General features: G+C 70.3%; 45 protein-coding genes. 10 read left to right on the top strand and 35 right to left on the bottom strand.

All coding sequences use genetic code 11. From position 1 onward, the window contains the following. Positions 1–89: 89 nt before the first annotated feature. From BM109_RS39910 to BM109_RS39895, 4 genes are read right to left on the bottom strand one after another with little or no spacing between them, the layout of a single operon-like run. Positions 90–1331, bottom strand: coding sequence for an ROK family transcriptional regulator (locus tag BM109_RS39910; RefSeq protein WP_093355876.1), 1242 nt, complete (start codon positions 1329–1331; stop codon positions 90–92). After that, the gene (locus BM109_RS39905; RefSeq protein ID WP_093355873.1) at positions 1324–2121 is read right to left on the bottom strand and encodes an ATP-binding cassette domain-containing protein; all 798 of its coding nucleotides are present in this window, start codon (positions 2119–2121) and stop codon (positions 1324–1326) included. Before BM109_RS39905 ends, BM109_RS39910 begins: the two co-directional genes overlap by 8 nt. Continuing rightward, positions 2121–3080 (bottom strand): ABC transporter permease, encoded by a 960-nt coding sequence (locus BM109_RS39900; RefSeq protein ID WP_093355870.1) that lies wholly within the window; start codon positions 3078–3080, stop codon positions 2121–2123. The genes BM109_RS39905 and BM109_RS39900 overlap by 1 nt, the downstream gene beginning before the upstream one ends. Positions 3081–3106: 26 nt before the next feature. Beyond that, positions 3107–4108: a sugar ABC transporter substrate-binding protein gene (locus BM109_RS39895; protein WP_057593595.1), complete on the bottom strand. Its 1002-nt coding sequence runs from the start codon at positions 4106–4108 to the stop codon at positions 3107–3109. 279 nt (positions 4109–4387) lie between these two features. On the opposite strand from BM109_RS39895, the gene aspT (BM109_RS39890) reads away from it, so the two are divergent. The 7 genes from aspT (BM109_RS39890) (at position 4388) to BM109_RS39860 (ending at position 14472) form a co-directional block, all read left to right on the top strand. Next, positions 4388–6079: an aspartate-alanine antiporter gene (aspT, locus tag BM109_RS39890; RefSeq protein ID WP_093355867.1), complete on the top strand. Its 1692-nt coding sequence runs from the start codon at positions 4388–4390 to the stop codon at positions 6077–6079. A 26-nt stretch (positions 6080–6105) separates the two neighbouring features. After that, on the top strand, positions 6106–7794 hold the full coding sequence (gene aspT, locus BM109_RS39885; RefSeq protein ID WP_093355865.1) for an aspartate-alanine antiporter: 1689 nt from the start codon (positions 6106–6108) through the stop codon (positions 7792–7794). Positions 7795–7849: 55 nt separating this feature from the next. Continuing rightward, on the top strand, positions 7850–9517 hold the full coding sequence (locus BM109_RS39880) for a bifunctional aspartate transaminase/aspartate 4-decarboxylase (protein ID WP_093355862.1): 1668 nt from the start codon (positions 7850–7852) through the stop codon (positions 9515–9517). 112 nt (positions 9518–9629) lie between these two features. Further along, positions 9630–11348 carry an Hsp70 family protein gene (locus BM109_RS39875; protein ID WP_093355859.1) on the top strand — a complete coding sequence of 573 codons (1719 nt, stop codon included), beginning with the start codon at positions 9630–9632 and terminating at the stop codon, positions 11346–11348. A 15-nt stretch (positions 11349–11363) separates the two neighbouring features. Then, positions 11364–13043, top strand: a complete 1680-nt coding sequence (locus BM109_RS39870) for a TonB family protein (protein WP_093355856.1) — start codon at positions 11364–11366, stop codon at positions 13041–13043. 19 nt (positions 13044–13062) lie between these two features. Next, a complete protein-coding gene (locus BM109_RS39865; RefSeq protein ID WP_177239585.1) occupies positions 13063–13737 on the top strand; it encodes a site-2 protease family protein in 675 nt (224 codons plus the stop codon). Positions 13738–13773: 36 nt separating this feature from the next. After that, entirely contained in the window at positions 13774–14472 is a 699-nt protein-coding gene (locus BM109_RS39860; RefSeq protein WP_093355851.1) for a prepilin peptidase, read from the top strand. Here BM109_RS39860 and BM109_RS39855 read toward each other — a convergent pair. The 9 genes from BM109_RS39855 to BM109_RS39815 form a co-directional block, all read right to left on the bottom strand. Further along, positions 14465–15670: an MFS transporter gene (locus BM109_RS39855; protein ID WP_093355848.1), complete on the bottom strand. Its 1206-nt coding sequence runs from the start codon at positions 15668–15670 to the stop codon at positions 14465–14467. The two genes, BM109_RS39860 and BM109_RS39855, sit on opposite strands and share 8 nt — an antisense overlap. Then, positions 15670–16782, bottom strand: a complete 1113-nt coding sequence (aroC, locus tag BM109_RS39850; RefSeq protein ID WP_093355845.1) for a chorismate synthase — start codon at positions 16780–16782, stop codon at positions 15670–15672. The genes BM109_RS39855 and aroC overlap by 1 nt, the downstream gene beginning before the upstream one ends. A gap of 75 nt (positions 16783–16857) precedes the next feature. Further along, positions 16858–17043, bottom strand: a complete 186-nt coding sequence (locus BM109_RS39845) for a hypothetical protein (protein ID WP_093355843.1) — start codon at positions 17041–17043, stop codon at positions 16858–16860. A gap of 48 nt (positions 17044–17091) precedes the next feature. Next, a complete protein-coding gene (locus BM109_RS39840; RefSeq protein ID WP_093355840.1) occupies positions 17092–18639 on the bottom strand; it encodes an MFS transporter in 1548 nt (515 codons plus the stop codon). Beyond that, positions 18636–18992, bottom strand: coding sequence for a YciI family protein (locus BM109_RS39835; protein WP_093355838.1), 357 nt, complete (start codon positions 18990–18992; stop codon positions 18636–18638). Before BM109_RS39835 ends, BM109_RS39840 begins: the two co-directional genes overlap by 4 nt. Beyond that, the gene (locus tag BM109_RS39830; RefSeq protein WP_093355834.1) at positions 18989–19360 is read right to left on the bottom strand and encodes a YciI family protein; all 372 of its coding nucleotides are present in this window, start codon (positions 19358–19360) and stop codon (positions 18989–18991) included. Before BM109_RS39830 ends, BM109_RS39835 begins: the two co-directional genes overlap by 4 nt. A gap of 93 nt (positions 19361–19453) precedes the next feature. Beyond that, complete coding sequence (locus BM109_RS39825) at positions 19454–20710, bottom strand: RNA polymerase sigma factor (RefSeq protein WP_093355832.1); 1257 nt, start codon at positions 20708–20710, stop codon at positions 19454–19456. Then, positions 20707–21183, bottom strand: a complete 477-nt coding sequence (locus tag BM109_RS39820) for an SRPBCC family protein (protein WP_093355829.1) — start codon at positions 21181–21183, stop codon at positions 20707–20709. The genes BM109_RS39825 and BM109_RS39820 overlap by 4 nt, the downstream gene beginning before the upstream one ends. Next, a complete protein-coding gene (locus tag BM109_RS39815) occupies positions 21072–21536 on the bottom strand; it encodes an ArsR/SmtB family transcription factor (protein WP_093355882.1) in 465 nt (154 codons plus the stop codon). The genes BM109_RS39820 and BM109_RS39815 overlap by 112 nt, the downstream gene beginning before the upstream one ends. A gap of 119 nt (positions 21537–21655) precedes the next feature. Between BM109_RS39815 and BM109_RS39810 the strand changes: the two genes are divergently transcribed. After that, positions 21656–22078 carry a cupin domain-containing protein gene (locus BM109_RS39810; protein WP_093355827.1) on the top strand — a complete coding sequence of 141 codons (423 nt, stop codon included), beginning with the start codon at positions 21656–21658 and terminating at the stop codon, positions 22076–22078. A gap of 13 nt (positions 22079–22091) precedes the next feature. Here BM109_RS39810 and BM109_RS39805 read toward each other — a convergent pair whose 3' ends face one another. The 13 genes from BM109_RS39805 to BM109_RS39755 form a co-directional block, all read right to left on the bottom strand. Beyond that, a complete protein-coding gene (locus BM109_RS39805; protein WP_093355824.1) occupies positions 22092–25337 on the bottom strand; it encodes a bpX6 domain-containing protein in 3246 nt (1081 codons plus the stop codon). Then, complete coding sequence (locus BM109_RS39800; protein ID WP_093355821.1) at positions 25330–27201, bottom strand: hypothetical protein; 1872 nt, start codon at positions 27199–27201, stop codon at positions 25330–25332. The genes BM109_RS39805 and BM109_RS39800 overlap by 8 nt, the downstream gene beginning before the upstream one ends. Further along, positions 27198–27644 carry a bpX5 domain-containing protein gene (locus BM109_RS39795; protein WP_093355819.1) on the bottom strand — a complete coding sequence of 149 codons (447 nt, stop codon included), beginning with the start codon at positions 27642–27644 and terminating at the stop codon, positions 27198–27200. Before BM109_RS39795 ends, BM109_RS39800 begins: the two co-directional genes overlap by 4 nt. After that, a complete protein-coding gene (locus BM109_RS39790; protein ID WP_093355816.1) occupies positions 27641–28765 on the bottom strand; it encodes an AAA family ATPase in 1125 nt (374 codons plus the stop codon). Before BM109_RS39790 ends, BM109_RS39795 begins: the two co-directional genes overlap by 4 nt. 223 nt (positions 28766–28988) lie before the next feature. Beyond that, positions 28989–30346 (bottom strand): IS3 family transposase gene (locus BM109_RS39785; RefSeq protein ID WP_256223111.1). Its coding sequence is split into 2 segments (ribosomal slippage): positions 28989–29878 and positions 29878–30346, totalling 1359 coding nucleotides; the frame shifts between segments, so codons are not numbered across the junction. Between the two features lie 142 nt (positions 30347–30488). Then, entirely contained in the window at positions 30489–30692 is a 204-nt protein-coding gene (locus BM109_RS41055; RefSeq protein ID WP_143129343.1) for a hypothetical protein, read from the bottom strand. After that, positions 30689–31453: a hypothetical protein gene (locus tag BM109_RS41050; RefSeq protein WP_143129342.1), complete on the bottom strand. Its 765-nt coding sequence runs from the start codon at positions 31451–31453 to the stop codon at positions 30689–30691. Before BM109_RS41050 ends, BM109_RS41055 begins: the two co-directional genes overlap by 4 nt. A gap of 281 nt (positions 31454–31734) precedes the next feature. Further along, positions 31735–32523 (bottom strand): enoyl-CoA hydratase-related protein, encoded by a 789-nt coding sequence (locus BM109_RS39780; protein WP_093355813.1) that lies wholly within the window; start codon positions 32521–32523, stop codon positions 31735–31737. A 1-nt stretch (position 32524) separates the two neighbouring features. Beyond that, on the bottom strand, positions 32525–33355 hold the full coding sequence (locus tag BM109_RS39775) for an SDR family NAD(P)-dependent oxidoreductase (protein WP_093355812.1): 831 nt from the start codon (positions 33353–33355) through the stop codon (positions 32525–32527). A gap of 29 nt (positions 33356–33384) precedes the next feature. Further along, on the bottom strand, positions 33385–33804 hold the full coding sequence (locus tag BM109_RS39770) for a MaoC family dehydratase (protein ID WP_093355808.1): 420 nt from the start codon (positions 33802–33804) through the stop codon (positions 33385–33387). 14 nt (positions 33805–33818) lie between these two features. Beyond that, a complete protein-coding gene (locus tag BM109_RS39765; RefSeq protein WP_093355806.1) occupies positions 33819–34259 on the bottom strand; it encodes a MaoC family dehydratase N-terminal domain-containing protein in 441 nt (146 codons plus the stop codon). Between the two features lie 14 nt (positions 34260–34273). Beyond that, positions 34274–35458, bottom strand: a complete 1185-nt coding sequence (locus tag BM109_RS39760) for a lipid-transfer protein (RefSeq protein WP_093355803.1) — start codon at positions 35456–35458, stop codon at positions 34274–34276. A 43-nt stretch (positions 35459–35501) separates the two neighbouring features. Next, positions 35502–37064: a long-chain-fatty-acid--CoA ligase gene (locus tag BM109_RS39755; RefSeq protein ID WP_093355801.1), complete on the bottom strand. Its 1563-nt coding sequence runs from the start codon at positions 37062–37064 to the stop codon at positions 35502–35504. A 178-nt stretch (positions 37065–37242) separates the two neighbouring features. Between BM109_RS39755 and BM109_RS39750 the strand changes: the two genes are divergently transcribed. Both BM109_RS39750 and BM109_RS39745 read left to right on the top strand, forming a co-directional pair. Next, positions 37243–38295, top strand: coding sequence for an AraC family transcriptional regulator (locus BM109_RS39750; protein ID WP_093355798.1), 1053 nt, complete (start codon positions 37243–37245; stop codon positions 38293–38295). A 50-nt stretch (positions 38296–38345) separates the two neighbouring features. Next, a complete protein-coding gene (locus BM109_RS39745) occupies positions 38346–38927 on the top strand; it encodes a GbsR/MarR family transcriptional regulator (RefSeq protein WP_093355795.1) in 582 nt (193 codons plus the stop codon). Between the two features lie 34 nt (positions 38928–38961). Here BM109_RS39745 and cydX read toward each other — a convergent pair whose 3' ends face one another. The 9 genes from cydX to BM109_RS39700 form a co-directional block, all read right to left on the bottom strand. Then, on the bottom strand, positions 38962–39111 hold the full coding sequence (gene cydX, locus BM109_RS39740; protein ID WP_093355792.1) for a cytochrome bd-I oxidase subunit CydX: 150 nt from the start codon (positions 39109–39111) through the stop codon (positions 38962–38964). Positions 39112–39132: 21 nt separating this feature from the next. Next, complete coding sequence (cydB, locus tag BM109_RS39735; protein WP_093355790.1) at positions 39133–40287, bottom strand: cytochrome d ubiquinol oxidase subunit II; 1155 nt, start codon at positions 40285–40287, stop codon at positions 39133–39135. Continuing rightward, positions 40284–41885, bottom strand: coding sequence for a cytochrome ubiquinol oxidase subunit I (locus BM109_RS39730; protein WP_093355787.1), 1602 nt, complete (start codon positions 41883–41885; stop codon positions 40284–40286). The genes cydB and BM109_RS39730 overlap by 4 nt, the downstream gene beginning before the upstream one ends. Before the next feature lie 64 nt (positions 41886–41949). Further along, complete coding sequence (locus tag BM109_RS39725) at positions 41950–43656, bottom strand: amino acid ABC transporter ATP-binding/permease protein (protein ID WP_093355785.1); 1707 nt, start codon at positions 43654–43656, stop codon at positions 41950–41952. Then, positions 43653–45338: a thiol reductant ABC exporter subunit CydD gene (cydD, locus tag BM109_RS39720; RefSeq protein WP_093355782.1), complete on the bottom strand. Its 1686-nt coding sequence runs from the start codon at positions 45336–45338 to the stop codon at positions 43653–43655. Before cydD ends, BM109_RS39725 begins: the two co-directional genes overlap by 4 nt. A gap of 155 nt (positions 45339–45493) precedes the next feature. After that, positions 45494–46615, bottom strand: a complete 1122-nt coding sequence (locus BM109_RS39715; RefSeq protein ID WP_093355780.1) for an acyltransferase family protein — start codon at positions 46613–46615, stop codon at positions 45494–45496. Positions 46616–46693: 78 nt separating this feature from the next. Next, complete coding sequence (locus BM109_RS39710; protein ID WP_093355778.1) at positions 46694–47656, bottom strand: NAD(P)H-dependent flavin oxidoreductase; 963 nt, start codon at positions 47654–47656, stop codon at positions 46694–46696. A 156-nt stretch (positions 47657–47812) separates the two neighbouring features. Further along, positions 47813–49603, bottom strand: a complete 1791-nt coding sequence (locus tag BM109_RS39705) for an acyl-CoA dehydrogenase (RefSeq protein ID WP_093355775.1) — start codon at positions 49601–49603, stop codon at positions 47813–47815. A gap of 74 nt (positions 49604–49677) precedes the next feature. Then, positions 49678–50583, bottom strand: a 906-nt coding sequence (locus tag BM109_RS39700; RefSeq protein ID WP_143129341.1) for an electron transfer flavoprotein subunit alpha/FixB family protein, incomplete at its 5' end; no start/stop codon positions are given.

The raw sequence follows: 50583 nt of genomic DNA, 5'->3' as shown, positions 1-50583 counted from the left end.
AATTGGGCACCTGTCGCTTGGGTCTGGCTCGCTGAAGCACGTATCCTCGCTACTAGGCTGGCCGCGTAGATCATTTCAAATACACCCTCTCAGCCGGCCTTGAGGAACACGTCGTGGTCGGGGGCGAAGTTGGCGTGCAGCGGCAGCATCGCGCCGCCCAGCGCGCAGGCCTGCGCGCCGACGCGCCCGCCGTGCAGCTGCGGGCGCCACAGGCCCTCCCAGTTGCAGCCGTCGAGCGCGGCGCGCGTGGCCTCGAGCAGCGCCTGCTGCAGCGGGCGCGACATCGAGCCGTCCATCACCACGTCGGCCAGGTCGAGCATCGCGGTGCCGCTCGCGATCGCATGGGCCAGCGCCTCGGCGGCCGAGGCGAGCCAGGCCGCGGTGGCATCGGCGAACGGCGGCTGCAGCGCGCGCTCGTCGTAGGCCGCGTCGGGGTCGACGCCCTCGCGCTGCAGCCGCTGCTCGAGCTCCCACAGCGAGGCCTCGGCGATCAGCTGCGGCGGCGCCGCGTCGGCATCGCCATCGCGCTCGGCGCCGCGCACGCGCTGCATCGGCAGCGAGGCGAGCGCGCCGGCATTGCCGTGCGCGCCGCCGTGCAGGTGCGAGTTGAGCACCAGGCCGCCGCCGACGAAGGTGTCGACGAACACGTAGAGAAAGCTCTTCAGGTCGTGGCCGCGCCCGCTCACCAGCTCGGCCACGCAGGCCGCGACCGTGTCGCGCGCGAAGATCACCGGCAGGTCGGTGCGCTGGCGCACCTCGGCGCCCAGGTCCATGCCGTTCCACAGGTCGGACTGCGCCTTCGACAGCCCGAGCGTGCGGTGCCAGCCGCCGAGCAGGAACGGCGCGGCGAGCCCCACGCCGACGGTACGCGGGGCCAGCGGACCGAGGCCATCGCGCAACCGGTGGGTGTGCTGCGCGATCGCGGGCAGCAGCGCTTCGGCATCGGGAAAGTCGTAGGCCATCACATGGCGCTCGCGCACCTGGGCCGTGAAGTCGATCAGCAGCCATTCGGCGCCGCGCCGGCCGACCTTGACGCCGATCGCGAAGGCGCCGTCGGGGTTGAGCGCGAGCGGCACCGAGGGCTGGCCGATGCGGCCGCGCACGCGGCTCTGCTTGACGATCAGCCCGTCCTCCTCGAGCCGTGCGGTGATCAGCCCGATGGTCTGCGCGCTCAGGCCGGTGAGGCGCGCGAGGTCGGCCTTGGGCAGGCTGCCGTGCACGCGCAGCGCCTGCAGCACGGTGCGCTCGTTGAACTGGCGCATGCCGACCTGGTTCGAGCCGCGCGGGCGCAGCAGGTCGGGCATGCGCGCGGCGGGCGCGGCATCAGGCATGCGCCTCCGCGGGCAAGGCGCTCGGCAGCATGGCGCCGGTCATCACGGCGACGGTGTCGCTCATGCTGATCTTCTTCGGATCGAGCACGGCGGCGCGCTTGCCCAGGCGAGCGACGTGGATGCGGTCGGCGACCTCGAACACGTGCGGCATGTTGTGGCTGATCAGCACCACGGGCAGGCCGCGGTCGCGCACGCGGCGGATCAGCTCGAGCACCATGTTGCCCTCCTTCACGCCGAGCGCGGCGGTGGGCTCGTCCATGATGACCACGTGGCGCGCGAAGGCCGCGCTGCGCGCCACCGCCACGCACTGGCGCTGGCCGCCCGAGAGGGTCTCGACCGCCTGCGTCATCGACTGGATGCCGACCTTGAGGTCCGCCATGCGGGCCGCGCTCTCCAGCAGCATCTTCTTCTTGTCGAGCATGCGCAGCACGTTGCCGAGGAAGCCGGAGCGGCGCAGCTCGCGGCCGAGGAACAGGTTCTCGTAGATGGTCATCGCGGGCGCGACGGCCAGGTCCTGGTAGACGGTCTCGATGCCGGCGCGCCGCGCGTCGAGCGGATTGCGGAACTGCACCGGCTGGCCGTCGAGCAGGATCTGGCCCTCGTCGGGCACGATCGCGCCCGACAGCGCCTTGATCAGCGAGGACTTGCCCGCGCCGTTGTCGCCGATCACCGCGAGGATCTCGCCCTCGCGCAGCTCGAAGTCGACACCGTCGAGCGCGGTGACCTGGCCGTAGCGCTTCACCAGGCCCTGGGCCTGCATCACCACCTTCGGGTTCGTCACGGCGTTCATCAGCGGGCCCCCTTGCGCGAGAGCTGGTCGGCCGCCACCGCGAGGATCACGAGCACGCCCGTCACCAGCACCTGGTAGATCGACGACACGCCCATCAAGGTGAGCCCGTTGCGGAACACGCCCACGATCAGCACGCCGATCAGCGAGCCGAGCACGATGCCGCGCCCGCCGAACAGGCTGGTGCCGCCCAGCACCACGGCCGTGATGGCGTCGAGGTTCTCGGTCTGGCCCGCGTTCGGGTCGCCCACGCCGGTGCGCGCCACCGACAGCAGCGAGGCGATGCCGTAGAGCACGCCCGCGGCCACGTACACGCCCAGCAGCACGCGCTGCGTCGGGATGCCGACCAGCCGCGTGGCCTCGGCGTTGTTGCCCACCGCGTAGATGTGGCGGCCGGCGCCGGTCTCGCGCAGCACGAACCAGGCGAGGCCGTAGAGCGCCACCATCAGCACCGAGCCCCACGCCACCTCGGCGCTGCCGATGGTGAAGGTGGTGCCCAGGCCCGTGAGGCCGGCCGGCAGGTCGGTGATGGTCTGCGAGGACGAATACAGCTGCGTGATCGCGAACGCGATGTTCAGCGTGCCCAGCGTCACGATGAAGGGCGGCAGCTTGATGCGCGTGACCAGCAGGCCGTTGAGCAGGCCGAACAGCGTGGTCACGCCGATGCCGCAGAGGATGGCCACCGGCACCGGCAGGCCGAGCTCGGTGGCGAACTTGGTCATGATGATGCCGCCCAGCGCCATCACCATGCCGCAGGACAGGTCGATGCCGGCCGTGAGGATGATCAGCGTCTGGCCGATCGCGATCACGCCCACCACCATCACCTGCTGCAGGATCAGCGAGAGGTTGCCGCCGGTGATAAAGCGGTCGGACTGGGTCGCGAAGAAGATGCAGGCACCCAGCAGGGCCAGCCACGGCCCGAGGGCGCCCCACGGGATGTGGTGCGTTGCGGATTTCGCCATCGATGTGCCTCCCTGGGGCGGGCTGGTTACTTCTTGCCCCAGCACAGCTCGGCGCCGGTCTTGGTGTCCTTGCTCTCGACGCCGGCCACGCTCTTGCCCGCGATCAGGGTCACGCCGGTGTCGACGTAGCCCGAGGCCTTCTTGCCGGTCTTGGCGAATTCGACGCCCGCCGCCACGCCCATCGCGGCCATCTTCAGCGGGTACTGCTGCGAGGTCGCGGCGATGATGCCGGCGTTGGTGTCCTTGATGCCCTGGCAGCCGCCGTCGACCGAGACGATCAGCACGCCCTTCTCCTTGCCCGCGCGCTTGAGCGCGTTGTAGGCACCGGCCGCGGCGGGCTCGTTGATGGTGTAGACCAGGTTCACGTCAGGCGCCTTCTGCAGGCAGTTCTCCATCACGGTCTGGGCCTTGGCCTGGTCGCCGAAGCTGTCGGCCATGCAGACGATCTCGGGCGCCTTCGAGAGCTCGTTCGACTTGGCGTCGTTGGCCGGCAGCCCGAAGCCCTTCATGAAGCCGTTGTGGCGCTGCGCGCCCACCGGGTGGCCCGGCAGCAGGTCGAGCGCGACGATCTTCGGCGTCTTGCCGGCCATCGCGGCCTTGGCGTATTCGCCGATCAGCACGCCGGCCGTGTAGTTGTTGGTGGCGAACAGCGCGTCGGTGGCCTCGGGCGGATCGGCCGGGCTGTCGAGCGCGATCACCATGATCCCCTTGTCGCGCGCCTTCTTGATCGCCGGCACGATGGCCTTGGCGTCGCTCGGCGTGATGAGGATGGTCTTGGCGCCGGCCGCGATCATGTTCTCCATCGCCGTGATCTGGCCCGCGTTGTCGCCGTCGGCCTTGCCCGCGCCCGACAGCAGCTTGGCGCCGAGCTTCTTGGCCTCTTCCTGCGCGCCTTCCTTCATCTTCACGAAGAAGGGGTTGGTCTCGGTCTTGGTGACGAGGCCGATCACGGGTTCGCCGGCGGCGAAGGCGGTGGATGCGGCGACGGACGCGGCCGCCAGGGCCAGGATGCAGCGGATGCGGGGCATGGGTTGTCTCTCCTTGGGCGGGCGGCTGGGTCGGACCGCCCTGTTGGTTCTCGGAATCCGGCCGGGTCGCCATGCGGAGGGCGTCGCCGGGCCGGGCGCCAGCGGACTATCGGCGAAGGAAACGACTAAATCAAGATGATTTAGTTATCGAAAACCCGCACAGGAAACGTCAAGGATTCGGCGCGCAGCCCAGGATTTGGACGCCTGTCAAACGAAACAGTTACTTGCATTTACTCGCATTACCGACAGAATGACTCAGCATCTGGAGGTCAAGCACGCGTGAGTGGCGAGGTCGTCGAACTGCTGAAAACCCAGCCCGAAATCGCGCTGTTCCTCGTGCTCGCCATCGGCCATGCCGTCGGCGCCATCCGCTTCGGACCGATCCAGCTCGGCGGCATCTGCGGCACCCTGATCGCCGCGCTGGTGGTCGGCCAGCTCGGCATCCGGGTCGACGACAGCGTGAAGAACGTGTTCTTCATGCTCTTCATCTTTGCGCTCGGCTATGCGGGCGGCCCGCAGTTCTTCGCCAACCTCGACGCCAAGGGCCTGCGCCTGGGCCTGCTGTGCCTGGTCGAGGTGGTGGCGGTGCTCGCGCTGGTGCTGGGCGCCACCGTGCTGCTGTCGCTCGACCAGGGCACGGCCGCCGGACTGATGGCCGGCGCGGCCACCGAGTCGGCGGTGGTGGGCACGGCCACCGACGCGATCTCCAAGCTCGGCCTGCCCGCGGCGGACATGCAGCAGCTGCAGGCCAACGTGGTCACGGCCTACTCCATCACCTACGTGTTCGGGCTGATCGCGATCGTGGTCTTCACGAGCCAGGTGTTTCCGCTGCTGCTGCGCGTGGACCTGCGCGCCGAGGCCGACCGCCTGTGGAAGACCATGGGCGGCGGCGGCGACGATCCCGGCGCCGCGAGCGCGGTGCCCGAGATGGTCGGCCGCGTGTTCGAGGTGACGACGGGACGCGGCCGCTCGATCGGCGAGCTGGCGGCGATCCTCGGCGGCCAGGCCCACATCGAGCGCGTGCTGCGCGCCGGCCAGAGCCTGGCGGTGGAACCCGCGCTGCGGCTGCGCGCCCACGACCGGGTGCTGGCCATCGGCCGCCGCGCGGCGCTGGTCAACGTGGCCGAGCTGCTGGGCCGCGAGTTCGCCGACACCACGGCCTTCGACGCGGTGGTCGAGACCACCGAGGCGGTGCTGAACCGGCGCGAGTGGTTCGGCCGCGAGCTGCGCGAGCTGGCCGCGGCGCTGCCGCCCTCGGTGCAGGTCACGGGCCTGGCGCGCGACCGCCATGCGATGCCGCTGCTGGGCGACCTGCGGCTCGCGCGCGGCGACGTGCTCCAGCTCTACGGCCCGGTCGACGAGGTGGCGCGCGCGCTGCCGCTGGCCGGCGACCGGGTGCTGGCATCGACGCGCAGCAACATCAGCTTCGCCGCCGCGGGCATCCTGCTCGGCGTCTTCATCGGCGGCTTCAGCGTCAAGCTCGGCGGCATCCCGTTCTCGCTCGGCACCGGCGGCGGCGCGCTGCTCACCGGCCTGGCCTTCGGCTGGTACCAGGCGAAGAACCCGCACCGGCTCAGCGTGCCGCCCGATGCGCTGGCGCTGATGAAGGACCTGGGCCTGGCCACCTTCATCGCCTGCGTCGGCCTGGCCTCGGGGCCGCAGGCGCTGGCGCTGATCAAGAAATTCGGCGTGGCGCTGCCGCTGGTCGGCGTGGCCGTGGCGGTGGTGCCGGCGAGCCTGTCGCTGTTCATCGGCCACCGGCTGCTCAAGCTCGAGGCGCCGGTGCTGCTGGGCGCGATCGCGGGCCAGCAGTGCAGCACGCCGGCCCTCAGCGCGGTGCAGAACGCGGCCGGCAATGCCACGCCGCTGCTGGGCTACACCATCACCTATGCGATCTCGAACGTGGTGCTGCCGCTGATGGGACCGCTGATCGTCGCGCTGGCCGGGCTGGTGCACCACGCGGCGAAATGAATTCGAAACCTCGAAGGAGCTGATCCATGGAATGGCTGCACGAAACATTCAAGAAGTCGCCCGAGATGGCGCTCTTTCTCTCGCTGGCGGTCGGCTACTGGATCGGCAAGATCAAGTTCGGCAAGTTCCAGCTCGGCGGCGTGGCCGGCTCGCTGCTGGTGGCGGTGATCGTGAGCCAGGTCGGCGTGCAGGTCGATGCCGGTGTGAAGGCCGTGCTGTTCGCGCTCTTCATCTACGCGGTGGGCTTCGAGAGCGGGCCGCAGTTCTTCAGCTCGCTGGGGCGGCAATCGATCAAGGAGATCATCCTGGCCGCGGTGATGGCGGCCACCGGCCTTGCCACGGTGGTGGTCATGGCCAAGTGGTTCGGGCTCGACAAGGGCCTGGCGGCCGGCGTCGCGGCCGGCGGCCTCACGCAGTCGGCCATCATCGGCACGGCCGGCGACGCGATCGCCAAGCTAGGCCTCGACGCGGCCGAGACCGCGCGGCTGCAGGCCAACGTGGCGATCGGCTATGCCGTGACCTACGTCTTCGGTTCCTTCGGCGCGATCATCGTCTGCGTCAACCTGCTGCCCAAGTTCATGGGCCGCACCATCCGCGACGACGCGATCGCGGCCGAGACCGCGATGCAGGCCGGCGTGAAGGTGCTCGGTGCCGACCAGGAGGAAGCCGCGCCCTCGCTGGTGGGCCGCATCTACGAGCTCACGGCCGACCCGCAGCGCACCGTGGCCGACATCGAGAACGCCGACCCGGCCACCACCATCACCATCGAGCGCGTGAAGCGCGACGGCCGCTTCGTCGAGGTCAGCCCCACGCTCGCGCTGCGCCGCGGCGACATCGTGCTGGCCGTGGGCCGGCGCGACGCGGTGGTGGCGAGCGCGCCGCTGCTGGGCAAGGAGGTCTACGCGGTCGAGGGCATGGAACTCACCATGCACAAGCGCGACATCGTGCTGACCAACAAGGACTTCGAGCGCAAGACCGTGGCGCAGATCCGCGAGGCCACCGCGGGCGGCGTGCGCCACGGCATCTTCGTGGTGCAGCTGAGCCGCATGGGCCAGGTGCTGCCGATGCAGCCCGACACCGTGGTGCAGGCCGGCGACGTGGTCACGATCTTCGGCGCCGAGCAGGACGTCAAGCGCGTGGCCGCGATCGTCGGCGACGTGATCGTGCCGAGCGCCAAGACCGACTTCGTCTACCTCGGCGCGGGCCTGGTGGTCGGCCTGCTGGTGGGCCTGCTGAGCGCGAAGATCGGCAGCATTCCGCTCACGCTCGGTGCCGGCGGCGGCGCCCTGCTCTCGGGCCTGCTGTTCGGCTGGTACCGCGCGCGGCGCCAGACCTTCGGCGCGCTGCCGCCCAGCGCGGTGCAACTGCTCAAGGACCTGGGCCTGGCCGGCTTCGTGGTGGTGGTCGGGCTCTCGTCGGGGCTGCAGGCGGTGCAGACCGTCAAGCAGCACGGACTCACGATCTTCGGCGTGGGCGTGGTCGTGACCATCGTGCCGATGATTCTCACGATGCTGTTCGGCCGCTACGTGCTGCGCTATGCCAACACCGCGATCTTCGCGGGCGCGCTCAGCGGCTCGCGCAGCGCCAACCCGGCCTTCGGCGAGGTGCTCGACAAGGCCGAGAACTCGATCCCCACCGTGCCGTTCGCGATCACCTATGCGCTGGCCAACGTGTTCCTCACGCTGCTCGGGCCGCTGATCGTCGCGCTGGTCTGAGCACGCCTTCCCTCTTCTTCCTTTCCTGCCTTCCTCACAACCAAGGAGCCTTTCCATGGATTTCGGCGACGTGAAAAAACTCAGTGGCCTGAGCCCCTTCGAACTCAAGGACGCGCTGATCCAGGTGGCCAGCCAGGGCGACCGCCTGATGCTCAACGCGGGGCGCGGCAATCCGAACTTCCTCGCGACCACGCCGCGCCACGGCTTCTTCGCGTTCGGCGAATTCGCCATGACCGAGAGCGAGCGCTCCTTCGTCTACATGGAAGGCGTGGGCGGCTTCCCGCAGCGCGAGGGCATCGAGGCGCGCTTCGAGATCTTCACCAAGGCCAACGCGGGCCGGCCCGGCGTGCGCTTCATCGAGGCCGCCGTCTCGTACGTGCGCGACCAGCTCGGCCTGTCGGCCGGCGACTTCATCTACGAGATGTGCGAGGCGATCCTGGGCTGCAACTACCCGGTGCCCGACCGCATGCTGCGGCTGAGCGAAATCATCGTGGGCCAGTACATCCACAAGGAGATGATCGGCACCCATCCCTTCGTCGGCAGGTTCGACATGTACGCGGTGGAAGGCGGCACCGCCGCCATGACCTACCTGTTCAACAGCCTGCGCGAGAACAACCTGCTCAAGCCCGGCGACACCATCGCGCTGGGCATGCCGATCTTCACGCCCTACATCGAGATCCCGCACCTCAACGACTACCAGCTGATCGAGGCGCTGATCGACGCGCCGTCCGAGAACGGCTGGCAGTACACGAAGAAGGAACTGCAGAAGCTGCTCGACCCGAAGGTCAAGGCCTTCTTCCTGTGCAACCCGAGCAACCCGCCCTCGGTGAAGATCAGCGACGAGGTGCTGGGCTACATCGCCGACATCGTGAAGCAGCGGCCCGACCTGATCATCCTCACCGACGACGTCTACGGCACCTTCGCCGACGACTTCCGCTCGCTGTTCGCGATCTGCCCGCGCAACACCATCCTCGTGTATTCGTTCTCGAAGTACTTCGGTGCCACCGGCTGGCGCATGGGCGTGGTGGCCACGCACGAGGACAACGTGCTCGACCACAAGATCGCGGCCCTGCCCGAGGCCGCGCTGAAGGAACTCGACGCGCGCTACAGCTCGATCACCACCGAGCCGCGCCGGCTCAAGTTCATCGACCGGCTGGTGGCCGACAGCCGCACCGTGGCGCTCAACCACACGGCCGGCCTGTCGACGCCGGTGCAGGCGCAGATGGTGATGTTCTCGCTGTTCTGCCTGATGGACGAACCCGAGGCCTACAAGCACGCGATGAAGCGCATCGTGAAGCGGCGCAAGGAGGCGCTCTACCGCGAGCTCGGCCTGCCGCTGTCGGCCGACCCGAACTCGGTGAGCTACTACCACCTGCTCGACCTGCAGGAGATCGCCACCCAGATGCACGGCGAGCGCTTCGGCGACTGGATCGTGACCCAGCTGCAGCCCAACGAGGCGCTGTTCCGCATCGCCGAGGAGACCGGCATCGTGCTGCTGCCGGGCCGCGGCTTCGGCGGCAAGCACGCCTCGGGCCGGGTCTCGCTGGCCAACCTCAACGAGTACGACTACGCCAACATCGGGCGCTCGCTGCGCAAGCTGGCGTCGGAGTACTTCGCGCGCTTCGAGAAGCAGTCGGGCAAGGCCAGGCGCAGCAGCGATCCGGCGGTGTCGGCGGTGGTGGTCAAGCCGCAGAAGGCGGCCAAGGGCGGCAAGAAGAAGTAGCCCCCCGGCGGGCCGCCCGCGCGGCCCGCGCCCCTTCGCGGACATCCGGTCCACACGCCCTTCGCATACGATGGAGGGCAACAAAAGAGGGACCCGCGAAGGGGCGAGAAGAATGATCGTTGGAATTGACCTGGGCACCACCAACAGCCTGGCGGCGGTGTGGCGGGATGGCGCTTCCGTGCTGGTGCCCAACGGGCTCGGCGAGTACCTGACGCCCTCGTGCGTCAGCATCGACGAGGACGATTCGGTGCTGGTCGGCAAGGCGGCGCGCGAGCGGCTGCAGACGCATCCCGAGCGCACGGCCGCGGTGTTCAAGCGCTACATGGGCAGCAACAAGACGATGCGGCTGGGCAAGCGCGAGTTCCGGCCCGAGGAACTGTCGGCGCTGGTGCTGCGCTCGCTCAAGGCCGATGCCGAGGCGATGCTCGGCGAGCCGGTCACCGAGGCGGTGATCACCGTGCCGGCCTACTTCTCCGACGCCCAGCGCAAGGCCACGCGCGCCGCGGGCGAGCTCGCGGGCCTGAAGGTCGAGCGGCTGCTCAACGAGCCGACGGCCGCCGCGCTGGCCTACGGCATGCACGACATGCGTGCCGAAACCCGCTTCCTGGTGTTCGACCTCGGCGGCGGCACCTTCGACGTGTCGATCCTCGAGATGTTCGAGGGCGTGATGGAGGTGCGCGCCTCGGCGGGCGACAACTTCCTGGGCGGCGAGGACTTCGTCGAGGCGCTGATCGCGCTCTTCTTCGAACGCAACAAGCTGCCGGCCAGCCTGCGCACCGATGCCCACTTCATGCAGCGCCTGGCCGCGCAGACCGAGGCCGCCAAGCGCGCGCTGAGCACGCAGCCGACGGCCGAGATCGTGGTCGCGCACGCGGCGGCGCAGCACCGGCTGGCGCTCGACGAAGCCACGCTCGAGCAGGCCTGCGCCACGTTGCTCAAGCGGCTGCGCGCGCCCGTCGAGCGCGCGCTACGCGACGCCAACCTGCGCGCCGGCGAGCTCGACGCCGTGGTGCTGGCCGGCGGCGCCACCCGCATGCCGGTGGTGCGGCGCCTGGCCACCACCATGTTCGGCCGCTTCCCCTCGATCGACTTCAACCCCGACGAGGTGGTGGCACTCGGTGCGGCGGTGCAGGCCGGCCTGAAGGCGCGCGACGCGGCGCTCAAGGAAGTGGTGATGACCGACGTGGCGCCCTACTCGCTGGGCGTGGCGGTCAGCCGCTGGCTCAGCGACACCACGGTGACGCACGGCCACTTCGACCCGATCATCGAGCGCAACAGCACGGTGCCCGTGAGCCGCTCGAAGAGCTACGTGCCCAACTCGGGCAGCCAGACCTCGGTCGACCTGCACGTGTTCCAGGGCGAGTCGCGCATGGTGCGCGACAACGTGCACCTGGGCACCCTGCACGTGCCGCTGCCGAGCCTGGGCGCGGGAGCCTCCCCGGGCGATGCCGCGGTCGAGGTGCGCTTCACCTACGACGTCAACGGCCTGCTGCAGGTCGAGGCCACGGTGCAGAAGACGCAGGAAACCTTCAGCCTGCTGATCGAGGGCAACCCGGGCCTGCTGAGCGAGGCCGAGATCAAGGAGCGGCTGGCGGCGCTGAGCGCGCTCAAGATCCATCCGCGCGACCGCATCGAGAACCGCACCCTGCTGGCGCGCGCCGAACGCATCTACCAGCAGCTGCGCGGCGACGTGCGCGAGTGGCTGGGCATCCGCATCGCCGAATTCGAACGCGTGCTGGCGCTGCAGGACAAGCGGCAGATCGCGGCGATGCAGCGCCAGTTCCAGGAGCAGTTGGAGCAGATCGAGCGCGACGGCCCGCTGGCCGATTGAAGCGGGGCGACGACCATGACCGAGGTCCCCGGCTTCCTGCTCGAGCTCGGCCTGCGCGCCGATGCCGACGAGCGCGCCGTGCGGCGCGCCTATGCGGTGCAGCTCAAGCAGATCGACCAGGCGGCGCAGCCGCTGCAGTTCCAGCAGTTGCGCGAGGCCTACGAGGCCGCGTTGCACTGGGCGCGGCAGGCGCAGGACGTGCAGGAGGCCGAGGCGGCGCAAGCGCCGCCCCCGCCGCCCTCCCCGCCCGAAGCCGTGGTCGAGACCGCCCCCGAACCGGCGCCGCCCCCGGCCCCCGCCGAACCGCGCGCCGACCCCGTGCGCGACATCCTCGTCGCGCTCGACACCCGGCTGCAGCAGGAGCCGCTGCGCAGCGTCCCCGAAGCCACCGCGCTGCTCGAACACACGCTCGAGGACGCGCGCCTGCTCGACATGGATGCGCGCTTCCTGTTCGAGGCCAACATCGCCCACCTGCTGGCCTGCGGCTGGCGGCCCGGCCACGAGCACCTGTTCGAGGCCGCGCTCGTTTTCTTCGATTGGCGCACCGACTCGGCGCGGCTGCTGCGGCTGGGACAGGCCGGGCAGGTGGTGGACCGCGCGATCGTCGAGCAGGATGCGCAGGGGCAGCAGGCGCCCGACGACCGCGATGCGCAGCGGCACTACCTCGAGCTGCTGCGCCGCACCGCCGATCCCGGACCGCAGGCGCTGGCGCTGGGCCTGGGGCGGGTGATGCATGCGGTCGCCACCTATCCGACCTGGCTGCGGCTGACGATGGACATCTCGAACATCGAGGCCTGGCGCGAGCGCGAAGCGACACTCTCGCGCGGCACGCTCCAGAGCCATCCCTCGGCCGCGAGCGCGCACAGCGGCTCGATCAGCGCATCGCGGCTGACGGTGTGGTTCGCGATCTTCTTCGTGGGCGTGCTGGTGTTCGCGCTGCTGAAGGCGGCATTCAACTGGAAGGAAGAACCGCCCGCCGACATCGCCAGAATGCAGGCCCCGCGCACCGCTCGGGCGAGCGTGCCGGCGCCATCCATCGGCTCGGGCATCGGAGCCAATGCGATCCCGGCACCCGAGCTCATGACGGCGACGCATGAGCCGCAGGAGGCGCGATACACGCACCCGCCGTACCCCATCTACCCCGCCACATCGAAGCGGCTGGGCGAGAAAGGCACGGTCACGCTCAAGATCCGGACCGGTCCGGCAGGCGAGGTCGTCGAAATGATCGTGCTGCGCGGGTCCGGCTTCCAGCGCCTGGACAACGCGGCGCTCGACGCGGTGCGCATGGCAAGGGTGCTGACCAGGAACTACCCGGAGAGCGGCCCGAACGAGTGGTACCAGGCCACGATCGATTTCAGGCTTGACCCCACCGATCCCACCCGCGCGACCGCAACGGCCGCGGGCAAGCCAGTGGTTCCGCCGGCCGCGTCGTCCTCGAGCTACGGCGCGCGGGTCAACGCCTTGATCCGGCCCAACATCGTGCTCACCAAGAGTGTTCCAGGCAATCCCGTCGCCGAGTACACGGTGAGCCTCACGCCCGATGGCCTCATCAGCGGCGCCAGGTTGTCCAAGGCCAGCGGTGTGAAGGAATGGGATGCCATCGCGCTGCGCGCCATCCAGAAAACGGGCCGCTTGCCGCTGACCGACGATGGCACCGTGCCGTCGGAGATCGTGCTGGCACTGCGCCCCTGGTGAGCGGCCGGATCGATACGGCATGCACTGGCTCCTCCTCGCCGTCGCGATCTGTGTCGCCATCCATCTCGGCGCCATCGCCCTCGCAGCCACACGCTTCGGCATCCCGATCCGCGAGTTCAGCTACGGCCTCGGCCCCACGCTGCTGCACGCGGGCCGGCTGCGGATCAGGACGCTGCCGGTCGGCGGCCAACTGATCCTCAAGGACACGAACACCGAGCCGGTCGAATCGGGCAAGGCGCATGACGCCCTCGATCTGCAGCCGCTCGCGACCCGGCTGGCGATCGGCGCGGCCGGCCCGTTCGCGCTGCTGGTGCTGGCCGTGGCGGTGCTGCAGTCCGAGGGCCTGGCGACCTTCGCCAGCGGGTTCGCGCAATGCATCGCGGGGGGCTTCGAGCCCTTCGGCGAGGCGCAGCGCCTGCTGCGGTCGGCCAGCGATGCCGCGACCGCCTCGCCGTTTCCGACGCTGCTCGCGCTCGTCGCCGCCAAGTTCGCCGCCGTCAACCTGCTGCCGTTTCCGGGCAGCAACGGCAGCTTCCTGCTGCGGGCCTTGCTGGAGCGCACGCCGCTGATGAAGCGCTGGCCACCCTTGGCAACGCAGCTCGGCCTGCTGCTGTTCTTCGGCATGGCGTTCTCCTGGCTGCTCGCGCTGGCCGTGTATGGCCTGCATGCCGCGGGCATCGACGTCGTGGCCTGACGACCCACTCCCCTTTTTCTCGAACACCGCCTCGCCATGCCCACAGACGACATCGGATTCCTCGTTGCTTATGCCATCGCCGGCGGCGCCGCCACGGCCGGCCTGCTGCTGCCATGGATACGCCGCATCCCGCTCGAACTGCACCGCGTCTGGGCCCTCGACCACCAGAACTACCGGCCGCTGCTCGCTTCGCCCGATGACCTCGAACTGCCGCGCAAGAGCCGCATCGCGCTGATCGCATCGGGCGCCCTGCTGTGCCTGGGGCTGGCGCTGGCGCGCGGCGTGTCGCTGCAGACCACCTTCCTGTGCATCCTGCTGCTGGGCTGGGTGCTGCTCACGGCGATCAACCTGCGGCACCGCGTGCTGCCCGACTGGATCGTCTACCGGCTGCTGTGGATCGGCCTGCTGTACCACGCGTACACCGGCAACGCCTCCGCGCAGGTCATCGGCGCCGCGGCGGGCTACCTCGTGCCCTGGCTCGCGACCCTGCTGATACGGCGGCAGACCGGGCAGGACGCGATGGGCCACGGCGACTTCAAGGCCTTCGCGGTGGCGGGCGCGTGGTTCGGCTGGTCGGCGCTGCCGACGGTCTACGGCGTGTTCCTGCTGACGATCCTGCTGCTGGCGCTGGCCGTGCGGCTGTTGCGGCGTCCGCTGGCCGAGCCCGGCCTGCCCACCGGCCCGGGCCACCTGCTGGCGGCCACGGTGGTGGCGCTGGGCGTGCGCTTCATCTGAGGCCGGCTGGCGGCGTCTCGCGCCGCGCCGCGGCCTCCAGCCGCATCACCCTCCACGCGCACAAGGTCCCCGCCACCGCGAGCAGCGCCGCCAGCGCGAACATCGTGCGGTAGCCGAAGGCCTGCGCCACCGCGCCGCCCAGCAGCACGCCGAGCACGCCGCCGAAGCCGTAGCCGATGACGGTGAACAGCGCCTGGCCGCGTCCGCGCAGCCGGCCCGGGAAACGGCGCGACACCACGGCGATGCAGGTGGTGTGATGGGCCGCGAAGCTCAGCGCGTGCAGCCACTGGGCCACGACCAGCGCGGCGATCCAGCCACCGAGGCCGGCGGTCAGGCCCAGCCGCGCGACGGCCGCGATGCCGCACACCAGCATCCAGCGCGGCATCGGCAGCAGGCCGATCAGCCGGCCCTGCAGGAAGAACCAGACGATCTCGGCCACCACCGACAGCGCCCACAGCAGGCCGATGGTGCTCTTGCCGTACCCGAGCGAATCGAGGTAGAGCGAGAAGAAGGCATAGACCGAGAAGTGCGACATCACCTGGAAGAACAGCGCCGCGAAGAACCACTGCACGACGCGGTTGCGCAGCACCGGGCCGATGGGTTCGCCGGGCGCGTCGTGCGCGGCCACGGGCTCGCGGCTGTCGGGCAGGCGCAGGGTGGCGAGCAGCACCACGGCCAGGGTGCCGGCGGCCCAGGCCGGGAAGTGCTTCATGCCGAAGCGGTCGAACCACTCGCCCGCGACGAACACCGTGACCAGGAAGCCGGCCGAGCCGCACAGCCGGATGCGCCCGTAGCGGCCCCAGTCGCCGGCCACGAGGTGCGCCATGGCGGCCTCGGTCAGCGACATCATCGAGCTGGTGTGGGTGAACATCAGCAGCAGCACCAGCGCGAGCCACCACGCGCCGCCGTTCCACCACAGGCCGAAGGAACTGAGCAGCGCGATCGCCGCGCTGATGCGCAGCAGCAGCACGCGCTGGCCCGTGTGGTCGCTGAGCGCACCCCAGGCATAGGGCGCGAACACGCGCGTGACCGACTGCACCGAGGCCAGCAGGCTGATGGTGAAGATCGGCAGCCCCAGGTCCTTGAGCCACAGCGGCAGGTAGGGATTGAAGAAGCCGATGTGCGCGAAATAGCTGGCCGACAGGCCAGCGAACGCCAACAGGTGGCCGCGCCCGGCCACGGGTGGCGGCGCGGACACTAGAGGAAGGACGCCTGCGGCGACGTGGCCTGGGTCTTCTCGTTGTCGCCCTGCACGTCACCGCACTGGGCGCGGTGGCGCAGCGCATGGTCCATCACGACCAGCGCGAGCAGCGCCTCGGCGATCGGCGTCGCGCGGATGCCCACGCAGGGGTCGTGGCGGCCCTTGGTGACCACCTCGACCGGGTTGTTGTTCACGTCGATCGACTGGCGCGGGCTGATGATCGAACTCGTGGGCTTGATCGCGATGCTGACCTCGAGGTCCTGCCCCGAGCTGATGCCGCCGAGGATGCCGCCCGCGTTGTTGCTCAGGAAGCCGGTCGGCGTGATCGAGTCGCCATGGGTGGTGCCGCGCTGCGTCACGCTGTCCCAGCCGGCGCCGATCTCAACCGCCTTCACGGCATTGAGGCCCATCATCGCGTAGGCGATGTCGGCATCGAGCTTGTCGTAGAGCGGCTCGCCAAGGCCGACGGGCACGCGGGTGGCGGTCACGCGCACGCGCGCGCCGCAGGAGTCGCCGGCCTTGCGCAGCCGGTCCATGTAGTCCTCGAGCGCGCTCACGTCGGCGATCGGCGCGAAGAAGGGATTGTTCGGCACGTGGTCCCAGCTCTCGAAGGGGATCGCGATCTCGCCGATCTGCGTCATGCAGCCGCGGAACACCATGCCGTACTTCTCGGCCAGCCACTTCTTGGCGACCGCGCCGGCCGCGACCGTGGGCGCGGTGAGCCGGGCCGAGGAGCGACCGCCGCCGCGCGGGTCGCGGATGCCGTATTTCTTGTGGTACGTGAAGTCGGCGTGGCCCGGGCGGAACTGCTGGGCGATCTGGCCGTAGTCCTTGCTGCGCTGGTCGGTGTTCTGGATCAGCAGCGCGATCGGGGTACCGGTGGTCTTGCCCTCGTACACGCCCGAGAGGATCTGCACCGCGTCGGGCTCGTTGCGCTGGGTGACGTGGCGGCTGGTGCCGGGACGGCGGCGGTCGAGGTCGGCCTGGATGTCGGCTTCGCTGAGCGCCATGCCCGGGGGGCAGCCGTCGATCACGCAACCGATGGCCGGGCCATGGGATTCCCCGAAATTGGTGACCGCGAAGAGATGTCCGAAGGTGTTGCCGCTCATGGGCGGGGATTATCCCCCGCAATGCGGGGCCGGGCGGCTCGGCGCCCGAATGCCCGAGGGCAATGCCCGCGCGGCCTACTCGGTGGCGCCCTCGAGCCGACGCGCCAGCGCGCCGAGCTGCAGTTCGATCGAGAACAGCCGCTCGTTGAGCACCGCAGTCTGCAGCCGGATCGCCTCGACGATCGCGCGGGCCTGCGGATCGGGCGTGTTGTCGACCAGCTCCGCGAGGTCGTGCAGCTTCTTGCGCAGTTCGTTGCTCATGGACTCTCCGTGGGGTTCGTTCGCGGCCAGTATGGGCCCGGCCCGGCCTCAGGGCAACGCATCGGCCGCGGCGGGCCGGGTTTGTCCCGAGCGGCGCATGACCACGGCCAGCAGCGCCGCGATGGCCAGCAGCACCACCACGCCGATGCCGGCCATCAGGTGCAAGCCGCGCAGCAGCGCCGTGCGCGCATCGGCCAGCAGCTCGGCACCGGCCGCGCCGCCGAGCTGCCCGGCCAGCGCCACGGCACCGCCGAGCGTGCTGCGCGCGGCCTCGACCGCGGCGGCATCGCCGAGCGAGGCGGGCACGGCGTCGACCATCATGCCGCGGTAGACCGCCGCGCCCACGCTGCCGAGGATGGCGATGCCCAGCGCGCCGCCGAATTCGGAACTGGTTTCCGAAATCGCCGAGGCCACGCCCGCGCGCTCGGGCGGCGCGCTGCCCACCACCAGGTCGGTCGACAGCGTGAACACCACCGCCAGTCCGAGCGAGGACACGACCATGCTGCCCACCAGCAGCGCCAGGCCGCCCTGCACCGGCAGCGCGATCAGCAACGCGAAGCCCAGCGCCGCGACCACCAGTCCACCGGTCATCGCATGCACCGGCCGCACGCGCCGCGTGAGCGCGGGCGCCGCCATCGAGCCGACGATGAAGGCGCCCGCGCTGGGCACGCTCCACAGGCCTGCCTGCAGCGGCGACAGCCCGAGCACCATCTGCAGGTACTGGGCCTCGTAGAGGAACAGGCCGAACATCACGAAGCACGACAGCATGTAGGCGCCCAGCGCCACGCTGAAGGCCGGCGCGCGGAACAGCCGCAGGTCGATCATCGGATCGGCCAGCCGCCGCTGCCGTCGCACGAACAGCCAGCCGATGGCCAGCCCCACCGCGATGGCGGCGAGCGACAGCGCGCTCGCGCCGTGCTCGGCCGTCTGCTTCACCCCGTAGATCGCGGGCAGCACCGCGCCCAGCGACAGCGCCACGCTCGCGAGGTCGAGCCGCGCGGCGGCGGGGTCGCGGTATTCGGGCAGCAGCACGGGGCCGAGCACCAGCAGCAGCACCATCACGGGCACGCCGACCAGGAACACCGAGCCCCACCAGAAGTATTCGAGCAGCACGCCGCCGACCACCGGACCGATGACCGCGCCCGCCGAGAAGCTCGAGATCCAGACCCCGATGGCCAGCGTGCGCTGACCGGGATCGAGGAACATGTTGCGGATCAGCGAGAGCGTGGACGGCGCCAGCGTCGCGCCGGCCACGCCGAGCAGCGCGCGGGTGGCGATCAGCATGTTGGCGCTGTTCGAGAAGGCCGCCAGCACCGAGGCCAGCCCGAAGGCCACGGCACCGATCAGCAGCAGCCGGCGCCGCCCGATGCGGTCGCCCAGCGTGCCCATGGTGACCAGCAGGCCCGCGACCAGGAAGCCGTAGATGTCGACGATCCACAGCAGCTGCGCCGCCGTCGGCTTGAGCGCCTCGCTGATCGCGGGGATCGCGAGGTTCAGCACCGTGAGGTCCATCGAATAGAGCATGCACGGCAGCGCGATGACGGCCAGGCCAGTCCATTCGCGCACCGTGGCGCGCGGCGGCGCGGCGCCGCTCATCGAGGGCCCTCGGGGCCAGGGCCGAACGAGAGGATCGGCCGCAGCTCGATGCTGCCGTTGCGCGCGGACGGGATGCCGGCCGCGATCCGCAGCGCGTCCTCCTCGCTGCCGGCCTCGACCAGGTAGAAGCCGCCGAGCTGTTCGCTGGTCTCGGCGAAGGGGCCGTCGGTCACGGACAGCCGGCCGCGGCGCATGCGCACGGTGGTGGCGGTCTCGGCCGGCTGCAGGGCCTCGGCCTCGACCAGCTGGCCGCGCGCGCGCAATTGCGCGTCGTAGTCGATGTGTTCCTGGATGTAGTGCGCCATGTCGAGCGGCGGAGCCTCGGTTTCGTAGATCAGGCAAAGGTACTTCATGCGGCATTCCCCTCGGCGGCGTCCATGCTCTGGATCGGACGGACTTCGATGCTGCCGTGGCGCGCCATCGGGATGTGGCCCGCGAGCTGGATCGCGACGTTGAGGTCGCGCGCCTCGATCAGGATAAAGCCGCAGAGCTGCTCGCGCACCTCCGCGAACGGCCCGTCGACATGCGAGGCCTTGCCGTCGCGCACGCGCACGACCTTGGCGGACCTGGCGCTCGCCAGCACGTCGGCGGCGATGAAATGGCCGTTCTTCTCGAGCTCGCGGTCGTAGGCCATCGAGTCTTCGTCGAGCGCGCGCCGCTCGTCGGGCGACAGGGTGGCGAACAGGGCCGGGTCGCAGTGGACGAGGCAGAGGTATTTCATGCGGAATCTCCTTTCGGATGGAATGAGGACACCACTGGTCGATCGGCGAGGCGCCGGATCGACATGCGGGCGCGACGAACTGCAACTATTTTTCTATCCGGGCAAGGACGCCAGTTGCCGCGCGAGGAACTGCCGCTCGGGCTGCTGCCGGGCCAGCGCGAGCGCGCGCTCGTAGGCGCCGCGCGCCTCGCCGAGCCGGCCGAGGCGGCGGCACAGCTCGGCCCGCGCGCCATGCGCGAGGTGGTAGTCGGCCAGCTCGCCGCGCGCGAACAGCGCATCGACCAGCGCCAGGCCCGCGGCCGGGCCGTCGCGCATCGCGATCGCGGCCGCGCGGTTGAGTTCGGCCACGGGCGAGGGATCGAGCCGCAGCAGCACGTCGTAGAGGCCGACGATCTGCGGCCAGTCGGTGGCCTCGGCACGCTCGGCCTCGGCATGGACCGCGGCGATCGCGGCCTGCAGCGCATAGGGGCCGAAGCGGCGCGAGCGCAGCGCGCGCTCGACCAGCGCGGCGCCCTCCTCGATCTGCGCGCGATGCCAGAGGCCGCGGTCCTGCTGGTCGAGCAGCACGATCTCGCCCTGCGCCGAGGTGCGCGCGGCACGGCGCGCATCGTGCAGCAGCATCAGCGCCAGCAGACCCAGCGCCTCGGGCGCGGCCTCGGCGCCGGGCAGCAGCTCGACCAGCAGCCGGCCCAGCCGGATCGCCTCGGCCGAGAGGTCGGCGCGCGTCAGGCTCTGGCCCGAGGAGGCGGCATAGCCTTCGTTGAAGACCAGGTAGACCACGCGCAGCACGGCGTCGAGCCGTTCGGACAGCTCGGTGCGCGTGGGCACCTGGTAGGGAATGCGTGCGTCGCGGATGCGGGCTTTGGCGCGCACGATGCGCTGCGCGATGGTCGGCGCGGGCACCATGAAGGCACGCGCGATCTCCTCGGTCGCGAGTCCGCAGACCTCGCGCAGCGTGAGCGCCACCTGGGCATCGGGCGAAAGGGCCGGATGGCAGCAGGTGAAGACCAGGCGCAGGCGGTCGTCCTCGAGTTCGTCGGAGTCGGCGACCCAGCCCGGCGCGGGGTCGGCCAGCGCCTCGGCGCGCTCGGCCGACTCGTCCCAGGGCGAGAAGCGCGCCTGGCGCCGGATGGCGTCGATCGCCTTGAAGCGCCCCGCCGACACCAGCCACGCGCGCGGGTTCGCGGGCACGCCCTGCGCCGGCCACTGCTCGAGCGCGGCGCGGAAGGCCTCGTGCAACGCCTCCTCGGCGCGGTCGAAATCGCCGAGCAGGCGCACCAGCGTGGCGAAGATGCGGCGCGATTCGCCGCGGTAGACCGCCTCCAGCGAGGCGCGCACCGGGTCCGTCATGCGGCGGGTTCCGGCCTGCCCAGCCAGCGTTCGAGCCGCACCATCGAGCCGGTCCAGCCGTGTTCGTGGCCCTCGCGCGCGGCCTGGTCGAAGAACTGCTCGTGCAGCAATTCGAGCTCGCAGCCGGTGCCAGCCGCGTCGGGCTCGATGCGCACCGTGACGCGCGACTCGCGCTCGGGCGTGCTGCGCCAGGCCCAGCTGAAGACCAGCCGGCGCCGCGGCACGATCTCGAGGTAGGTGCCGCTGACGTCGTGCGTCTCGCCGTCGGCCGCGAGCATCGCCACGCGGAAGCGCCCGCCCACGCGCAGATCGACCTCGGCATGCGGCACCGCGACGATCTCCTCGGGACCGAACCAGTGCCTCAGCGCTTGCGGGTCGGTCCACGCGCGCCAGACCTTGTCGGGCGCGACGGCGTAGTGGCGGCGGAGGGTGAGGGAGGGACGCCCGGTGTCTGGGCTGGCAGGTTGCGCCATTCGGTTTGCTCCTGGTGGTAGAGAAAGCGCGCCAAGGCATCGAGGCGCCCGGTCCAGAACTTCTCGTAGCGCGACAGCCACACGGCGGCCTCCTGCATCGGCCGCGGCGAGAGCTCGCAGCGCACGACCCGGCCTTCCTTCGTGCGCGAGATCAGCCCCGCGTCCTCGAGCACGCGCAGGTGCTTCATGAAGCCCGTGAGCGACATCGCATGCGGCGCGGCCAGCTCGGTCACGCTGAGGCTGCGCTCGCCCAGGGTCTCGAGCACCGCGCGGCGCGTCGAGTCGGCGAGCGCGGCGAACACGGCATCGAGGGCAACGGGCGCGGGCGGTGCGGTGGCATCTGAGTGAACCATGCGGTTGAGTATCTGGAGCCGGCGCGCCAGCGTCAAGGCGTGGGGATATCGCAGTCGGCCGCGGGAACGCTTTATGCGTGCTGCGGCGCAGCATCCCCACTCGCCGCAAAGGAGCTTCCATGCTGGACCGTACCGCCACCCAGTTCTCCCACGTCAAACCGGGCGACACCGAATTCGTCTCGGGCGGACTGCGCGACTTCTTCCTCTACCGCGACCTCGGCGTGGCCGCCGCCACCAACGGCAAGGTGATCGCGCACCTCGTCAAGGCCAACATGGCACCGGAAGCGGGCACCGGCTGGCATCGCCACGAGGCCGACTTCCAGATCGTGATCATGGTCAAGGGCTGGGCCCGCTTCATGTACGAGGACAAGGAAACCCTGGTCGAGGCCGGCGACGTGGTGCACCAGCGCCCCGGCATCCGGCACTTCCTGTTCGACTACTCGCCCGACATGGAGTACCTGGAGATCGTCTCGCCGGCCGATTTCAAGAGCGTGGATGTGGAGCCGGTGTGCGAGATTCCGGCGCCTACGCCCTGGAAGTAGGAATCGCGGGCACTCAGCGCAGGCCGAAACCCACGCTCGTGCTGCACTCGGTGTCGAGGTGCAGCACGCGGCCCTCGCCATCGAACAGCAGCCAGCCATCGGCGACCGGCCGCATGCGCGGCCCGAACTCGCCGGGCCAGTGCAGCGTGGCGGCGAGCCCGCCGTCGTGCACCCGCAACCACTGCACCCGGCACGCCGCCCCGGACGCCTGCACCGCCGTCACCAGCCACGCCATGTCGACCTGCGCGCGCAGCGTGCGCGCCTCCCGGCCCGAGACCCGCAGCTCGCCCGCGTGGTTCGCCGTGATGTGCCAGTGCAGGCGCAGCTTCGCCTCGCCGTCCACGTCGTCTTCGGCATCGTCCTCGGCAATGAGATGGAAGGCACCGAAACCCGGATGCAGCAGGCGCATCGACGTCACGCCCTCGGGCGTCGCGATCGCCTCGCGGCCCTGCAGGCGCCGCTGCCCCGCGCCGTAGCGCCAGAGCGTCGGCGTGCCCGACGGATCGGCAACCACGAACTGCTCGCGCTCATTCGACACGCGCAGGTCGAGCACCGACCCCGGCAGGTCGGCGACCTGCCACAGCACCTCCTGCAGCGAACGCGCGGTATCGAGCACCTGGATGCGGTTGGCCCGGGTCACGGTCCAGCCGATGCCGTCGAACTCCGTGCCGAAGCCGTCGACGGCGACCATCCCGAGATCGACGACCCGGCGCTGCACGAGGTCGATACGGCTCACGCGCCACAGCCCGTCGCGCCGGGCCAGCGCCAGCGCGACCTGCCCGCTGTACGCGGCGACGAGCCGGTCGGCCGGCACCGGAAAGCGCGCCAGGGTTCGGCCCGCGGCATCGCAGACCAGCACGCCCGCCTCGCCGAGCGCGAGCAGGTAGCGGCCCGGCTCGAGCAGCGTCGCGTCGTGCACCGGATGCGCGCCGGCCGCGGGTGCCTCGAGCGCCAGCACCGAGGGTCGGCTCAGCAGCGGCACGACCCGCAACCCCGGCATCTCCCCGCCGGGCATGTCCGCCTGCAACAGCGGGTCGGCATGCAGCCGCAGCAGGCCCTGCATCTCCTTGGCCCCGAGGCGCCCCTCGCCATGCGCGTGGTCGGCCACCAGCGCGGGAATCACCGCGGCCGCGAGGCCACGCGAGCCGTCGTTGTGCTGCGTGACCGCGAGCAGCTCGGTCGCCAGCGCGGCGCGCTCGCGGTGCAGCCTCGGGTCGTCGCGCAGCGCCCGCAGCCGCGGCGCGCAGGCCGCGAGCGTGTCGGGCAGCAGCACGGCGCGCTGCACCAGCGCGCGTGCCGCCAGCTGCCCTTCGGCCGCTTCCGCGGCCAGCAACCAGGCGATGGCCTGCTCGCGCGCCGCCGGCAGCGGCCAGACCGCGTCGACCGCGCGCAGCCATTCGCCGCGCTGCGCCAGCGCCTCGCCCCACTCCTGGCGCAGCCGGTTCGCGGCATCGGGCCACTTGTCCTGCAGCTGCAGCACGGCCTGCGCGAAGGCGTTGTCGCGCCGCGCCACCGCGACCGCGCGGCGCCAGTCTCCGGCCAGGCACAGCAGCCGCACGATCACCACGGACGGGCGGTCCCAGGCCAGCGCGAGTTCGGCCGCCTGCAGCGCGCGACCGTGCTTCTCGAGGTAGTCGAGCGCCTCCTGGCGCGACTGCAGCAGCTCGGCCAGCACGAACACGGCCTCGTCGATGCGCCCCTCGCGGTCGAGTTTCTCGAAGCTGCGGCGGTAGAGCTGGCGCAGGTGCGCCTCGAAGTCGTGGCCCAGGTAGATGCTCGAGCGCGGCCCCAGCGCGCCGCTGAGCGACAGGCTGTCGCGCCGGCCCGGCGTGCCGAAGGCCTGGCCGCCGTCGAAGGCATCGTTGCCTTCGCCGCCCAGCGGGATGGCATGGCGCAGCGCCTCCATCAGGTCGCCGTCGTCGAACATCTTGAGCATGCGCTGCATGTAGGCCGCCTGCTGGCGGCCGATCAGCTTCGACAGCCGCGACGCGACCGCCATGCGCGCCAGCCAGTCGCGCCAGCGCGAGCGCTGTGGCTGCCCCTCGCCGCGCGGCGGCAGCGTGGCGGGCGCCGGTGCCGCCGCGCCCGCGCGGGTGGCGACGTCGATCTCCCGGCGCGCGCGGGCCCGCTCCTGCCTGCGCCAGAGGGCCCAGGACGCGAGCACGATCAGGACCAGCGCGGCCAGCAGCGCGAGGGCCAGCGTGCCGTCGGGCGCCACCACGCCCTGCGACGCAGCAGAAGCCGGCGGCGTGGCGGCGCGCGTGGGCGAGCGGCTGTCCTCGCCCGCGAGGTAGAGCCCCAGCAGCGCGAGCGCCACCAGCACCCATACCCAGCCCTGGCGCGAAGGCCGGCCGGCAGGTCCCGCCATCGGCACCGTGCGTTCGGCGCGTTGCACGGGCGGTGGCGGCGTGGGCACCAGCGGCACCCGCGGGCGCGGCTGCCTCGACGCACGGCGATGGAAGGCGCGCAGCCCCCACACCGCGAGCGCCACGAGCAGCATCACGCCGAGGAAGGCCGCCGCCGAGCCATCGGCGAACGGCGAGGTGCTCGCGGTCGCGGACGAGGAACCGCCTGGCTGCTGCGCGTTGAACATGAGAAAGCCCAGCAGCACCAGCGCGAAGGCGACCCAGGCGAGCCAGTACCGTGGCGGCTTGCCCTCCGCGTCCCCTTCCGCCGCAGAAGGCGCGCGCCGTGCCTTGGCCTCCTGCGCCAGCTTTTGCAGGAACTCGACCTGCGCCTGGCTCGCGGGCGGGATCGCATCGCCGAGCAGTTCGCGCACCGTGCGGCCCTCGGTGTCGAGCACCACCGGCTCGGGCAGGAGCTCGCGGCAGTCGAAGGTGTCGAGCAGCGCCGGGCCGCCAGCCAGCCACACGGAGGGATCCACCGCCACGGCCTGCGCGAACTGCAGTGATCGCACCTCGCCGCCCTGCACCAGCCAGACGTCGGCCGCGGGCAGCAGGGCCCGCTCCTCCTTCGCGAGTTCCGCGGAGCACAGCGTCGTGCCCTCGCGCCGCAGCGGCCAGCCGGCCGCCGCATCGCCATCGAGCAGCACCGGATGCGCGAAGCGCAGCAGGTCGCCGGCCTCGAAGCGGCTCAGTTGCGCGCCGGGCCGCCAGGCATCGAGGATGCGTTGCGCGCGCGCGGCCTCGTGCAGCCAGTCGGCGGGAAACCACAGCCCCGCGACCGGCTGCCGCCCCTTGAGCAGCGGGCGATGCACCTGCGCCGCGGGCATGCGCGGCGACGATCCGGCGTCAGCCATTCGCGCCTCCCTCGGCATGGAAGAAGCCCAGCAGCACGCGCAGCGACAGGTCGAACAGGATCAGCTGGCGGTGCAAGGTCAGCATGGCGGCCAGGCCGGTGTTGGGGCAGACGGCGATCTTCTCGATGCGCTCGGGCGCGTGGTAGACGGTTTCGGCGCCGGCGCTCGAATGCAGCACCAGCGCGCTGCGGTCGGACGACAGGCCCGTCATCGCGAAGCGGCCCCGGTGCGCATCGAAGATCAGCGCGATCGCCTTGTGCGCACCGATCTCGAACGCATGCCAGGCATGAGGATGCTCGCGGTACGGTCCCCGGTAGTCGGGATTGGGCGCATGGATGCGCCAGCGCTCCCGGCCCTCGCCGCCGTCGTCGGCCGAGAGCCGCACCGCGCAGGCGCCCAGGCCGAGCCGCCAGTGCCTGCCACCGGCCAGAAAGACGCGCGTGTCCTCGGGCGCGGTGCCGATCGGCAGCACGGTCGCCGGGCCGGTATCGACGCTGAGGCGGCACAGCATCAGCTGGCCCGAGCGGCGCGCCACGTAGACCAGCGCATCGTCGGCCCACTGGCTGATGCACAGCACGCTGCGCTCCACCAGCGCGGGACTGGCTTCCTCGGGCTTCGGCCGGCTCGCCGCACGCGCCGTCCAGCTCACCAGCCGGCCGGCACGGTCGAGCAGGCAGACCTTCTGCACGCCACGGTGGCGCAGCCAGGCCATCGGCAGCCACACGCCGAGGCCGGGCGGCGCCGAGAGCCGGTCTTCCTCCTGCGCCTCGACGATCGCGGCGAGGCCTGGCACCTGCCAGAAGTACATCGCCGCCTCGCTGTTGAGCACCCCGCCCAGCCGCTTGCCGCCGAAGGCCAGCGCCAGCGGCGCGGCCTGGTCGCGCCAGTGCTGATGGCCGATCTTGCCGGCCTTCTTCTGGCCCTGCTGCGGCACGAAGTACACGGCGGCGCCGGGCTGGTCGAGCAGCGGCACCGCCACGTGCCGGCCCTGCCAGCCGATCACCGGTGGCCGCTGCAGCGACACGCGGGCGCGGTGGCGCTGGTGCAGGTCCTTCGGCGGGGACGGCGCGAACTCGCCCTTCAGCAGCCGCACCGCGGCCTTGGTCGCGGGCAGCGGCAGCTGCGCATGCCGCACCCCCGCCACGTCGGACAGCGAGACCTCGAGCACATCGCCCTGCACCGCGCGGCGCAGGCGCACGCGGTGGCTGGTCCAGCGTTCGGCGGCGGGCGGATCGACCGCGGCCTCGCCGATCAGCCAGCACTCGCCGGGCGCCCGCTCGAGCTTCTCGAGCGCGAGCCGCCAGGCCGCCGCCTGCGCCGCATCGGCGGGCACGAAGCTGCGGCCCAGCAGCAGTGCCCGCAGCTGCTTCGCGTCCTGGGCGTCGCGCAGCACGCCGGGCTGCTGCAGCGTGCCCCACTGCAGCAGACTGCCGGTCTGCGCCGCGCGCCGCGCCAGCAGGATCCAGAGCGCGAGCTGGCCCAGCCGCGGCGCGCCCCATTGCAGCGGCCCGGCGTCGAAGAGCGCGACGATGCCCTTCTCGGCCTCGCGCGCACGCGGGCGCGGGGCCAGGAACAGGTGCTCGCTCGAGGCGGCGCGGCGCAGGAACTCGTCGGGCAGCTCGTCCGCCAGCAGCCATTCGGTCGCCAGCAGGCGCTCGTAGCGGCCGCGCCGGCGCAGGTCGTCGAGGCCGTCGAACTCGGGCGCCGTGGCCTTCACCTGGCCGCGAAAACGGCCGAGCAGCGGCTGCATGCGCTGCAGCAGCGCACCGAGCTCGCCCGTCAGCTCGGGCGCGAACCAGGCCAGCCATGGATGCCATGGCCGCAGCGCCTCGGGCAACTCGGTGGCGGCCGGCGCGGCGGTCATGCGGACACGCCCTCCCAATGCCCCTCGATGCGCGAAAGCAGGGCCGCCGACAGCGGCAGCAGCCGGTCGAGCGGCAGCACGGCCTCGGGCCGCGGCCACAGCAGCAGCGGCTGGCGCTGCGGATGGCGGCGCTGCAGCGCGCGCGCCACCAGGTCGATCGGGCGGTCGGGCTCCTCGAGCACCGGCAGCCAGAGACCCGGTGCCGCTTCGCTCGGCCCGGCATAGGCGATGCCGTCGACCCAGGGCAGCGCGTCGGCCCGGCCGACCACGACCAGCAGGTCGCGACCCGCGGTCGCCGACAGCCCCTCGCACTGCGCGGGCTCGAGCTTCAGCAGCCGCTGGTGCAACGCGCGCGCCGTCGCGCCCCAGGCCACCGCGGCGCCCGCAGGCAACGGCTCGCCGCGCGGCCGCCAGCGCCAGTCGATCGAGCCGGCCAGGCTCATGCGGCGACGGCGAGGCGCTCGACCAGCCGGCCGCGCCATTCGACCAGCGCCTCGGGCAGGTGCTCGCCGCCGAAGTTCGCGTCGATCTCGCGCAGCACGCTCTCGATGCGCATGCGCTCGGGCGCGGCCTCCTCGGCCAGGCAGCCGCGCGCCGCTTCCGCCAGCCGCGCGGCGCGCGACAGCGGCTGCAAGGTCGCCTCCTCCACCGCGCTCAGCAGGTGCGGATGGGCGGCGTTGGCGAAGACGTCGCGCAGCACGTCGCGCGCGCTCTGCTGCGCCTCGTGGGTCGGCAGCACGTACAGCAGCGGCCAGAGGTCGGCCTCGCTGGTCTGCAGGCGGCCGGCCAGCACCGCGGCGGCGGCCAGCAGCCGCTGCGACTTCACGATGCGCCGGTCCGACAGCGTCACGCCCGCCTGCCGCAGCTGGCGGATGGCATTGGCCAGCGCCGGCTGCACGCCGCCGAGGTCGACCTGCTGCAGATGGCGGCAGAGGACGTCGAGGTCCGCGAGCGCGCCGCCGCCCGCGGCCGGCGCATGGTCGGAGCGCCAGCCGCCGCTGAGCATGGCCTCGAGCTGGTGGTCGGGCAGCGGCTCGATGAAGGCATGCAGCAGGAAGCGGTCGCCGAAGGCCGCGAGGCTCTCGTCGTCGGGCAGCGCATTGGCCGCGCCCACGCACACGCGCAGCGGGCAATGCAGCTGCGTGTGGCCGCGCCGGAAGCGGCGCTCGTTGAGCACGCCCAGCAGCGTGTTGAGGATGGCGGTGGAGCCGAGGAAGACCTCGTCGAGAAAGGCGACGTCGGCCTCCGGCAGCATGCCGCTCACGTCGGTCTCGACGGTGCCGGCGCGCAGCTTGTTGAGGTCGACCGGGCCGAACAGCTCCGAGGGCTCGGTGAAGCGCCCAAGCAGGTATTCGAAGTAGCGGCCGCCCAGCGCCTGCGCCACGCGCCGCACCACCGCGCTCTTGGCCGTGCCGGGCGGGCCGATCACCAGCAGGTGTTCCTGGGCCACGGCCGCGAGCACGATCAACTCGGCCAGCTGGTCGCGCCCGACGAGGCCGTCGGTGGCCGATCGGATCGCATGGCGGACGTGTTCTGCGGCGGCCTGGAGTGATGTGTCGGTCATCTGAAAAAAGCGTTGCACTTCGAAACAGCCGGCTAGTGTGCCGCAGAGCCGTGACCAAGGCAGTCCACACGCCTTCCCCGGCAGCAGCCCAGGCCCACCACCTCGGGCGGATGCTCAACATGAAGGGGCGGACCGGATGGGACCGAGCCCTTCGTTCATGCGCCTGATCCAATGAAAATGCCCCGCTCGTTGAACTGACCCCCACAAGTTGGACAGTTGGAAGCTAGCGGCTCAAGGCCTGAGTTCGGTACTGCACCAGGCTCAGGCCTTTGAGCTTGAGCGTGATGCGGTGGTGGTTGTAGTAATGAATGTAGCGGTGCAAGCCACGCTGGAGTTCCTCGACGCTGGAGAACCGATTGAGGTGGAAGAACTCGGTTTTCAGCGTGGCGAAGAAGCTCTCCATCGCAGCGTTGTCCAGGCAGTTTCCCCTGCGTGACATGCTTTGGGTCAGGCCGTAGGCGGTGAGTTCGCGCCGATAGGCGGGCATCTGATAGTGCCAGCCTTGGTCGGAGTGCAACAGCGGCGCCGCTGCCTGGCCTTCCAGCTTGGACAACGCCTTCTTGAGCATGTTGCCGACCAACGGGAAGACGGGGCGCCTTTGCATCTCGTAGGCGACGATCTCCCCGTTGTACAGGTCCATGACGGGCGACAGGTAGAGCTTGTTGCCCTCGACGTTGAACTCGGTCACGTCAGTGACCCATTTCTCGTTCGCCCGCTCGGCCCGGAACTGGCGATCAAGAAGATTTGGCGCGCAAGCGACCGCACCTCGATAGGCGCGGTACTTCTTGGGGCGAACCAGCGATTTCAGGCCCAGGCCCTGCATCAGACGTTGCACCGTCTTGTGATTGACCGCCTGGCCTGCCTGGCAGAGCGCGGCGGTGATGCGTCGATAGCCGTAGCGGCCCTTGTGACGCTCGTAGATGGCCTGGATGTTTGACTTCAGGCTGGCGTACTTGTCGCCCGCCTCCAGCAGCTTCGCCTGGTAGTAGAACGTGCTGCGCGACAGCTTTGCCGTCTTCAGCAGCATCGGCAACGGGTAATGCGGCCTCAGCTCGATGACGGCTTGCGCTTTGTCTGCGCAGCTTGCCGTCTGGCCCGAACCAAGGCCTCCAATTTTTTTAGGTACGCCACCTCCGCGCGCAGGTATTCGTTCTCCTTGCGTAGCACTTCCAGGTCGTGCGCATCGTCGGCTTGCGGTGGCTGGAGCAGGGGTGGCTTGGACTCGGGGGTCGTCATCTCTCGGGGTTTGGGCTTCAGTGCATCAAGGCCGCCTTGATGGTAGCGCCGCAGCCATGCGCCGATGACCCCCGTTCCGCCGCGGATGTCGAAGAGCACAACCGCCTGGCGAGCTGACAACTCTTCGTGGCGCATTCGCTGCAACACCGCCAGCTTGAACTGCGCGCTGTAGCGGCTGCGCTTCTTGCACAGTCCTTGCGGTCCATGCTGCCGGTAGCTCTCGACCCACTTCCTGACCGTCGCGTGATCCAGATCGTGGCGACGCGCCACCGCCCCGTAGCTTTCTTCGCCGGTCTCGTAGTCCTGCACTACTGACAGCTTGAACTTCTCGTCGTACTTCGCCATGAAAAACACCCCAAGAGTTGGATTGATGTCCAACTTTTGGGGTGCAGTTCATCGTGCGGGGCATTTAGGTCCAAGCGACTCGCAGACTATTTACACAGCCTGGAAGTGAGCGGTTTCATGGCTTCCAAAGCTCAGGCAAGGGCTAATCCATATCCAGGTGGACATTCGCGTGCGAACGGTTCGCGTCGCGCATCCGCTTGTTTGCTTCCTCGCGATCTTCGGCCTTTTCAACGAAGACCGGCGCACGCGGAATCTTTTCCGGCTCTCGAGTCGTCGACCCGCTCGACACGTTGTGCGCATGCGCATATCGCGATACCACGAGTCCAAGCAAATCCTTCAAGCTCATTTCGGCCTCCAATTCGCCATCAAGGCATCCAACCTGACCCGAGACTGTGACCCCGCCTTGAGATCAAAGTTCATGTAGTCACCGTCCCCGACACATCGCCAGTACTCCGGGCCTCCTTTGAGGTCTATCACATCCGAAACATTGGGGCAACCGGCCACGCCGGCCGGATAGTAGGGAAAATCGCGTGCCATGACCCCTGTCGCGGGGAGAAGAGCCATATCGAAGCCGTATTTGGGCCACGCGACATAGCCGCCCCAGCGACGCACGGTACCTGAAGCCTTCGCGGAAGGAGGCATATCGGCCCAGTTTCGCCCTCCTGCTGCGAACAGTCGCAGCTTGGTACCGCCTCCCGGCAAGGTTGCGTTCGCCGCAGCGGCGATCAGCGAAACCATATGCCCAGCGATCCCCTTGTGAGAATCATTGAACATGATGAGCTTGAGATAAATGCTCGCCGCGTTGATGTGGCCATCGAGGTAGATCACGAACTCGTTCGGTTCCTCGAGGTAGGCGTCATTCGATACGGTGATCAAGAGGCCAAGAGGCACTTGCTCGCCATCGGGCAACTCCGCATGAGTCCAAGCCAGCTTTTCGGTCAGCGTGATGGTTGATCCGCTGGGAGCACCGCAAAGCTGGATGATTTGCAGGGCATTCAGCGGAAATCCAAGTAGCCCGCTGATCCAGTTCGTCGCCCCGACAACCTTGCAGGTCGTTGCATCAAAGTGCGCTGCCTGAAACTGCGCCGCGTCGGCACTCATCGCCATTTTTTGATCCTCCCGGCGCCAATGTAACCGAGCGTCACATCTGAAGCCGTGAACTCTCCCGACGTGGTCTTATTGCCGCTCACGCGAAAGCCTCCGTCGCAGATCGTCGCCAGGAAATCCGCGCGGTTCGCGGATTTCAACACGCTCGCTATCGCGCGTGCGCGCATGTTCTCGCGATGTGACACCTCGCCTTGCGGCTGTTCGTCATGTGCGCAGGCTCACGCAGGCGGCCCATCGCGGCCTGCCCGAAGCCTTCAAGGTTCGTTAGGCGACGGCAGACCTCAGGACGCGCCGAAACGCGGCGCACGCTTCTGCAGGAAGGCCGCCACGCCCTCGCGCGCATCGGCGCTGCCCGCGCGCTCGCGCAGCAGGCGGTGCTCGAGCGCCAGGTGCGCCTCGAGCGTGCGGCCCGGCGCATCGGCGCACAGCGCCTTGATCGCGGCGAAGGACCCGGGTGCGCCCGCGGCCAGCCGTCGGGCCAGTGCCTCGCCGGCCGCGGCCAGTTCGGCGTCGGGATGCAGCGCATCGACCGCGCCGGCCGCCAGGCAGCGTCGGCTGTCGATGGGGTCGCTGAGCATCAGCCACTGCTGCGCGCGCAGCACACCGATGCGCCGCGCGAGGAACCACGAGCTGCCCGCGTCGGGTGACAGGCCGATGGCCGCATAGCCGGTGCGCAGCTTCATCGACTCGGCCGCGAGCACGAAGTCGCCGGCCAGCGCGAGCCCCACGCCCGCACCGCCGACCGCGCCGTTGAGCACGGTCACGAGCGGCGCCGGACCATTCACCAGCCGCAGCAGCGCCGGATGCAGGGGATCGAGGATTTCATCGACCAGCGCGGGCAGGTCTTCGCCGGCCGCGACGAACTCCTCGATGTCGCCACCGGCGCAGAACACGCGCCCCTCGCCGGTCAGCAGCACCACGCGCGGCGCGGCCGCCAGCACCTCGTCGATCGCGCGCACCAGCGCACGGCTGCTCGCGGCGCCGATCGCGTTGGCGCGTTCGGGCCGGCGCAGCACGATGCGGCCGATGCCCTCCTCCACCGACCAGGCGATGCCGTGCTCGAGCGGCATCTCAGATGCCCGTGAGGCCGCCGGTGCACATCAGCGTCTGGCCGCTGACGTAGTCCGACTCGGGAATGCACAGCAGGTAGACCGCGCCGGCCGCCTCCTCGGGGGTGCCGCCGCGGCCCAGCGGAATGGTCTGCTCCATCATCGACAGCAGGCCGGGGTTGATGCCGACCTTGATCTCGCGGCCGTCGATGTTGGCGGTAGTGGCATCGGCCGCGCTCGCGGTCAGCCGGGTCTGGATGAAACCGAAGGCCACGCAGTTGACGGTGACATTCATGCGCCCCCATTCCTTGGCCAGCGTCTGCGTCATGCCGACGATGCCGGCCTTGGCGGTCGCGTAGTTGGCCTGGCCCGCGTTGCCGAACAGCCCGGCCACCGAGGAGATGTTGACCACCTTGCGCACGGTGCGCCGGCCGGCCTCGGTCTCGGTCTTCGAGAGCTGGCGGATCACGGGCTGCGCCGCGCGCAGGATGCGGAACGGCGCCGTGAGGTGCACGTCGAGCATGGCGTACCACTGTTCGTCGGTCATCTTCTGCACCACGCTGTCCCAGGTGTAGCCGGCGTTATTGACGATGATGTCGAGGCCCTGGAATTCGCTGACCGCGGTGCCGACGAAGCGCTCGGCGAAATCGGGCGCGGCCACGCTGCCGTTGCAGGCCACGGCCTGGCCGCCGGCGGCGCGGATGGCCTGCACGGTTTCGTCCGCGGGGCCGGCGTCGAGGTCGTTGACCACCACGCGCGCGCCCTCCGAGGCGAGCTTGAGCGCGATCGAGCGGCCGATGCCGCGGCCCGAGCCGGTGATGAGGGCGACCTTGCCTTCGAGTCTGGATGTCATGTCTGGATGTCTTTCTTCGTTGCCGATCCCTAGGCCAGCGCCACCAGCGCCTCGCCCGCGATGCGCACCTGGCCATGCTGGTTGGTGCTGCTGACCTCGACGCGCACGCAGCGCTCGCCGTCGCGCTCGAGCTTCTCGACCACGCGGCCCGTGCAGCGCACCGCATGGCCCAGGTGGGTCAGGCCCTGGAAGCGCACGTCGAAGCGGCGCAGCTGCGACTGCGGCGCCCACTGCGTGAGCAGCCGGCCGAGCCAGGCCATGCCCAGCATCCCCTGCGCGAACACGTCGGGCATGCCGGCGCGGCGCGCGAAGTCGATGTCGATGTGGATCGGGTTGTGGTCGCCCGAGGCGCCCGCGAACAGCGCGAGCGTGGTGCGGTCGACCGGCGGCAGTTGCAGCGGCGGCAGTTCGTCGCCAACCTGCACGGTGTGGTGGTTGGGTGCGGTCATGGGGTTCCTCGGGCTCAATGCCGGCAGACGATCACGGTGCGCAGCTCGGCCACCAGTTCGTCGCGCTGGTTGGTGGCGCGCGAGCTCTTCACCACGAACTCGAGCGCGCCGTTCTTCTTGTCATAGATGTCGGTGATGGTCGAGCGCACCGTGACGGTGTCGCCCGCGCAGGCCGCGCGGTGGTAGCTGAAGCCCTGCTCGCCGTGCAGCAGCTTGGCCAACGGTATGCCCAGGTCGGCCAGCAGCTGGTTGGACGCGCCCGAGTCGAGCTCGGCCGCGAACAGGAAGGTGGGCGGCGCCGGCAGGTCGGCATAGCCGGCATCGCGCGCGGCGGCGGGGTCGGTGTAGACCGGATCGGTCTCGCCGATCGCCTTGGCGAAGAACTGCAGCCGCGTGCGCTCCAGCGGCAGCACCGAGGCGGGCAGCTCGTGGCCGATCCATTTCCTGTCGATCATCGCCGGGCCTTTCTTCAGACGCGCTCGTAGAGCGTGACCACGCAGGCGCCGCCCAGGCCCAGGTTGTGCTGCAGCGCGAGCCTCGCACCCTCGACCTGGCGCTTGTCGGCCGTGCCGCGCAGCTGCTGGACCAGCTCGGTGCATTGCGCGAGCCCGGTGGCGCCCAGCGGGTGGCCCTTGGACAGCAGCCCGCCTGACGGATTGGTCACGACCTTGCCGCCATAGGTGTTGTCGCCATCGACCACGAACTTCTCGGCCCCGCCCACCGGGCACAGGCCCAGCGCCTCGTAGCTGATCAGTTCGTTGTGCGCGAAGCAGTCGTGCAGCTCGACCACGTCGATGTCCTGCGGACCGACGCCTGCCGCCTCGTAGACCTTCTGCGCCGCCTCGCGCGCCATGCTGAAGCCGACCACCTCGCGCATGTCGCGCGCCTCGAAGCTCACCGGCTTGTCGGTGGTCATGGCCTGGGCCTTGATGCGCACGCTGCGGTCCAGGCCGTGGCGCTGCGCGAACTCGGCCGAGCAGACGATGGCGGCGGCCGCGCCGCAAGTGGGTGGGCAGGCCATCAGCCGCGTCATCACGCCGGGCCACATCACGGGCGTGGCCAGCACCTCGTCCTCGGTCACGACGGTGCGGAACAGCGCCACCGGGTTGTTCGATGCATGGCGGCTGGCCTTGGCGCGGATCTTCGCGAAGGTCGACAGCTGCGTGCCGTACTGCTGCATGTGGGCCAGCCCCGCGCCGCCGAAGTAGCGCAGCGCGAGCGGCACCTGCTCGTTGCCCACCAGCTCGTCGGTGATGGCCTCGAAGCGGTCGAAGGGGCTGGGCCGGTCGTTGAACACCGCGCCCAGCGCGCCCGGACTCATGTGCTCGAAGCCGAGCGCGAGCACGCAGTCGGCCGCGCCGCTGGCCACGGCCTGGCGCGCGAGGAACAGCGCCGTCGAGCCGGTCGAGCAGTTGTTGTTGACGTTGACCACCGGGATGCCGGTCATGCCGACCTCGTAGAGCGCGCGCTGGCCGGCCGTGGAGTCGCCGTAGACATAGCCCACGTAGGCCTGCTGCACCTGCTCGTAGCCGATGCCGGCATCGGCCAGCGCCGCGTTGAGGGCCTGCGCCGCCATCTGCGGATAGGGCAGGTTCGCGCCGGGCTTGGTGAAGGGGATCATGCCGACACCGACGACATGCACATCCTGGGTCATGGGAATTCCTCTCTGTGTAATGAATGGAAGCGAAACGAAAAGATCAGGCGATCGCGCGCTGGCGGTCCTTCCAGAACGGCTCGCGCAGCTTGGTCTTGAGCACCTTGCCGGCGCCCGAGAGCGGCAGCGCCTCGACCAGCGCCACGCTGCGCGGGCACTTGTAGCCCGCGATCAGGGTCTTGCAATGCGCGATCAGCTCGTCGGCCGTGACCGGCTGCCCCGGCTTGGCGACCAGCACCGCATGCACGGCCTCGCCCCACTCCTCGCTCGGGATGCCGATGACCGCGCAGGCCGCGACCGCCGGATGCTGGGCGATGGCATTCTCGACCTCGGCCGAGTAGATGTTCTCGCCGCCGCTGATGATCATGTCCTTCATGCGGTCGACCACGAAGATGAAGCCGTCGTCGTCCATGTAGGCGCCGTCGCCGGTGTGCATCCAGCCCTCGCGCACCGCGGCGGCCGTCTGCTCGGGCTTGTTCCAGTAGCCGAGCATCACGTTCGGCCCGCGCACCGCCACCTCGCCCACCGTGCCGCGCGGCACCTCGCCGCCCTCGGCATCGACGATGCGCACTTCCATGCAGAAGCTCGCGCGGCCGGCCGAGCGCAGCTTGCCGGCCTTGCGGCCCTCGACCGTGTGGTACCAGGCGGGGTTGATGGTGGCGACCGGCGACAGCTCGGTCATGCCGTAGGCCTGCACGAAGTCCACGCCCGGCAGCGCCGCCATCGCGCGGTTGAGCACGGCCTCGGAGATCGGCGAGGCGCCGTAGGCGATGCCGCGCAGGCTGCCGAGCTCGCGCGGCCTGTCGCGCATGGCGGGATGGTCGACCAGCATCTGGATCATGGTCGGCACCAGCAGCGTATGGGTCACGCGCTCGCGCTCGATCGCATCGAGCACGGCCTCGGGGTTGAACATCGGGATCACCACGTGCGTGTTGCCCTGGAACCAGTGCGGCCCCGAGATGCCCATGTCGGCCAGGTGGAACATCGGCGCCGCATGCAGGTAGCAGCCCTCGGCCGGCGCCATGCCCTCGGCCTGGGCGGCCAGCGCCGAGGCACAGAGGTTGGCGTGGCTCAGCATCACGCCCTTGGGAAAACCCGTGGTGCCGCCGGTGTAGAAGATGCCGGCGAGATCGTCGCCATGGCGGTAGGCGTCGGGCACCGGCGCCGCGCTGTCGAGCAGCGCCTCGTAGCCGAGCATGCCGGCGGGCACCGCGCCGTCGCCGCAGTAGATCAGCTCGCGCAAGGTGGTGGACTGGCCGCGCAGTTGCTCGGCGGCGGCGCGGAAGGCCTCGTCGACCAGCAGGATCTGCGAGCCCGAGTCCTCGAGCGAATAGAGGATCTCGGCCGGCGACCAGCGGATGTTGCAGGGATTGAGCACGCCGCCGCCCCAGGGCACGGCCATCTGGTATTCGAGGTAGCGGTCGGAATTGAGCGACAGCATCGCGACCCGGTCGCCGTTCTTCATGCCGAGCTTCTGCAACGCGCCGGCGAGCCGGGCCACGCGTTCGCCGAATTCGCGGAAGCTCTTGCTGCGGCTGCCGAAGCGCACCGCGGTCTTGTCCGGTTTCTGCTGCATCGCGCGGTGCAGCGCCTGGGTCAGGTACATGGTGGCTCGTCTCCTAATCGTTGGTCTTGTCGTCACGCCTTTGTAGGTCTGTTTCTGGCGTGAGCGCATGGTAGAAATCCGGGCCCGGGCCGGCGATTGCGCTTCGCGTCGTTCGCATTGCAGAAAACGTCAATCGACGGCCCGGCGCGTCCCGTGTACGGTCGAATCGCCCTCTCCCATGCTGCAACCGCCCGTCACCATCCCGATCGCCTTCGTCGAAGGCATGCTTTCCGGCATCCGTGCCCGCGGCCCCGCCGCCCCCATCGACATCGACCGGGCGCTGGAAGACGCCGGTGTGCCGCCGCCGCTGCTGGCCGAGCCGGGCGCGCGCGTCACGGCCGAGCAGTACGTGGCGCTGTTCGCGCTCTTGATGGACCGGCTCGACGACGAGTCGCTGTGCTTCCTCACGCGCCGGATGCGCCGCGGCAGCCTCGCGCTGATCGCGCGCTCCACGCTCGGCGCCCCCGATTTCGGCCATGCGCTGCGCCGCGTGGCCCACACCTTCAGCCTGCTGCAGGACGACCTGCGGCTGGTGCTGCTGCGCGAGGGCGAGCTCGCGGGCTTCGGCATCGCGATCGAGAACCCCGCGATCGGCCACCAGAACTTCCTGCACGAGCTGATGCTGCGCGTGTACTGGCGCCTGCTGGCCTGGCTGCACGGCGGGCGGCTGGCGGCGCGGCGCTTCGACTTCGGCTTCGCGCTGCCGCCGTACGCGGCCGGCTATGCCAAGGTGTTCCCGGGCACCTTGCGCTTCGGCCAGCCCTGCTCGGCCGTGTGGTTCGACGCCGAGGCGCTGCGCACGCCGATGCACCGCGACGCGCATGCGATCCGCGACTTCCTCGCGGCCTCGCCCGGCAACGTGATCCTGCCGCGGCTGGCCGAGCAGCCCATCAGCGCCAGGGTGCGCGAGATCCTGCAGCAGAAGCGCCCGGCCTGGGCCGACCTCGCGACCGTGGCCGCCTGCCTGCACATGTCGGTCAGCACCCTGCAGCGCCACCTGGCGACCGAGAGCACCTCGTTCCAGGCGCTCAAGGACCAGTTGCGGCGCGACGTGGCGATCGTGCGGCTGGCCACCAGCGCCGTGCCGCTGGCGGCGCTGGCCGCGGAGCTGGGCTTTGCCGACAGCGCGGCCTTCCAGCGCGCCTTCAAGACCTGGACCGGCGGCGCGCCGGGTTCGTACCGGCGCCGCGTGGCCGCGGCGGGCGGTGGCGATTCCCTGCCGGCGCCCTGAGTTTTCAGAAGGTTCCGGAACCACCGCAAGGCCCGGGCGACAATCGCCCCATGCCTCCCACCTCCGACCTGCCCCCGCTCAATCGCCAGTTCGTCGCCCATTTCGGCGAGATGGGCAGCAAGTGGGGCATCAACCGCACCGTCGGCCAGATCTACGCGCTGATCTTCCTCTCGGAGCGCCCGCTCAATGCCGACGAGATCGCCGAGCTGCTCGAGTTCTCGCGCTCCAACGTGAGCATGGGCCTCAAGGAGCTGCAGGCCTGGCGCCTGGTGCGCCTGCGCCACCAGCCCGGCGACCGGCGCGAATACTTCGAGGCCCCGTCGGACGTGTGGGAGATCTTCCGCGTGCTGGCCGAGGAGCGCCGCCGCCGCGAGATCGAGCCCACGCTCTCGATGCTGCGCAACGCCCTGCTCGAGTCGCCCCACAGCGAGGCCGAGCGCCATGCGCAGGAGCGCATGCGCGAGATGCACGACCTGATCGACCGGCTGATGAAGTGGTTCGACGACGTGCAGCGGCTGTCGCCCGAGACCGCGATGCAGCTCATGGGCATGGGCGCGACGGTGACGCGGGTGCTGACGCTCAAGGACCGCATCACGGGCGGGGCGGCGAAGCGAAAGAAGCCGGACGCCTGAGCGGAGGCCGTCGCATGCGGACGGCCTCACCCCCTCACAGACGCTCCTGCCCCTCCGGCGTTTCAGGCATCTCGAATTTCTCCTTGCGGACGGCGTCGTCGGCCATCAGTTCGAACCACATCGCATTGAGCACCGCGAAGGCGGCCGCCAGCGGCAGGCCGAGGATCCAGGCGAAGTACCACATCGTTCTTTTCCTTCCTTGCAATCAGTACGCGTGACCGCGTTCCTCGCGGATCGCCTTCTCGTCGACCTTGCCCCACAGCACGTGGTAGACCCAGGTCGTGTAGGCCACGATCAGCGGGATGAAGATGGCCGTGACCACCAGCATGATGAACAGCGTGAGGTGGCTCGAGGACGAGTCCCACACGGTGAGGCTGGCGCGCGGATCGATCGAGGACGGCAGGATGAACGGGAACATCGAGGCGCCCACGCTCAGGATGATGCCGGCGATGCCGAGCGCGCCGGCCAGCAGCGCGAGCAGTTCGCGCCGCAGCGCGAGCCCAACCAGCGCCAGCAGCGCGCCCGCGAAGCCGGCCACTGGCGCGGCCAGGGTCCAGGGGTGGGCCGCATAGTTCGCGAACCAGGCACCGGCCTGCAGCTCGACCGACTTGAGCAGCGGATTCGAGGGCCCCACGGTGTCGACCACGCTGGTGATGCGGTAGCCGCCGACGGCCGAGGCCATCCAGAAGCCCGCCGCCGCGTAGAGCACGATGGTGGCGGCCGCCGCGACCATGCCGTAGCGGCGCGAGCGCTCGGCCACGGGCCCGGCGGTCTTCAGCTGCAGCCAGGCCGCGCCGTGCATCGCCATCATCGCCACCGACACCAGCCCGCACAGCAGCGCGAAGGGGTTCAGCAGGCCGAGGAAGCTGCCGTCGTAGTGGATGTGCATGTCGGTCGCGAAGCGGAACGGCACGCCCTGCAGCACGTTGCCCACCGCCACGCCGAAGATCAGCGCGGGCACGAGGCCGCTGAAGAACAGCACGCCGTCCCAGCGCGCGCGCCATTGCGGCGACTCGCGCTTGCTGCGGAACTTGAAGGCCACCGGCCGCAGGATCAGCGCCGAGAGCACGACGAACATCGCGAGGTAGAAGCCCGAGAACGAGACGGCATAGAGCTGTGGCCAGGCCGCGAACACGGCGCCGCCGCCGAGGATCAGCCAGACCTGGTTGCCTTCCCAGACCGGGCCCACGCTGTTGATGACGAGCCGGCGCTCGACGTCGTTGCGCGCCGCGAACGGCAGCAGCATGCCGCTGCCGAGGTCGAAGCCGTCGGTGACGGCGAAGCCGACCAGCAGCACGCCGATCAGCGCCCACCAGATGAAGCGCAGGGTGTCGTAGTCGAGGAGTGTGTGGAGGATCATGCGGCGCTCCCGGTGGTCGAGACGGCGTGGGCGGGCGGAACGTGCGAACGCGCGTCGCCCTCGTCGGGCGAGTGCTCGGCGACCGGCCCCTTGCGGATCGCCTTGACCATCAGCTTGAGCTCGATGACCAGCAGCACGGTGTAGATGGCGACGAAGCCCGCGAGCGTGAACAGCACCGACTTGATGCCGATGTTCGAAACCGCCACCGCGGTCGGCAGCACGCCCTCGATCACCCAAGGCTGGCGGCCGAACTCGGCCACCAGCCAGCCGGCCTCGGCCGCGATCCACGGCAGCGGTATCGCGATCACCGCGGCCTTGAGCAGCCAACGGTGGCGGTCCAGCGTGCGGCGCGCCGACAGCACGAAGAAGGTGCCGGTCAAAAGGATCAGCAGCATGCCGATGCCCACCATGATGCGGAACAGCCAGAACAGCGGCGCCACCTGCGGCACCGTGTCCCAGGCCGCCTTGGCGATCTGCTCGTCGGTGGCCTGGCGCGGATCGTCCACGTAGCGCTTGAGCAGCAGCGCATAGCCCATGTCGACGCCGTTGTTCTCGAAGGCGTCGCGCACGCCCTGCGTGACCGGCTTGCCGCCGGCCTCGCGGATTTTCTGCAGCGCGTCGTAGGCCTTGATGCCCTCGCGGATGCGCGCCTCGGCGCGCTTCACCAGTTCATCGATGCCCGGGATCACGGTGGTCAGCGAGCGCGTGCCGATCAGCCCCATCACGCCCGGGATGTGGATCGCGTAGTGGGTCTCGCGCGCGGCCTGGTCGGGAAAGCCGAAGGCGGTGAAGGCCGCGGGCGCGGGCTGGGTCTCCCACATGGCCTCGATGGCCGCGAGCTTCATCTTCTGGTGCTCGGTCGAGAGGTAGCCGCTCTCGTCGCCCAGCACCACCACCGACAGCGAGGCCGCGAGTCCGAAGGAGGCGGCCACCGTCATCGAGCGCTTGGCGAGCTCGATGTGGCGGCCCTTGAGCAGGTACCAGGCCGAGATGCCCAGCACGAACACCGCCGCGCAGACATAGCCGGCCGACACCGTGTGCACGAACTTGGCCTGCGCCACGGGGTTGGTCAGCACGGCGGCGAAATCCGTGACCTCCATGCGCATGGTCTGCGGATTGAAGGCCGCGCCCACCGGGTTCTGCATCCAGCCGTTGGCGATCAGGATCCACAGCGCCGAGAAGTTGGAGCCGATGGCCACGGCCCAGGTGGTGGCCAGGTGGCCGACCTTGGAGAGCCGGTCCCAGCCGAAGAAGAACAGGCCGACGAAGGTCGCCTCCATGAAGAAGGCCATCAGGCCCTCGATGGCCAGCGGCGCGCCGAAGATGTCGCCCACGTAGTGGCTGTAGTAGCTCCAGTTCATGCCGAACTGGAACTCCATCACCACGCCGGTGGCGACGCCCATCGCGAAGTTGATGCCGAACAGCACGCCCCAGAATTTCGTCATGTCGCGCCAGATCACGCGGCCCGTCATGACGTAGACGGTCTCCATGATCGCGATGACGACCGAGAGGCCCAGCGTCAACGGGACGAAGAGGAAGTGGTAGAGCGCCGTGACGGCGAATTGAAGTCGCGACAAGGCGACGATGTCGAGGTCCATGATGGCTTCCTTTGTGTTCCCTGTGTTCTTCGTGGTGGAGTGGTTGGCGTTGCTTCGGTGTCGTTCAATCGGCGCGCAGCTGCCGCAGCGCGTGCGCGAAGGCCTCGCTGCCGCGCCGCAGATCGGCGGCGATGCGGCCGTCCTCGATGCGCAGCAGCCGGTCGGCGAGCGCGGCCTCGCGGCGCAGGTGGGTGGCGATCACGAGCGTGCGGCCCTCGGCATGGCGCGCGAGGCGCTGCAGCACGTCGTGCGCGACCGCGGCATCGAGCGCCTCGGTGGGCTCGTCGAGCAGCCACAGCGGCACCGGGCGCAGGAACAGGCGCGCTAGCGCGAGGCGGCGCGACTGTCCGCCCGAGAGGCCGAGGCCGCCTTCGCCGAGGCGCGTGGACAGGCCGGCCGACAGATCGCGCACGTCGTCGGCCAGCCCCGCGGCCTGCAGCACGGCCCACAGTTGTTCGTCGTTCGCGGCGGGATCGGCCAGCCGCAGGTTGTCGCGCAGCGTGTCCTCGAACAGTTCGGTGCGCTGGGTCAGCAGGCAGCACTGCCGCGCGGCCACCTCGCCTCGGCGCGGTGCGAGCTCGCCCGCGATCACCGCGAGCAGCGTGGACTTGCCGCTGCCGCTCGGGCCGACGATGGCGACGCGCTCGCCTTCGGCGATGGCCAGCGAGAGGTCTTCGATTGCGGGCACGGTGCTGGCGCGGTGGAAGGCCTCGATGGCCGTGAGGCGCAGCGCGAGCGATGCGTCTTCCGGGAGCCTTGGCGCGACGGGCGCATCGTCCTGCGCCATGCGCGGTGCCAGGCGACGCACCGCGAGCCAGGTGCGGCCCGCGTCGAGCGCGCCGCGGCGCAGCGCGGCGAAGGGTTCGAGCGCGGTGAGCGCCACCAGCAGCGCAAGCGCGGCAGCGGGCGCACCGATCGCGCCCTCGCCCACCAGCGCCGCCACCGCGAGCAGCACGGCCACCAGCGTGAGCGTGCCCGCGCCGCCATAGGCCAGGCCGGCCGTGCTCTCGAGACGGTTGAGCGCGAGGTCGGCGCGCGCCAGCCGGCGGTCGGCCGCGGCCAGCGCCTCGCGCTGTGCGTCGAGGCGGCCGGCCATCGCGAGCTCGGTCTGGCCGGCCACCAGGTCGGCCGCGCGCTCGCGCAGCGTTTCGATGGCGCGCGCGCGCCGCAGGGCGGGACGGCGCGCGCGGCGCGACACCGCGAAGGCCAGGCCCCAGCCCACGGCCACGAGCCAGGCCGCGAGCGCCGCGCCCATCGCGGCATGCATCGTGCCGAGCACCACGCCGGCCAGCAATGCGGCGCCGAGTGCGGCGGCGGCGGGCACCAGCAGGCGCAGGTAGAGCGATTCGAGCGCATCGATGTCGCTCGTGAGCCGGAACAGCAGGCGCGCGGGTCGCAGCGCCAGCGCGCGCGCCGCCTCGGCCCGCGCCCAGCCGCGGAACAGCCGCACGCGCAGCGCGGCCAGCGCGCCGAAGGTGGCGTCGTGCGTGACCAGCCGCTCGCCGTAGCGCGAGGCGGTGCGGCCCAGCGCCAGCAGCCGGATGCCGGCCGAGGGCGCGAACACGTCGAAGGTGAAGGCCGTGGCCGCATGCAGGCCCGCGAGCGCGGTGGCGGTGATGAACCAGCCCGAGAGGCCGAGCAACGCCATGCCCGTGAGTACGGTCACGGCGGCCAGCAGCGCGCCCCAGCGCAAGGCGCGCGACTGGGCCGCGAAGAAGGGGCGCAGCACCAGGCGCAATTCGCCGGCGTGACGGTGCGTGTTCGGTTTCATGCGGCCTTCTCCGCGGCATCGGCGCCGAGCTGCACGACGCGGTCCAGGCGCGCGGCCAGCGCGGGGTCGTGCGTCGCGACGATCATGGTGCGGCCGCGCGCGAGCGCGAGCAGCGCATCGGCCACGCGCCGCGCGGTCTCGGTGTCGAGGTGGGCGGTGGGCTCGTCGACCAGCAGCAGGTCGGCCTGCGGATGGACCGCGATGCGCGCCAGCGCGAGGCGCACGGCCTCGCCGCCCGACAGGCCCAGGCCGCCCTCGCCCAGCGCCGCGCCCGGGTGCGCCTGCGCGACATGCTCGAGCTGCGCGAAGCGCATCGCGGCCTCGACGCTGCCCGCGTCGAGCGCGCGGCCCAGTGCGACATTGGCGGCGACAGGGCCCGCGAACACGTGCGGCTTCTGGCCCATCCAGCCGATGCGCGCGCGCAGCGCGGCGGCCGTGCGGTCGTTCATCGGCACGCCGCCGATCAGGATCTCGCCCTGCTGCGCCGGCACCAGGCCCGCGAGCAGCGACAGCAGCGCGGTCTTGCCGGCACCGCTGGCGCCGGCCAGCGCGATGTGCTCGCCTGCTGCCACGCGCAGCTCACGGCCTTCGAACACGTGGCGCGATTCGCCGGGCCAGGCGAAGTGCAGGTCGTGCACGACCACCGAGGGCGCGGCGTTCGAGGGCTGCATCGAGACCACGTGCACGTCCGGCGCGTGGGCGCCCGGCAGCGGCAGCGCCTCGCGCCGCAGGCCCTCGAGCGCTTCGAGCGCGGCCTCGCCCGCCGCGCGGTCGTGCCACACGGCCGAGAGTTCGCGCAGCGGTTCGAAGAAGGCCGGCGCGAGCAGCAGCACGAACAGGCCCTGGCCCAGGCTCAGCGGCCCGTTCCAGGTGCCGAAGCCCAGCGTGCCCAGCAGGTGGAAGCCGACGTAGACCGCCACCATCGCCACGCCCAGCGCCGAGAACAGCTCGAGCACGGCCGAGGACAGGAAGGCGATGCGCAGCACGGCCATGGTGCGTTCGCGCAGCGACTGCGCCGAGTCGGCGAGCCGCGCCGCGGTGGCATCGACCGCGCCGAGCGCGCGCAGGGTCGCGAGGCCGCGCAGGCGGTCGAGCAGGAAGGCGTTCATGCCGCCCATCTGCACCATCTGCGCCTCGCTGGCCGCCTTGGCGCGCCAGCCGACGATGGCCATGAACAGCGGGATCAGCGGCGCCGCGAACAGCAGCACCAGCGCCGCCACCCAGGTCTGGCTCGCGACCGCGGCGAGGATCGCGAGCGGCACCACGGTGGCACGCCAGCGCGCGGGCTGGTAGCGCACCAGGTACGGCACCAGCGCCTCGGCCTGCTCGGCCAGCGCGCTCGCGGCCAGGCCCGAGGGTACGCGGCCGCGGTCGAGTGGCGAGGCGCCGGCCAGTGCCTCCGCGGCCTGGGCGCGCAAGTCCGAGAGCCGAGCGCGTGCCCGGCCGAAGGTGCGCCGCGCGCCCCAGGCTTCGCAGGCGGCACGCAGCCAGCCGAACAAGAGGATGCCGAGCGCCGGCCACAGCACCGCGGCCATCCCGCCGCCATCGGCCAGCGCCTGCACCGCCCAGGCCAGCAGCGCCGCCTGCGGCAGCCACAACAGCGCGGCCGCGCCCTGCACCACGCCGCCGATCTCCGGCCGGGCCAGGGCACGCAGGGGTCGACGGTGGGCGGAAGGGTTCATCTGTTTTTGATTTCGTGAATTTTCAGTATTTACTGAAATTTCCACAATGATACCGAAAACCTGACCGGACAGCGAGCACGGCGAAGCCTGCCCGCTTCGCCGGGCGGGCGCAAGTCAACGAAGGAACGCGTGCGGCCGCAATGGCCGGCGGGATCTCAGTGCGAGACGACGATGCCGCTGATCAGCAGCCCCGCGAACAGCGCGGCGACGGCGCGCCACGAGGCCGGCCGGGTCTCGACCCAGCGGTACAAGAGCGCGGCCGCGGCGATCGACAGGCCGAAGGTCGCGAGCATGCCGAGCCCGTCGACCCAGGGCGCATGCGGCCCGAGCCGCACCACTGCGGCATTCACCGCGAGCAGCACCGGGAAGTGGATCAGGAACAGCGAATAGGACATGCGCCCCAGCCGCTGCAGCGCGACCGCCGCCAGCGGCCAGCGCGGCGGCGACAGCCACTGCCGCCGCTGCGCCACCGCGATCAGCAGCGCCGTGACCAGCGCGGTCGCGATGCGGCTGCGCCATTCGAGCGCCAGCGCGCCCGTGCCTACCAGCAGCAGCAAGGCGACCGCGCTCTGCCAGGTGCTCGCGCGGGTGGCGCGGCCGATCCAGAACACCAGCATGCCGAGGCCGTAGGCGCCGAAGAAATAGAAGGCGGTGTCGTCGAGTTCGGCGTCGCGGTTGAACAGCGCCAGCGACGCGACGGCCACGCCGAGCACCAGCAGCACCGCGAGCCAGCGCCGGCGCGCGGCTTCGCCGGGCCGGCGTACCTGGTCGGCCGAGGGCGCGAGCAGCGCCGGCAGGCCGATCAGCGTGAGCGCCAGCGCGAACAGCTGGAAGTCGATCGCCACGTACCAGACGCCGGTGGACAGCGCCTCGTAGCCCAGCAGGTCCTGCAGCAGCAGCCCGTGCGCGAGCAACTGGCCGATGCTCGGCGATGCCGGCACGAGGTCGGCGTCGAGCCAGGGCCGCACCGCGGCCGCCACCAGCACGCAGACGGTGAGCGCGGCGAGGTAGGGCATCACCAGCCGGCCGTAGCGCTGCACGATGCGCACCAGCGGGCGGTCGATGCGCAACAGCCCGTCGGGCGCGAGGCTGGCCGCGGCCAGGAAGCCGGCGATCACCAGGAAGATCTGCACCGCGAGCCGCCCGTCGCTGGCCAGCCAGCCGAGGAAATCGGGCGCGAGCGACAACGCGCCCGCGGGCATCGGCCCGTAGCGCGACAGGTGGTGCCCGACGATCACCGCGCAGGCGAGGCCCTTGGCCGCGTCGAGCAGCGGCATGCGCTCCCGCCGAGCGGCGGGAGCAGGCGCGGCACTCGCCGCCGGGGCCGGCAGGTCGTTCACGCTAGGAACGTGTTCTCAAAGCGCGAGCCGCTGGCGAGCCTCCTGGTATTCGCGCTTGAGCTTCTCGATGAAGACGCCGGCGCTCGACACTTCGCTGATCGCGCCGATGCCCTGGCCCGAGCCCCAGATGTCCTTCCAGGCCTTGGCCTTGCTGCCATCGCCGCCCGAGAAGCTCATGGTCTTCACGTCGCCCTCGGGCAGGTTCGCCGGGTCCATGCCGGCGTTGACGATGCTGGGCGCGAGGTAGTTGCCATGCACGCCGGTGAACAGGCTCGAGTAGACGATGTCGTCCGAAGTGCCCTCGACGATGGCCTGCTTGTAGGCATCGCTCGCGCGCGCTTCCTCGGTGGCAATGAAGGCGGTGCCGATGTAGGCGAAGTCGGCGCCCATGGCCTGCGCCGCGAGCACCGCGCCGCCGGTGGCGATAGCGCCCGACAGCGCGATCGGGCCGTCGAACCATTGGCGGATTTCCTGGATCAGCGCGAACGGGCTCTTGATGCCCGCATGGCCGCCGGCACCGGCCGCCACCGCGACGATGCCGTCGGCGCCCTTCTCGATCGCCTTCTGCGCGAACTTGTTGTTGATCACGTCGTGCAAGGTCACGCCGCCGTAGCTGTGGACCGCGTCGTTGACGTCGGTGCGCGCGCCCAGCGAGGTGATGACGATCGGCACCTTGTACTTCACGACCATCTCCATGTCGTGCTCGAGGCGGTCGTTGCTCTTGTGCACGATCTGATTGATCGCGAAGGGCGCGGCGGGTTTGTCGGGGTTGGCCTTGTTGTAGGCCGCGAGCTCCTCGGTGATCTCGATCAGCCACTCCTCGAGCTGCGCCGCGGGCCGCGCGTTGAGCGCCGGCATCGAGCCGACCACGCCGGCCTTGCATTGCGCGATCACGAGCTTGGGGTTGCTGATGATGAACAGCGGCGAGCCGATGATCGGCAGCGGCAGGTTCGCGAGCACGGGGGGCAGTTTCGACATGGTCGTTGTCTCAGGGGTTGTTGAATTCGGAAGCGGACAGCCGGACGCGGAGGACGCGAAGATTCCGCGAAGTGCGCAAAAGCAAAACCAAATTTTGATTTCTCTTTCGCGTCCTTTGCGTAACCTTTGCGACCTTCGCGTACGGAAGTCCGGATGTCAGAAGGCTTCGAGCGCCAATGCGTTCACGCTCTCGGCGCCGTCGACGATGCTGTCGCGCAGGCCCGGCGCCTTGGCGAGGATGTGCTCGGCATAAAAGCGCGCGGTCGTGATCTTGGCCTGCATGAAGTCGACGTCGACGTTGTGCGAGGCCTGGTCCTGCGCCACGATCAGCGAACGCGCGAGCTGCCAGCCGGCCACCAGGTTGCCCGCGAGCATCAGGTAGGGCACGCTGCCCGCGAACACCGCATTGGGCGAGGCCTTGGTCTGGCCTGCGACGAAATCCACCACCTCGACGAAGGCCTCGCGCGCGGCCTTCAGGCGCTTGAGCACGGCCTTGGCGGCGGCGCTGTCGTTCTTAGCGAGCTCGGCCTCGGTCTTCTCGATCTGCGCGGCGATGGCCTTGGCGGTCTGGCCGCCGTCGCGCGCGGTCTTGCGGCCCACGAGGTCGTTGGCCTGGATCGCGGTCGTGCCTTCGTAGATCGTGAGGATCTTCGCGTCGCGGTAGTACTGCGCCGCGCCGGTCTCCTCGATGAAGCCCATGCCGCCGTGCACCTGCACGCCCAGTGAGGTCACCTCGAGGCTCATCTCGGTGCTGTAGCCCTTGACCAGCGGCACCATGAATTCATAGAAGGCCTGGTTCTGCTTGCGCGCGTCGGCATCGGGATGGTGGTGGGCGGCGTCGTAGGCCGCGGCGGCCACGCTGGCCATCGCGCGGCAGCCTTCGGTGTAGGCACGCATGGTCATCAGCATGCGCTTCACGTCGGGGTGATGGATGATCGCCGCGCTCGCGTTGATCGAGCCGTCGACCGGGCGGCTCTGCACGCGCTCCCTGGCGTAGGCCACGGCATGCTGGTAGGCGCGCTCGGCGATCGCGATGCCCTGCATGCCCACCGCGTAGCGGGCCGAGTTCATCATGATGAACATGTACTCGAGGCCGCGGTTCTCCTGGCCCACGAGATAGCCGACGGCACCGCCGTGGTCGCCGTACTGCAGCACCGCGGTCGGCGAGGCCTTGATGCCCATCTTGTGCTCGATGCTCACGCAGTGCACGTCGTTGCGCGCGCCCGGCGAGCCGTCGGCGTTCAGCAGGAACTTCGGCACCACGAACAGGCTGATGCCCTTCACGCCCTCGGGCGCGCCGCTCACGCGCGCCAGCACGAGGTGCACGATGTTCTCGGCCATGTCGTGCTCGCCGTAGGTGATGAAGATCTTGGTGCCGAAGACCTTGTAGCTGCCGTCGGGCTGCGGCTCGGCGCGGCTGCGCACCAGCGCGAGGTCGCTGCCGGCCTGCGGCTCGGTGAGGTTCATCGTGCCGGTCCACTGGCCGCTCACGAGCTTCTCGAGGTAGGTGGCCTTGAGCTCGTCGGAGCCCGCGGTCAGCAGCGCCTCGATGGCGCCGTCGCTGAGCAGCGGGCACAGCGCGAAGCTCATGTTCGCTGAGTTCAGCATCTCGCCGCAGGCGGCGCCGATGGTCTTGGGCAGGCCCTGGCCGCCGAAGTCGGCCGGATGCTGCAGGCCCTGCCAGCCGCCCGACACGTACTGTGCGAAGGCTTCCTTGAAGCCGGCCGTGGTCGTGACCTCGCCGTCCTTGAACGACGAGGGATTGCGGTCGCCCGCGACGTTGAGCGGCGCGATCACGTCCTGGTTGAAGCGCGCGCATTCCTCGAGCACGGCCTGCGCGGTCTCGAGGCCGGCGTCCTCGAAGCCGGGCAGCCTGGCGATCTCGCCGATGTTGGCCAGGTGCTCGATGTCGAACAGCATGTCCTTGAGGGGGGCGGTGTAGCTCATCTCATGTCTCCCGATACTGCGGATGTGAAAAGGGCATCGCGAACGATGCCCTCTGGCTCAATGCAATGGCGCGATCAGAGCGCCTTGACCAGTTCCGGCACGGCCGTGAACAGGTCGGCCACGAGGCCGTAGTCGGCCACCGAGAAGATCGGCGCTTCCTCGTCCTTGTTGATCGCCACGATCACCTTGGAGTCCTTCATGCCGGCCAGATGCTGGATCGCACCCGAGATGCCCGCTGCGATGTACAACTGCGGCGCGACGATCTTGCCGGTCTGGCCCACTTGCCAGTCGTTGGGGGCATAGCCCGCGTCGACGGCGGCGCGGCTGGCACCGAGACCGGCGTTGAGCTTGTCGGCCAGCGGGGCCATCACTTCGGTGAACTTCTCGGCGCTGCCCAGGGCACGGCCACCCGAGACGATGATCTTGGCGGCCGTCAGTTCGGGGCGTTCGCTCTTCGTGACTTCGCGGCCCACGAAGCTGCTCTTGCCGCTGTCTGCGACGCCTTCGGCGGTCTCGACCGTTGCGCTGCCACCGGTGGCGGCGGCTGCATCGAAGCCGGTGGTGCGAACGGTGATGACCTTGGTCGCATCGCTGCTCTGCACGGTGGCGATCGCATTGCCCGCGTAGATCGGGCGTTCGAAGGTATCGGGGCTGTCGACCTTGGTGATGTCGCTGATCTGCGCGACGTCGAGCTTGGCGGCCACGCGCGGCGCGACGTTCTTGCCGTTGGCGGTCGAGGGGAACAGGATGTGGCTGTAGTTGGAAGCGATCGCGAGGACTTGCGCCGCGACGTTTTCAGCGAGGTTCTCGGCGAGGCTCGGGCTGTCGGCCGCGATGACCTTGGTGACACCGGCGATCTGGGCAGCGGCCTTGGCGGCTTCGGCTGCATTGGCACCGGCCACGAGCACGTGGACGTCGCCACCGCAGGCGAGCGCGGCGGTCACGGTGTTGAGGGTGGCCGGCTTGATGCTGGCGTGGTC

Source organism: Variovorax sp. PDC80, assembly GCF_900115375.1.
GTDB lineage: Bacteria > Pseudomonadota > Gammaproteobacteria > Burkholderiales > Burkholderiaceae_C > Variovorax.
This window is presented reverse-complemented; position numbering and strand designations above follow the sequence as displayed.

What these genes read in the sequence shown, in the direction of transcription:
- BM109_RS39910 (WP_093355876.1), bottom strand. Translation starts at nt 1,331, where the DNA reads ATGCCTGATGCCGCGCCCGCCGCGCGCATGCCCGACCTGCTGCGCCCG.
- BM109_RS39905 (WP_093355873.1), bottom strand. Translation starts at nt 2,121, where the DNA reads ATGAACGCCGTGACGAACCCGAAGGTGGTGATGCAGGCCCAGGGCCTG.
- BM109_RS39900 (WP_093355870.1), bottom strand. Translation starts at nt 3,080, where the DNA reads ATGGCGAAATCCGCAACGCACCACATCCCGTGGGGCGCCCTCGGGCCG.
- BM109_RS39895 (WP_057593595.1), bottom strand. Translation starts at nt 4,108, where the DNA reads ATGCCCCGCATCCGCTGCATCCTGGCCCTGGCGGCCGCGTCCGTCGCC.
- aspT (WP_093355865.1), top strand. Translation starts at nt 6,106, where the DNA reads ATGGAATGGCTGCACGAAACATTCAAGAAGTCGCCCGAGATGGCGCTC.
- BM109_RS39880 (WP_093355862.1), top strand. Translation starts at nt 7,850, where the DNA reads ATGGATTTCGGCGACGTGAAAAAACTCAGTGGCCTGAGCCCCTTCGAA.
- BM109_RS39875 (WP_093355859.1), top strand. Translation starts at nt 9,630, where the DNA reads ATGATCGTTGGAATTGACCTGGGCACCACCAACAGCCTGGCGGCGGTG.
- BM109_RS39870 (WP_093355856.1), top strand. Translation starts at nt 11,364, where the DNA reads ATGACCGAGGTCCCCGGCTTCCTGCTCGAGCTCGGCCTGCGCGCCGAT.
- BM109_RS39865 (WP_177239585.1), top strand. Translation starts at nt 13,063, where the DNA reads ATGCACTGGCTCCTCCTCGCCGTCGCGATCTGTGTCGCCATCCATCTC.
- BM109_RS39860 (WP_093355851.1), top strand. Translation starts at nt 13,774, where the DNA reads ATGCCCACAGACGACATCGGATTCCTCGTTGCTTATGCCATCGCCGGC.
- aroC (WP_093355845.1), bottom strand. Translation starts at nt 16,782, where the DNA reads ATGAGCGGCAACACCTTCGGACATCTCTTCGCGGTCACCAATTTCGGG.
- BM109_RS39845 (WP_093355843.1), bottom strand. Translation starts at nt 17,043, where the DNA reads ATGAGCAACGAACTGCGCAAGAAGCTGCACGACCTCGCGGAGCTGGTC.
- BM109_RS39840 (WP_093355840.1), bottom strand. Translation starts at nt 18,639, where the DNA reads ATGAGCGGCGCCGCGCCGCCGCGCGCCACGGTGCGCGAATGGACTGGC.
- BM109_RS39835 (WP_093355838.1), bottom strand. Translation starts at nt 18,992, where the DNA reads ATGAAGTACCTTTGCCTGATCTACGAAACCGAGGCTCCGCCGCTCGAC.
- BM109_RS39830 (WP_093355834.1), bottom strand. Translation starts at nt 19,360, where the DNA reads ATGAAATACCTCTGCCTCGTCCACTGCGACCCGGCCCTGTTCGCCACC.
- BM109_RS39825 (WP_093355832.1), bottom strand. Translation starts at nt 20,710, where the DNA reads ATGACGGACCCGGTGCGCGCCTCGCTGGAGGCGGTCTACCGCGGCGAA.
- BM109_RS39820 (WP_093355829.1), bottom strand. Translation starts at nt 21,183, where the DNA reads ATGGCGCAACCTGCCAGCCCAGACACCGGGCGTCCCTCCCTCACCCTC.
- BM109_RS39815 (WP_093355882.1), bottom strand. Translation starts at nt 21,536, where the DNA reads ATGGTTCACTCAGATGCCACCGCACCGCCCGCGCCCGTTGCCCTCGAT.
- BM109_RS39810 (WP_093355827.1), top strand. Translation starts at nt 21,656, where the DNA reads ATGCTGGACCGTACCGCCACCCAGTTCTCCCACGTCAAACCGGGCGAC.
- BM109_RS39805 (WP_093355824.1), bottom strand. Translation starts at nt 25,337, where the DNA reads ATGGCTGACGCCGGATCGTCGCCGCGCATGCCCGCGGCGCAGGTGCAT.
- BM109_RS39800 (WP_093355821.1), bottom strand. Translation starts at nt 27,201, where the DNA reads ATGACCGCCGCGCCGGCCGCCACCGAGTTGCCCGAGGCGCTGCGGCCA.
- BM109_RS39795 (WP_093355819.1), bottom strand. Translation starts at nt 27,644, where the DNA reads ATGAGCCTGGCCGGCTCGATCGACTGGCGCTGGCGGCCGCGCGGCGAG.
- BM109_RS39790 (WP_093355816.1), bottom strand. Translation starts at nt 28,765, where the DNA reads ATGACCGACACATCACTCCAGGCCGCCGCAGAACACGTCCGCCATGCG.
- BM109_RS41055 (WP_143129343.1), bottom strand. Translation starts at nt 30,692, where the DNA reads ATGAGCTTGAAGGATTTGCTTGGACTCGTGGTATCGCGATATGCGCAT.
- BM109_RS41050 (WP_143129342.1), bottom strand. Translation starts at nt 31,453, where the DNA reads ATGGCGATGAGTGCCGACGCGGCGCAGTTTCAGGCAGCGCACTTTGAT.
- BM109_RS39780 (WP_093355813.1), bottom strand. Translation starts at nt 32,523, where the DNA reads ATGCCGCTCGAGCACGGCATCGCCTGGTCGGTGGAGGAGGGCATCGGC.
- BM109_RS39775 (WP_093355812.1), bottom strand. Translation starts at nt 33,355, where the DNA reads ATGACATCCAGACTCGAAGGCAAGGTCGCCCTCATCACCGGCTCGGGC.
- BM109_RS39770 (WP_093355808.1), bottom strand. Translation starts at nt 33,804, where the DNA reads ATGACCGCACCCAACCACCACACCGTGCAGGTTGGCGACGAACTGCCG.
- BM109_RS39765 (WP_093355806.1), bottom strand. Translation starts at nt 34,259, where the DNA reads ATGATCGACAGGAAATGGATCGGCCACGAGCTGCCCGCCTCGGTGCTG.
- BM109_RS39760 (WP_093355803.1), bottom strand. Translation starts at nt 35,458, where the DNA reads ATGACCCAGGATGTGCATGTCGTCGGTGTCGGCATGATCCCCTTCACC.
- BM109_RS39755 (WP_093355801.1), bottom strand. Translation starts at nt 37,064, where the DNA reads ATGTACCTGACCCAGGCGCTGCACCGCGCGATGCAGCAGAAACCGGAC.
- BM109_RS39750 (WP_093355798.1), top strand. Translation starts at nt 37,243, where the DNA reads ATGCTGCAACCGCCCGTCACCATCCCGATCGCCTTCGTCGAAGGCATG.
- BM109_RS39745 (WP_093355795.1), top strand. Translation starts at nt 38,346, where the DNA reads ATGCCTCCCACCTCCGACCTGCCCCCGCTCAATCGCCAGTTCGTCGCC.
- cydX (WP_093355792.1), bottom strand. Translation starts at nt 39,111, where the DNA reads ATGTGGTACTTCGCCTGGATCCTCGGCCTGCCGCTGGCGGCCGCCTTC.
- cydB (WP_093355790.1), bottom strand. Translation starts at nt 40,287, where the DNA reads ATGATCCTCCACACACTCCTCGACTACGACACCCTGCGCTTCATCTGG.
- BM109_RS39730 (WP_093355787.1), bottom strand. Translation starts at nt 41,885, where the DNA reads ATGGACCTCGACATCGTCGCCTTGTCGCGACTTCAATTCGCCGTCACG.
- BM109_RS39725 (WP_093355785.1), bottom strand. Translation starts at nt 43,656, where the DNA reads ATGAAACCGAACACGCACCGTCACGCCGGCGAATTGCGCCTGGTGCTG.
- cydD (WP_093355782.1), bottom strand. Translation starts at nt 45,338, where the DNA reads ATGAACCCTTCCGCCCACCGTCGACCCCTGCGTGCCCTGGCCCGGCCG.
- BM109_RS39715 (WP_093355780.1), bottom strand. Translation starts at nt 46,615, where the DNA reads ATGCCGCTGCTCGACGCGGCCAAGGGCCTCGCCTGCGCGGTGATCGTC.
- BM109_RS39710 (WP_093355778.1), bottom strand. Translation starts at nt 47,656, where the DNA reads ATGTCGAAACTGCCCCCCGTGCTCGCGAACCTGCCGCTGCCGATCATC.
- BM109_RS39705 (WP_093355775.1), bottom strand. Translation starts at nt 49,603, where the DNA reads ATGAGCTACACCGCCCCCCTCAAGGACATGCTGTTCGACATCGAGCAC.